The following is a 57671-nucleotide window of genomic DNA, read 5'->3' on the forward strand; positions in this document are numbered from 1 at the left end:
ATTGTAGTCCGCAAGGGAGTTCCTGTTACTGTTAATAATGTAGCCACAGTCGCTTTTGGCGGTGAAATTAAACGCGGTGATGCTTCTTTCAATGCAGAACATGCTGTGATTGGTACTGTTTCTAAAATTTATGGCGCTGACACATTAACCACAACACTTAAAGTGGAGCAAGCTTTAGCTGATATAAAAAAATCCTTGCCGGTAGGTATTGAATTAAATACGGAAGTATTTCGCCAAGCCAATTTCATTGAATCAGCGATTCATAATTTAACCAAAGCTCTTATTGAGGGTGCTGTTATTGTGATTGCCGTATTGTTTCTTTTTTTGATGAATTGGCGAGCCTCGTTTATTACGTTTCTCTCTATGCCCGTTTCCTTTATCGTAGGGATCTTGGTTCTTCATTATTTCGGTTTTGGTATTAACTCCATGACTTTGGGAGGAATGGCGATTGCTATTGGTGAGGTGGTGGATGATGGGATTATTACCGTAGAAAATGTTGTACATCGTTTACGACTTAATCGTTTGGCAGAGAACCCCTTGCCTGCGATTGAAATTGTTTTTGATGCGGTTTTGGAAATTCGCAGTTCAGTGGTTTATGCGACCATTATAATTAGCCTGGTATTTTTACCCATCTTCTTTTTGTCAGGAATTCCCGAGAGGATTTTTAGCCCATTAGCTATTGCTTATATTGCCTCCGTATTAGGTTCTCTTGTCGTTTCTATTACTATGGTACCAGCCCTATGCTATCTCCTTTTAGCTCGAAAGACTGAAAAGAATCTGGATGCTAAAGTGGCTGTGCATGCCTTATCTGAAGACGAGCGTTATCATTGCACACAAGAGGAAACGGTTAAGCAGGCTCAAACGGAAACGCGCTTTGTGATTTGGCTTAAAAAGCATTTTTTAACTGGTTTAAATTGGTCACTGGTCCATTGTAAAACAGTCGTAGCCATCTCAATCGCAGCCTTTGTTTTTGCTTTAAGTTTACTTCCTTTTTTTGGAACTTCTTTTTTGCCTGAATTTCATGAAGGCAACTTTATTATTGTGATGAGTACTCTTCCGGGAACTTCATTGAATGAATCCATGCGCTTGGGGAAGCAAGTCAGTAAGATTTTGTTGAAATATCCGCAAGTGATTTCTATTGCCCAAAGAGCAGGGCGCAGTGAATTGGATGAAGATGCTTTACCACCGAATATTAGTGAATTCGATGTGCATCTGAATTTTGGTAAAGATAAAACCATGTCTCCTGATGAATTGTTACAATCTATTCGAGCTGATTTAGCGAATATTCCGGGAGCGTTATTTAATGTGGGGCAGTTTATTGCCCATCGCATGGATGAAGTGTTATCAGGAGTCAGGGCGCAAGTAGCCGTGAAACTCTTTGGTGATAATCTTGCTACCCTTAATGAATTGGGTGAATCGGTAGAATCCATTTTAAAAACTGTCCCGGGAGTAGTAGATATTAATAAAGAGCAGCAAATCAATGTACCTCAGCTGGTCATTAAAATTGATAGGGAGAAAGCGGCTCGCTATGGTGTCAATATTGGTCAAATTTCTGAGGACATTCAAATCCTTCTTAATGGTGTGACGGTATCCAGTATTCTTGAAGGCCACAGGACGTTTGATTTGTATTTGCGTATGGGTGAAACAGAGCGGGATAGTGTTAAAGCTATTCAAAATATGCTGATTGATGCCCATGGTGCGGCCAATAATCAAGAAACAAAAATCCCTTTGCGCGCGGTGGCTGATATTCAGTTAGAGCCACAACCGTTTGCAATTAATCGAGAAAACGTGCAACGTGTTTTGGTTATCGGTTTTAATGTGCAAGGGAAAGATTTGGGTAGTGTGATTCAAGAAGTACAACATCAGATTAAAGAAAAAATTTCCTTACCTGGTGGTTATTTCGTTCAATATGGCGGCCAGTTTGAAAGCCAACAACAAGCATCTCGTGTGATTGTTCTTTTTGGTGCGCTGGCAGTTTTTATTATGTTGGTACTTCTTCATAAGGCTTTCGGCACATTTAGGGAAGCTCTATTGGTTATGTTCAACTTACCCTTGGCATTGATTGGTGGAGTCGTTTCTTTATTCATTGCCAGCGGTGACATGAGTGTCGCTGCCATGATTGGTTTTATTACTCTGTTTGGGATTGCAGCACGTAATGGGATTATTTTAGTGAGCCACTATAATCAATTGCGCTCTCTGGGGCGAGAACGTGAACAAGTGGTTATCCAGGGAACCCTTGATCGCCTGGTACCCGTGTTAATGACAGCAGCGACAGCGGCTTTGGCCTTAATACCCCTATTATGGGGTTCCCCTGCCGGTAAAGAACTCCAGCGCCCTTTGGCGCAGGTGCTATTAGGGGGATTATTGACTTCTACGGTTTTAAATATGCTTGTAGTACCTACAGTTTATAATGCTTTTGAAATTTGGCACGAAAAGAGAAGACAATTGAAAGAAGTCTCTTAATCAGAGCCATGATGACTCTAACAATCGGGGCTATTAAGAAGCAATTTTCACAAATTGATTAGATGCTTGCGTAGACATGTTTTTGCAATGGTGATAAGTAGCTTATTCAATTATCTGATCTTAATTTTATGGAGGTTATCTTGTAACTCTTTTTATCATGCAAAACGAGCAAGGCAATACTGGCAGATAAAAGTATATAGAATATTGGCGCAATTGTTAATTTGAATGAATATTGTAAATAATTGGCAACTAATGGCGCCGTTCCTCCAAAAATAGCCATGCTTACTCCCCATGCAACAGAAACACCGCTATATCGAATCTGAGTAGGAAAAAAATCATTCAATAGTTTAAAAATTGGTGTGCCGACCAGAGCATTGCATAATGCATAGGGAATCTGCGATAGGAGAATTAATGCAAAAGAATTGGTTTGAGGGATCAGGAAAGCAACAGGAGCCGCAATAAAATACCCCCACAAACCGGTTTTTATAATATGTCTTTCGTCAATTCGATCAGCATACATTCCTGTTAAAACAATGAATAGTACAACCAATCCTTGCCCTAAGGTAACAACGAATTTGGTTTGGGCCTCTGACAATGTAGTGTATTTTGCCAAATGAGAAGCATAATAAACATTCATAATGTAGATATAAATGCCTAATGCAGCTATTAATAACACAGCCCTAATTAATTGTTTTTTATAATTTTCAAATAAAATTTTCAGTGGATTGGATGATTTTTCTTTACTTAGTGTGAGGTAGGACGGTGATTCGCTCAGATTTTTACGAAAATACATCGCACAAAAGCAGGATAAAGTTCCTAACAGGAAAGGGATACGCCATGCCCACTCAGGCATGTGAGGTAGATAAATTAAAGTAGACATCAATCCGCCAAACATCATGCCCAATGCGGAAGCAAATCCAGTCCAGCTTCCGGCTTGGCATGGTTTTTGTGAATCATGTTCAATCAGATAGATCGCACTGCCATTAAATTCACCAGACACGGCAAAGCCTTGAACACATCGGAATATCAACAAAAGAATTGGAGCCAAGATACCAATACTATCATAAGCAGGAAGACAACCAATGCATAGTGAAGATAACCCCATCAGCATAATAGAAGATTGCAGGGCAACTCGACGTCCCATCTTGTCTCCAAGATATCCAAAAAAGAGGGCTCCTAAAGGACGGAAAAAGTAACTGAGCGCGAAAACAGAAAAGGTTGCTATCAAACCCAGATGATTTCCCAATTTTGGAAAAAACGATCCCGAGATAATATTTGCGATATAGGCATAATAAGTAAATTCAGCCCATTCCAGAAAAGTTCCGGCGGTTGCGACAACAACCCGTTTTTTCTTATTTTCCATATGCTAACTCATCAATATTTATGTCAAAAATTACTTTAATGAAGGATGGATAATCTAATCTTCTCAATCTGTAATAGTAAAGCAATTTAACGTAATGAAGAACGATTTTACCGTAGATTGATCTCATTATTCTATGCCATTAGATGGTGAGGCAAACCTTGGTAGGTAGGATATGTTTATGGTCTTAGACTATAATTAAAAAATACATCATTGTCTATATACCTTGATTAATAGATGATGTCACTTGAAAATAGATTACTAAAGGTGAATGATGAGCAATTCAGATGAACTTTGTTTTTTCGATGCAAACAAGCTTGTTCATTTAATTAGAAAAAAAGAAGTTTCTGCTCATGAAATTATGTTGGCGCATCTTGAGCAAATTAAACGAACCAATTCTTTTGTAAATGCTATTGTTATTCTGTTAAATGAAGAGGAGCTGTTAAAACAGGCAAAGTTTGCTGATAAACTTTGGAAGAAAGGAACTTGGTTAGGGCCGTTACATGGTATACCATTAACCCACAAGGATATGACACCTACCAAAAATATTCGCACTACTTATGGTTCTCCAATTTTTACAAATAATATTCCTGATTTTGATGCCTTGATTGTTGAGCGGACAGCTGCTGCTGGCTCTATACTAATAGGCAAAACAAATTCTCCTGAATTTGCTGCGGGTTCTCATACTTATAATAAAGTATTTGGAGCTACTGCCAATCCATGGGATTTAACCAAGAGTGCTGGAGGAAGCAGTGGGGGAGCCGCTGTATCCTTGGCCTGTGGTATGAATCCTTTATCATGCGGGGGAGATATGGGCGGTTCATTACGTAATCCTGCTGCCTGGAATAATGTTGTAGGATTGCGTCCTTCTCCAGGGCGAGTACCTTCTACTCCCAATAAATTACCCTGGTCAACTTTGTCAGTAGAAGGGCCGATGGCACGAAGCGTTGCCGATTTGGCTTTGCTTATGGGGGTCATTAGTGGACCCACTGATAGAACTCCAATTGCAATAGAGCAAGACCAAACTATTTTTTCCAAGTCGTTGTTACGAAATTTTAAAGGAACCCGCTTGGCAATGTTTAAAAATATCTGTGGAGAGCTGCAAGATCCAGAGATTAAAAAAATTGTCCAAAATCAAACTCAGATTTTTGAAGAACTAGGTTGTATTGTAGAGGAAATTGATCCGGATTTTCTTAATGATATTGATAATGTGTTTCGTTGTGAGCGCGCTATGATATATGGAGCCACTTATTATGATCTGATGCACAACGAGGTTCAAAAGAATCAAATCAAGCCTGAGGTTCTGGAGGAGTTTCGACTTATGCAAGGTTTTAGTGTAGATCATATTGTCCAAATGCAGCGTAAGAAAGGTCAAATTTTTGAGCAGATGCGTCAGTTTATGCAAACGTATGAATTCTATGTTCTTCCCACAACATCGATTTATCCTTTCAATATTGAATTGCCTTGGCCTGCTGAAATTAATGGAAAAAGATTAGATTCGTATCTTGATTGGATGAAAATTTGCTGGTGTATCACAATAACAGAACATCCATCATTATCGGTTCCTTGTGGTTTTGGTGAAAATAATATGCCTGTGGGAATGCAAATCGTAGGAAGATGGCATGATGATTTTGGTGTGTTACAATTAGGTTATGCTTATGAAGCGCTGACTCAATTTGCGAAGCGCAGGCCCCCTCTTTGTTATTAATTTGTCAGATTATTACCCTATGGTTTTATCTCTAGATACCCGCAATGCTATTTTCTTGGTAGTGTGTCTGGCGAGATATGCCAGATTAATGGCAAGCATAGCCTGTATTTATAGTCTCAAGATACAAATTAGCCCATCCCTTTCTTACTTTAACTTGGTTATTTCAAGGCTCTGTATAATACGAATGAATTGAAATGATGTCTATGAATCACATCATCTCAATCATAGGTATCCAGAATTTTTTTCATTTCAGAATTAGATTGTGCTAATTCCTGTCGGATTTGTCTGAAAGTCAAATCTGATTTTTTACTAAATGCATTTAGAAAATCCATGATATTTTTATTGGTATAATTTTCATTGGAATCTTCTATCTTTTCTTTAATTAGACAAATTGATCTTGCAATATCATCATCATCATCCAGATTAATATTTTCAATAATTGATTTTATTTGCCAAATGATATTTGGAATATGATCCATATCTCCCATTAGGTCCTTATTAATTAATATCGAATAAACAGCTACTATGTTAGCTTCTCTTTCATTAGCTGGAATTCTTAAAACATTTACTTTTACCTTCATGTCTTTCTGTGCTTTTACTATGTCCACCTCAATCCTCTCAGGTTATAAAAATCAAATTGATATTGAAATAATCCTTTTGAATTAATCCGGGTATAAAAAATCGTCTTACTTCTCCGACTTTAGTTACTTTCTTTTCACTATCGACATCGTATTCAGATTCAATAATTCCTTTTACAGGGTTTGTATTATTAGCTGCTTGAGCAGCAATTTGTCTTATTTTGGATTTATCGATCCCGGTTTGCTTCTGTAAAGTAAATAGTGCCTGTTGTTCATCACCGGGAAATTCGATTGATAGTCTGATACAGACAAGGGCATATGAATTCCAAACCAAGTGTATTTATATTTAAATAAAAGTATAGAACAAATACCAAGAGTTTTTATTACCAAAAAATTGATATCTGGGTTAAATCAAACAGATTCATAAAGATCAGCTTTATTAATTAGATCAAACCCTCTATTTGATCTGATAATATCGGAGGGCTAGTGTGTAATGAAGACAGCTCAATTCCCAAGATTTTAAAAGAAATCAAAGCGATTATAAAAGAAATAGACCCACAAGAATATAGCAACCAATTAGTGATGCGCTTCGCCTGATTCGCAATGTGATAAAAGATAGGACCCGAAAAGAGAGGCCTTTAGTTGCTGAAGTTCTAAAAATATTTGATGCTACTGGTAGCCTTAATTTTAGACAAATCCGCAATTCGTTAGAGCACTTACCTGGTTTAAATGCATTTTCTTTATCATTAAGACGACCACCATCAGAGCATTCTACATAAAATAAATAGGCGGTATCAAATTTCGTCTCAATTTAAATAATTAAAACCTTAGCTCCAGGATTGGCTTTTACCCAATTAGCCACATACTCAATGTAGTTGTTTTTGCCAACAGCAACACATCCACGTGTTGAGCCTGGTAAGTTGTTTAACCAACCCAACAAATTGGATGTCTGAGTTGGTCCATGGATCCCAACGTCTCTACCAGTATATCCGGCGGCTAATTGCTTTTTAGTCGGATAGAGAATTGGAATAAAGACTTTAAATTGATTGGATTTTCTTGGATGAGCTAACCCATATAAACCAATTGGAGTTTTGTTATCCCCTGCCTTTTTTTTACCAACCCCTTTGTACCCGAGCGCTACTTTAAAGGTTTTAACGACGGTACCGTTTTTACAAATATTTAAAATTCGCTTTTTAGTGAGTACATTGATTCCATTTGATAAAGGACAAGTCGCATCACTGGCAAATAAAGTAAATGGAAAAAAAATAGCGATCATGAAAAAAATTGCTCTTATTTTCATATAAATAGGTTAATATTGCTGAAGTTGGGCAATAATTATCCCACAATATTGTTTTTATTCATAGAGCTGGCAGGCTAAATCTTATGTAAATATACGTAGCTTGAAAGTTTGTTTAGGAAAAAATCAATCTCTATGGCGTGCTCTGAAGAACTCTCCCTCAGAAATCTTGGTTCGAAGCCAAGTATTTTAGTCATGACAAACTTTAAAATAAAGATTTGATGATACGTCAATATTTGATAATAGAGCCTAATACCATCTGAAACTGTCAGACTTATATAAAAATTATTGATAATTGACCTGGCAGGTAGCTCAGGTGACTGGCTCTTTTTCCATAACCAATACGACCCATACACAGAAATAAATGCGCATAAAATAACGGGTGTAGCAGCCCGTACATAATTATCATGAAATAGATCAAGTAATTCGCCAAAGAGCGGGGATAAAATCATTCCGACACAGATCTGTCCCATGTTCAAAATACCAATCCTGGTACCAATCATCAATGGCTTAACATAGTCTTTAACCAAAAAAAACCAATTGCCACTGCCCCTGTAAAAAACCAACTATGGCATAAAACATGATTGGAATGACGTTTTTTACTTTATGGGACAATACTCCAAAAAAAGGAGCGCCGACCATAGACCCCAAAGTGGAAAAGTCATTAGCAAGGGTTGCGTCTATCTGGCTAAGATGATAATGCTGTTCAAGAAAGTCAATTACTAAAATTAAGAGTTCATTTTGCTGTACTCCCAATTTTCATTAGCATGTTTTCACAAATATCCTCATGGAAACTTGAATAAAACGCTTGCTAAATCCAGTTTTCATTTGCAGTAAAGGCAATGGTTAGCCAACGTTGTGGCGTATCTTCTCCAATAGCCAACGCGATTTCATTACGAATTTTATCTAGGGTTTCAATGCTCGAAATTGGGTAATCCATAGGTACTACTATATGTATTTCAATAAATTGTGCGCGTCCTATTTTTGCAACGTAGCTTGTATAAGTCTTGAAATCATGCTGTTTAATAAGCTCATCTAAAAATTCTCTTATTCTTTCATCAAGACCCACAGGAGCCATGCGAAATATGTCTCGCATGGCATCACGGACTGCGGCCATAGGCACAAAAATCAGAAATGCAGTAAGAATTGCTAAAATAAGGGGGTCGATGTAAGGAGTAAAATATCCATAGGCCCCACCATGCAACAAGGCTGCGATGCCAAATGCCAATAGGAGAGAAGTGGAAATCAAGGCAGACATTAACCAACTTTGAATATCTAGTCGCAAGAATTCGGACTTAATTTTGCGGTTTGTTTTAACTAAATAAAAATACATGCCTGTTGATAAAAAAAACACCAAAAGTGCAAACACAAATGCCCAATCAAAATTGAGTTCATGTCCACCAGACATCAAACTGCCAATCGCGTTTACTAGTGCATAAGTACAAAGAAGTATTAAGATACTGCCATTCAAAACAAGAACCATAGGTTCAATATGCCAGTAACCATATTGAAATCTCCGATTCCCCTTACTTGTTAAAAGACGGGCAACAAAAAAAGCAAGGATTGATATAACGGTATCCACCATATTAAACATACCGTCAAAGACTATAGCCAATGAACCGGACAATAGCCCAAATAAAATACCTACCACGGCTAAGAGAAAGGTAACAGCGATTGATATTTTAAGAGCTCTTCGTTCATGAGGTCCCTTTTGTATTGTCATTTGAGTGATATCCTGATTTTAACAATGCTTTATCTACTTATACTATTGCTTCAATAGCCACTAATAAATCCATAGGCTTGTATTATTAGGGCTTTTACATAATAACTGCTTCTTTTTTCAATTGTTGCAGTAAATTTTTCACATGGTCTAGAAAAATCAATTTATTTTACCTACATTAACTTTGCGTCCTTTTAATTTTCCACTTTGTAAATATTGGTAGGCTTTATCTGCTTGGCTGTGGTGAATTGCAATATAGGAGTACATAGCGGTGATGTTAATTTTGCCAATTGTGTTGCCTGCCAATCCTGCATCTTTGGTTAATGCCCCAAGGATGTCACCAGGGCGAATTTTATCTTTTTTACCGGAAGCAATACAGAGTGTAACCATTTCTGGTACTATGTGAGCAGTGTTGTGATTTTCTAATTCATTAATGTTTCCCCAATGAATGGGGTGCGGGTAGTTATCTTCAATGGCGCAAATTCGTTGTGCATCTGCAGGCGTTACAAGGCTTAAGGCAATGCCTTTACTCCCAGCTCGTCCTGTTCGACCAATACGATGAATATGGACGTCGTGATCAAAAGCGAGATCAAAATTAATCACTGTGGAAAGTTCTTTTATATCTAGTCCTCGTGCTGCCACATCAGTGGCGACAAGAATAGAACAACTTTGGTTGGCAAAACGCAAGACAGCAAGATCACGTTCGATTTGTTCCATATCACCATTTAAAGCGATGGCACTGAAGCCTTCATTGATGAGCTGGTTTGTGACTTCTACTGTTTGTTGCTTGGTATTACAGAAGATTAACACTGAAACGGGTCGATAGTGCAACAGTAATGATTTTAATAAGGGAAATTTCTGAGTATGTCTCGAGACTTCATAAAAATGTTGTTCAATATCAATTTCTTCAGGAGGGGTTACCACATGAACTTCTTTCGGGTTCTTCATAAATTGTTTTGAAAGCCGTTTGATTTCTTCAGGATAAGTCGCAGAAAAAAGCAGGGTTTGTCGTTTTTTCGGACAAACCGAAATAATGTTTTTAATGTCATCAAAAAAACCCATATCAAGCATTCTGTCTGCCTCATCCAAAACTAAAGCTTTTACTTGAGATAAGTCTAAAGAGGCGTTTTTTAAATGCTTAAGTATTCTCCCCGGTGTTCCTACAATAATATGAGCTCCATGCCGTAATGAATCAAGCTGAGGTTTCATTGGTATACCACCAGATAAATTAATAATTTTGACATTAGGCATCAAACAGGCTAATCGACGGATAACTTGGCTTACTTGTTCCGCGAGTTCACGGGTAGGGCAAAGAACCAAGGCTTGTACTGAAAAAAAAGAAATTTTTAAATTATTTAATAAACACAAAGCAAAAGCAGCGGTCTTTCCACTCCCTGTTTTTGCTTGAGCTATCATATCTTCATTTCTAAGAATTATGGGCAGGCTTTGCATTTGGATAGTGGTCATATTTTCATAATTTGAAGAAGCAAGACTTTTTATTAATTCTTGACGAAGGGGGAATTGAGAGAATGATAGGTGTTGGTCGTTGTGTTCTGATTGAATCATGGAAAGTGCTTATTGTTATAATAGGTGAATAGCTTAGCACTTCTTAGTGCAATTTTAAATCAATTTATTTTGGGCAAGCTTAATCTGATACTTACAATTGTCTTTTCTATTTGAATCCGCGTAGATCAAAATAACATTAAAATCATCTCAAAGACATCAACAGAGAGTGATTTTAATGTTTCTATCAGATGTATTATTCTACAAAGAGATATAAGCAAAAATAATATTAGCTACTTAAATTAAAGGGGTGTTATATTTTGTGCTTGAAGACCTTTTGCTCCTTGCGTCACAATAAGTTTTTTGTGGAAGGTGATTTGCTCTGTGAGTTGAAGCGAAATGGAGAGGCATAGCTTTTAATGCATCATATAATAATTTAAATTCCACATAATCCATAAGGACCCCAAAATAATTGATGTCAAAATAACGCCAGTGAAGAGAAAGGTCATTACATTCATTTTTCCTTGTTCTGTTTGTGTGCTCAAGCGAAGGAAGCAAATGACCTGTACCAAAAATTGAATGCACGCTGAAGAAAAAATAAGTGTCAATATTTCTGTTTTAGAAAAGATTTGCGACATGACTACCCAAAATGAGAGCAGCGTCAGGAAAGAGCAACTTATAAAACCAATTAAATAAAGCCACAGTTTTTTTTGGCCTGTGCCATAATCCGGCGCCTTTATTCCATGATATTCCATGTTAAATCGTCCCCATCAGGTATACAATAGTAAATACAAAAATCCAAACAATGTCTAAAAAATTCCAAAATAACCCCAAATAGGTCATTCGGCGTCGCTTCACATGATTTAATTTAATCAAGGGAAGCTGGACAATCATGATTAAAATCCACAACAAACCAAAGCCTACATGCAGTCCATGAGTACCTACTAAAGTGAAAAACGAAGAAATTGCGCCACTCACATCCCATCGAAAACCTTCATTTGCCATATGTATAAATTCAGAGACTTCCATTGAAATAAAACCAGCGCCAAGCAAGAAGGTAATACCAAGCCAAAGTTGAACTTTGTATGATTTATCCCTATATAAATTTAAAATAGCCAAGCAAAAAGTAAAGTTAGATATTAATAAAAGAAATGTTTCAATGAGTACATCATGCAAATTAACATAATTTTTAAGCGCAGGCCCTGGGTAACCTGGATTGTTTAATACTAAAAAGGTTGCAAATAAACAACCAAATAAAATGCAATCCGTCAGTATATACATCCAAAACCCAAATACATCCGTTGAGTCGCTGTCGTGAAGATGTATGTCAGTGAGGATGGCTTTATTATGCATTACACAAGCTCCTAAAGTGGGCTAATTCAGTTCTTTTGACTGTTTCAGCATCAATATAATAATCAACGTCGTTTGAAAACGTCCGAGCAATAGCTGTAGAGACAACTCCCAGTAAACCAATAATTCCCGGAATAAGCATGTGCCAAATTAAAGCAAACCCTGTAATTCCGGAAAAAATGGCGATAATAAATCCTACCGATGTATTTTTCGGCATATGAATGGGCTCGTAATGAATTTCTTTAGGATGAATTTGGCCTTCTGCCCGATGATGCTCCTTATCTACCCAAAACTGGTCGAGTGCTTGTACTGTGGGTAATTTGGCAAAATTATATACAGGCGCAGGTGATGCAACCGACCACTCCAATGTCCTTCCATTCCATGGATCACCTGTGCGGTCATGAAGCGCATGACGATTTTTTATGCTTACAATGAGCTGAATAACCTGAAACACAATACCAGTTAAAATCAACAAGGCTCCCATCGCTGCAAAAATTAAATAGGGTTGATATATCGTATTTGCATAATGATTGGTGCGGCGCACAAATCCATCAAGGCCTAAGACATACAAGGGCATGAAGGCACAATAAAAACCGCTAACCCAAAAATAAAAAGCGCGTTTACCCCAAGTCTCATCCAAACGAAAACCAAAAGCTTTTGGAAACCAATAGGTGATTCCAGCAAATGCACCAAAAAGTACACCGCCGATTATCACATTATGAAAGTGAGCGACTAGAAAGAGGCTGTTATGGGTCTGAAAATCAACAGGGGGGACGGCCATCATCACACCAGTCATACCGCCTATTGCAAAAGTAGTAAAAAAAGCCGTGACCCAAAGCATGGGCGTTGCCATGATAATTCGGCCCTTATACATAGTAAACAACCAGTTAAATACTTTTACTCCCGTAGGAATTGCAATAATCATAGTCGCGATTCCAAAAAAGGAGTTAACATCTGCTCCTGCGCCCATAGTAAAAAAATGGTGGAGCCACACCAGGAAGGATAATAAAGTTATCATGGCTATGGCCCATACCATAGTGGTGTAACCAAATAATTTTTTTTGACTGAACGTTGCTACCACTTCAGAAAAAATACCAAATACTGGCAAAATTAAGATATACACCTCTGGGTGACCCCATACCCAGATTAAATTAATATACATCATGCTGTTTCCACCGGCGAAATCAGAAAAGAAATGCATATCAAGCATGCGATCGAGTGATAAAAGAGCAAGCGTCACAGTTAAAACGGGAAAAGCAAGAGCAACTAAAATCATGGCGCATAAAGCAGACCAAACAAAAACAGGCATTTTCATTAATGTCATGCCTTTGCATCGCATTTTCAAAATAGTTGCAATAAAATTAATTCCGGCAAGTAAGCTTCCAACCCCTGAAATTTGTAAGGACCAGATATAGTAATCCACACCTACGTCGGGACTATAATACAGCTCAGACAAAGGGGGATAAGCAAGCCAACCGGTTGAGGCAAACTGCCCCACCACCAGTGAGATATTGCACAACATTGCCCCGACAAAGGTCAACCAAAAACTAAGTGAATTTAAATAAGGATAAGCCACATCACGTGCACCAATTTGCAGAGGGACTATCATATTGAGTAAAGCAAAAACAAGCGGCATAGCAACAAAGAAAATCATAATAACGCCGTGTGCGGTAAAAATCTGATCGTAATGATCTGGTGGCAAAAACCCCACGGCATCCCCTGCGGCAACTGCTTGTTGAGCGCGCATTAACAGTGCATCTGAAAAGCCGCGTAGCAGCATTACAAAGGATAAGATTAAATACATAATCCCAATTTTTTTATGATCAACGGAAGTCACCCATTCGTTCCAGATATAGGACCATTTTTTAAATACCGTCAGTAAGGTCAGAACCCCTACAAATCCTAATACCATAAACGCCCCTGCCCCCATAGCAAAAGAATTGTGAAAAGGTATAGCGTCTAGTGTCAATTTGCCGAGTAATAAATTTTGAAGCATAACTATTCCTTATGGAATTTAACAGTATTTTCACGTGGGTGCGTCCGACCTATACTTTCCATATAAGTCATTATTACTTTGTTAAAGAGGTCATTTTGCACGCCCGAGAATAGTTTTGGTTTATCAGCTATCGATGGGTATAACAATTGATTGTAAGATGCATCTGTCAATCCATTCGGCGATTTTTTTACTTCTGTAAACCATTGTTGTAGTGTTTGAGGTTCAACGACATGGACTTCAAAATGCATGTCTGAAAACCCATTTCCATTGTATTGAGTATTTAAACCATCATAAATACCCGATTCATTAGCTAAAAGATGGAGACGGGTACGCATTCCGGCCATGGCATAAATCTGACTACCTAGCTGTGGGATAAAAAAAGCGCTCATCGGGACATTATCTGTTGTTATCCAATACTCTACCTGCTGCCCTAATGGAATTTCAAGATAATTCACTGTTGCAATGTTTTGTTCTGGATAGATAAATAGCCATTTCCACGGCAAAGCGATCACTTGGACTAATAAGGGTTTTTGAGCCTGACCTGCAATAGGTCGATAGGGATCCAATTCATGCGTCTTTTTCCATGTCATAATGGCCAAAACCAATATAATCACACAAGGAATACCCCACCATAATAATTCCAAATAAAAATTATGGCCCCAATTCGGCTTATAATCCTTGGTACGATGGGATACTTGATAATGATAGACAAAGGTAATACTCATGATGATTACGGGTAACACCACAATCAACATTAAAGCCAAAGTATCGAAAAACAATTTACGCTGCTCGAAAGCAATCATTCCCTTGGGGTTAAGCATCCCAATAAAATGCTCTTTACAACCACTTAGAGAAAGCAGTGTCAGAGAACCTAAGATGATGACTACACTTTTTAAGAGCCAACGAAAGGCATTTTTATTAATTATAGTAGTTCGCGTCCTTGCGACCATAAACACTCCTGGTTGCGGTACTTTCTATGATCCTAATATAATGATACGATTTGATATAAAATACAAAGAATTTATTGGAATAAACATTTAATTATTATGGATTGATATTATGACCTATATAATTTTTGCTCGCTGGTTTGGCCTGGTATCAGTAATACTTTCTTTAGGTATTTTATTTAATCTAGAGGATGCTCGCGATATGGCGAAACACATGGTGAAATCAGATTCAGGTTACATCATGGGTGGAGTACTTCCCACAATCTTTGGCAGTTTATCTTTAATGTTTGCTAATAGTTTTGAGTTAGGATGGACCTTAATCATTACTTTAATTGGAGCAAGTATGCTTTTGATTGGGATCTTTCGAGTCATTTTTGTTAAGCAATGGAAAGCACTATTATCACATTACATCCAAGAAATACCATTTTTGTTTAGCTTATTTGGCTTGATGTTCGGTGTGATCCTGCTCTATGTTGGTTTTATTGCAAGCGCATTTGCATTTTAGAGCGTGGGGCGTTGGTAAGAGCTCCTAAAGACTGGTTATTGTTAAGTAAGGTTGTTGCGGTAATCAAAGTGATCACTGTCATAAAAATTAGATAATAAGCGGGCGTGATAAGGCCCATATTTTCTGTCAGCAAGGTAAGAATTAATGGCGTACTGCCACCGAATAAGGCATTCCCTAAGTTATAAGAAAATGCTATGCCACTGTAGCGAACGTTCTCAGGGCAATTTTCAACAATCGCTGTTAGCGTATTTCCTTGTTCTAATGAGCTTAGAATCGTTGCTGTACCAAAAGCTAATAGCACTAATAATATAGATTTGGATTGCAGTAAATAAAAGCAAGGCAAAGCCAAAAATATAATAGCTATTGCAGTGATTGTTAGCATCTTTTTTCGGGTAAAAAAATCACCGCACATGCCTGCCAAAGGAACAGTAAACAGCATTGTAGTTAACATAATGCTCTCAATGGTTAATGCGTCACTCAATGAAAAGCCAATATAGTGTTCTAAATAAGTGGGCATATACCCAAAGAACACATAATAAAATGTTGAGCCCATGCAAGTAAGTCCTAAAATTTTCAGTAATTGGCGGGGAGCAAATTTGATAGCTGTAATAAAGGGGATGGACACAAGGCGATGTTTTTTTTGCAACTGTAAATAAACCGGTGTTTCAGATAATTTAAAACGATAGTAAATGATTAATGAGCCTGGTAGCCCTACAAGGAGAAAGGGCAGGCGCCATGCCCAATTTGTAATCGTCTCTTCGCTAAAAAACAAATGTAGAAACATTAAGGTAACTGTAGCTAATAAAAAGCCTAAATTTGCCCCTATTGCTGCAAAACTCGTGGTAAAACCCCGTTTGTTAAGTGGCGCTGATTCGGCAAGGTAGATTATTATTCCACTGTATTCCCCACCAATAGATACACCTTGTATTAAACGAAGTAAGATGAATACGATTGGGGCAGTGAATCCTATCTCTTCATAGGATGGAATAACACCAATCAAAAAAGTTGATATGGTGATGATTAAGATAGAAATTCTTAATGTTTTTGCACGGCCGCGAGTATCTCCAAAATAACCAAAAAAAATACCACCTAGTGGTCGAAAAAGAAAACCAGCGGCAAATACAATTAATGCCTCAATGGTTGCATTGCTAGCCGATGCTTGTGGAAAAAATTTAGCACCGATTATAGGTGCCATGAAAATAAAAAGTCCAAAATCAAACCATTCTATGGTATTGCCCAGACTTGAAATGAGTATTTGCTTTTTTATCAATTGATAATCGCTTCAGACTATTAGTAAATTCAATATAAATGCATCTTTGAAAAGATAAATGCTATTTTATCCAAATAAGGTGTTACCTATTAAATTTTAATTTTTAGAATGCGCCCCTTTTAATAATAAATAACCTGCAAAATTAACAGTGTCATCTATTGGACTAGACTTTTTTAATACTTCATGGGCCGCTTCAAAATCAGTCGCATCGAATAGTGCATTAGGTTGAATCTTGCTGTTTTCTCTAGCAGTAGTAAATAGAGTTTGTCCCTGAGATATTAGAGAATTAACTACTGGTTGCCCATTACCACTGCTCGCTGCAATTACTAAATAGCTCGCCATGATCTATTTTTGCCTTTTAATTTGTTATTCAACCAAATTAAGCAGTTTATCATTTAAGTTATAATTATATAACGACTTTAAAAAAGTTCCTCATTGCGCTAAATTTCTGGTAATTTAATGGCTATTATCAATAAATTGAACTCTTAATTCACTACGCAAATATTATTGCCAATGTATTAAGGACGTAATACTTAACTGAAATGTGAGTAATTAGCCTTTCTTGGGATTTTTGCATGAGGTAATATTCTTCTAAACGGTGGCTTAAATCATGAATGAAAAAAATATCCTGACCGCGCGGGTCCTCACTTATGCAGGTATTATACCTTTTTTGCTTTTGGGGATTGCAGTTGTTCTAGACTCTAGCCGCTTAGATTATAGTGTGGCTTTATTTGCATACGGAGCCGTGATTATCTCATTTATTTGCGGAATCCATTGGGGGGTATTCTTATTTTTTTCGCAAAACTGTTCTCGCAATCTCTTGTTTCAAAGTAATGCTATAAGCTTACTCGGATGGTTGTCAGTACTACTTGCTATGTCTTATTTAACTTTCACGCTTCAGATTTTATGTTTTCTATATCTGCTTATTCTTGATCTAGAACTTTATCGTAACAAAATTATTCCGTTATGGTTTTTTCACTTACGTCTTAAGGCGACAATAGTTGTTGGTTTGCTGCTTTTTATTACGGCGTGCTGCTCATGATATTTCACCCAGCCAACGTCAGTTCACAGAATAGATAGTTATCTTGTGTAGCCATAAAACTAGAGTCTATATAATTTTTGTGACAAGGGCTTTAATGTTCTCAAAGTTATTTAGTTAAGTTGCCAACTATTTTAAGGGCCAGCTTATTTGAATTAAGCCACGTATCTTCTATCCGTGACCTGCTGCACCAATCCCCGACAGATGCCAATTGTAAGACCTCATCATAATAAGGCTCATTTTTTATTTTGTCACCATTTAGCTTATCCAGCAAAGCATAGCGCCATCGATGCAAGGAAAAATATTCTGGATCGCTCATATCAAATTTTAAAACTTGTTGCAGTTCCTCACGTAAAAAACACTCTATTTTTTTCAAATCCTCATCTAAATGCGCTTGTGCCCACCTATTACTGGAATGCACAACCAATGTGGTCAGATCATGGTTACGGCCTGGCTTGGTAGAATTAACCGCAATCCATTCCAAAGGGCTATTCAAAATATTTGCAGCAATCCATGAATGACCCCATTTTTTATGAAATCCAAACATGAGAGAATAACATGCCAAAAATTTACTCTGTTTTAAGATCGAGTTCTGAGGCAAAAATTTATCAAAAAGATGAGCTGTTTGCACCGGTGGTGCTGTTGAAATAACCCAATCATAATAACCCAATCCACTTCCTTTGTTGTCAAATAATTCCCAGCCTTGCTTACTTTTTTCACTAAGAGGTGCAATATCACAATTGAGATTAATCTTTATATTTTCAGCTAGTTTTTTACAAAGATTGTTCATTCCAGGTGTGGCGACATAGTGCGGCTCGAACCATATCCGGTCAGTCATCTTCTTGCCCTTTTCAAGGGTTACAACTTTCCCTTGCCATTTTTGTACCAAACCAGAAGAGAAATGCGGGACAAGAAATTGTATAAAATGTTTGTTGCGTGCAGTAAAAAACTGTGCACCATTATCAAAATAAAACTCGTCCGCGTATCGTGTAGACATTCTTCCACCAACGCCCCTCGCTTTTTCAAAAACAGTAACTTCAGCATGGCCGCCAATAACATTTGCAATTGTTAAACCTGAAAGACCTGCACCCACTATGGCAATAGATAATTTCATAAATTAGATCCTTTGATAACAAACAATAAAAAAATATGCTTTCAAATCATTTCGTCTAAAACTAAAATATTTCCAGCGTATTATTCTCCTCGCTGTGCCCAGGATTGAATGGAGAGTAACTTGTTTAATGTATTAAGAAGAAAAATTATCGATGCGTGACTTGTGAATTTCAATAGTAGATTATCCCAAAGAAGCATCCAAATAACAAAGGCAATGTGGAAAGAGAAATCTATCTGAGCTTGCAATGATTTGTTATCAACAAATTATGTAAATCAATGCATACCAGAGATTTTGAAAGACAAAAATAAGAGGCCATGATTGATTGCAGTGTACTTAATAAAATGAACTCTTTGAGGATTTCTTCAAGCTGCCTAGCTAAGTTAAAGCCCGAATTCTAACAAATTCGGGCAGTATTTTTCAGGCGTAGTGTTCACTAAAATATTTGGTTTTTGGACCATGCCAAAATAGCTACCGAACTCATTTATACAACAACGCCATCAGAAGAGCCTATTTCTCGTTGTATGGCAATTCAAGCTTTCGTTTGGTTATCTATCTTCAAAGGCAGTACACGCCACTTCATGATGAAAGGGGTGCCATCTTATCTGTAATTAATTGCCTGTCCTTCGAATGAAGAATTATTTTTTAAGGAATCAGTTAAATCAGCAATAACTTTCCTATCGGCGGCTGAACCTTGCAATATTTTTGGCGTTTTTCCTATTATTTCTGAAGATTCATATCCAGTTAGCCTGCTGAATGCTTTATTCACATAAATGATCAATGTATCTTCACTACAATCAGTTATTATGATTGAGTCGTAACTATTTTCTAATAAGATTTTAAGGAAGCTCAGGCTGAACTGCTCATCATTTAAAATTTTTTCCAAGGAAAGTTCCATTGGATTCGTGCCTCCATTTTTTATCAAAGGTAAATGTGACAGCTTATTTTCTGATTGTTAAACAGCTTTGTAGCGTAGTCCGCCGCGCTTAATTGCTCACTGAAGTTTAAGCGGATCATTAGATTGCTGGTATTCCCAACCAGGCCATTTTATTGATAACCCCACAAGAAAGCATTACAAAAAACTCTGATTAAAAGAGTATGTTAGGCGTCATAGGTAGTTGTTTCGCGAAAAATGAAGTAAATATAAGTTAAGTCTTGTATCAAAATGGCGCTCCTAAATGAGCGCCGTCTTTAATGGGTTACTCTTTGGGAAGCAATACTTGATTCACAACATGAATAACACCATTTGAAGCCTTAACATCTGCTTTTACAACTTCAGCATTATTGACATATACTTTTCCATCTTTAACAGTAATATCGACATCCTGCCCACTAAGTGTTTTAACCATACCGGGTTTAATTTTATCAGAGGTAATGTCTCCACTAACCACATGATAGAGCAATACAGCCTTTAATTTTTCGGGATTAGCTAAAAGTGCGTCTAGATCGGCCTGAGGAACAGCTGCAAATGCCTCATTAGTGGGAGCAAAAACTGTAAAAGGACCAGCCTCTTCTAAAGCTTTAACTAAATCAGCTTTTTTCAATAAAGAAACAAGGGTTGAAAAGTCCTTATTGCCGACGGCTATGTCAACTACAGTAGTACCTGCATTTGCCACCAAGCTAAATAAGGAAACCATTGCTACTAAAAATAACTTTCTAAAAGTGTTCATTTTACTATCCTTATAATTAAAAACAATTTTAACAATATACCGTTGTAATGACTTGGTCAAGCAAATTTGCACACCCCAGTTAAGCCACTTTTTTCATTAACCTCCATTACCGATTTTCAAATTGATTCGGACTTAGATAATCCAAAAACGAATGCAATCTTTGATTGTTATAAAACATAGTAATGTAATCTGAATATCTTGTTTTGCCTCCCGTCTGGTTTGATAATTACCCCAATGCACTCGCTCGTCTTTCAAGCGGTTGAAAAAATTTTCAGCAACGCTATTGTCCCAGCAGTCCCTTTTTTGCTCATGCTGCCCATAAGGCCTCGTTGATTGAGAAGTGGTAGGGAAGGAACGAGTCATAGTAGTCTGTATGGATTTAATCATTACCTACCGAGCCATTGTTAAAAAACATTTTCTCAATGCAAAAATAATGGCCGACCGCTTTCATGTTATTCGCTTGCTTCAACATCAATGTATGATGACCTGACGTGAGCTATCTGGAAAAATAAAAAGTTCCATCGTAAGATGAAGCTCATTCAACGACGTGCTTATGGATTTAGAAATTTTGAAAATTATAGGTTAAGGGTTAAAGTTTTGTGTTCTTGATTAGTGCCCCCGGATTTGGGCTGTCTCTTGATCACATCTCCATCAACTCGTTAGCTATCCTAAGCCCTTCTACTCGTTCCTGTAATCGGAACCATCCTTTCCAGATAGTAGACCAAGCTGCTTTCCCAGTTCTTTTGGAATCAGTCCAACCGCCCAACTTGGCTATTGCTTTATAAGCCCAAGCAGCAGTAGGTATTTTTTCAGGTAATGATTTTCTTTCAACACTATTCCATAAGACTTTCCATTCAGCATCAGTGAGCAATTCATCGCAAGAAGTACTGCTATCATTGATAACTAGAGTAGTCGGGTATTCAAAATACTCTTTTAATTGGAGTAATCGAATTGCTACAAATGAGAGAATGACAATCATTTTCTCTAAATTTTCAATTGATTGCATACGCTGCTCTTCAGCACCAACCCCCGATTTCCATGCTTTATGAAAATCCTCAATGCGCCATCTCATTTCATAATATCGCGTTATTTTTCGGGTACACTCTAATGTTGTTGTGGCTTCTGTTGTTAATAGAATCCATTCAAGGCAATCGCTTTCAGATGGATTTTTCTCTTTAGCGATTACTACGTTTAAAGTGATTGGTTTTAATTCACGTGCTTTAGCTCTTCGTTCAGAAGGTGAGAAAGTAACAGATGTTGTTTTTAACTCAAGAGTCACTTGGCGTTTCTTTCTATTTGCTTTTTGAGCCACTTTAATTGTATAAGTACCCAAGTTTACTGCTGAAGGTAACATTTGAAATAAATAACAGTTACTTCCTTCTAGTTTTCGATTATGGCTCGCTCGAACAATAAAACGTTGAGCATGGTCTAACTTGTACTGAATGTATTCAAAAATATCAGCTTCTCTATCGCAAACAGAAATCACATCAGACATTTTAGAACCCAATCGGTTCTCTAATGCCCGAGTATTCTTTTCCCATTTATAGCTTTCTTTCTCTGTATATAACCTTACTCGTCGATGATTTTTTTTGCCCCTTTCTTTGATATCTCGACACCAACGTTCTTGCGCAATTAATCCTATTGTTTTCTCTTGCTCTGCATCCATGAGCATAGTTGTATGAACATGAAAACCTCGATTGCTTTTTTCTTTAGGACCGCCTAAATCACCTAATGATTCTTTTACTTGATGGGTATAGGAGAGCGTGGTTGTATCTTCAATGGCTAAAAGCGTGGGGATTGACTGAGATAACCAGCTTGTTACTTGATAACCACCCTCTGCAATTTGATTCGCTGTGACTCGTTTGTTTCGTAAAAAACGATAACTACCTTCTATAAGCGCATCCTGCCCTCCACAACTTCCTGAAAGAGAACCACCAGGCGTCGATGATAATTGTTTGCCTATTTGAATTAACCGACGAGTAAGTCGTTTATCCCCTAAAGCAACTGAACCAAAAATAGCTTCCGACCATGCTGTAGTATCTTCAACTGCTAAGTCCATACATACCTCAAAAAGAGGTGATTTGATCATGTTTGTTTGGAATAAACAAGATGTGTAGAAGATTCAGCGGATTTGGGGAGGAGCCTGTTCTTGATTAGTGCCCCCGGATTTGGGGAAGAGCCTCTCTTTTGAGTTATACATCGCAACCCATTGATTTTAAAACGATTAAATGGCGCGCTCGGAGGGACTCGAACCCCCGACACCTTGGTTCGAAGCCTGATACTCAATAATAGAAAACATTATAAATCAACAACTTACGATGCATCAAATCATCGAATTACTGCCTAGAACTGCCACAAATACACTACAAACGGTCACTGTTACGGCACGATTTCGTCACTGTTGTGTCAGGCAGCGCTAGGCAGTCCCAATCAATATTTCCCTGTGCGACATACAGCCACATTAGAGTCCTATTGTTGATTATTAGTATTTTGATTAGACTGACTCTGAATGGTATAATCTCTTATTACCTGAGTTAATAAAAATACAAAACGCGTATTTGAATTTGAGAGTGGTTGCGCTATAATATAATTAACCATGCCCGTCACGCCTCTCAATGATGCGCACCACGACGGGTTATTTTTTTATGGCTGAAAAGAGTTATACGAAACCTGCACTTACTGTTAGTCAACAGCTGGAGTTTTTATTTTCTCAGGGTTTGCAGATTGAGGATCAAAAACTAGCTATTCGTGCATTGGAAACAGTAAGTTATTATCGCTTATCATCCTATCTTTTGCCTTTTAAGCAATCCCACAATGCAAAGAACCCTCGCCAGTTTAAAGAAAACGCTACATTTGAACAAGTTTGGCAGCTTTATCAATTTGACAGAGAGCTAAGGTTACTTGTTGCTGATGCAATTGAAAAAATAGAGGTGGCATTTCGAGCGGCATTAACCAATGTGACAAGTATCCGATTTAATCCTTTTTGGTATGTAGAACGAAATTATTTTAAGGCTAAAGCTGGTGCAAATAGAGAAAGAGATTTTTTTGATGATTATCTAAAAACAATTAAAACGATTAGTACCAATAAGCAGGAACTATTTATTCAACATTATCATAAGAATTATGATAAACCATATTTTCCACCAATTTGGATGATGGTTGAGGCACTCTCCTTTGGTGTCTGTTCTAAGATGTTTAATAATATCCAGTCGAAAGATGTGCGTAATGAGATTGCTTCTTTTTTAGGTCAGCATACAACTGTAATTGAATCTTGGATAAAAAGTTTAACCTATACAAGGAACCTCTGTGCTCATCATTCAAGATTATGGAATAGATGGCTTGTTATTCCTCCGCTAATACCTAAGAATGCGCCTATTAAAACCCATATTGATGGTAACTATCGTTTTCAATTAATCGCTTTTATCATAGATCAATTATTAGAAACAATTGCACCTGAATCTAATTGGAAAATAAAGCTCTTTGAGCTATTTGAAAGAAATGAGCAGTTTTCAGGAATTGAAATGGGATTTATAAATAATTGGCGGGATGATCCAATATGGCATTGTTGAATAAATCAAAATTAGGCAACATTTCACCTAACCGAATTGGTTTTACTTCACTTTCACAGAGACTGGCATACCCAGTGAAGTGATTCGTTTAAAGCACGCGTAGCAATCCCACATTCTGTTTTTTGCTGAGGTAATTCCCTTGCTTTCATGGCTGTCCCCATGACTTTTTTGTAACGCAAAATAGCTAACTCTATATGGCTGCGCAAACCATAATTGTTTTTCTTTTGCCATACCATATCCCCCTCGTCCTGCAAAAGGCGAATATGATCGTCGCGCTGAGTGTTCGCTTTCCAGCTAATCACTGCAACTGATGGAGGAGGAATGACGATCTTTGCATCAGGCTGTTTCGTCAGTATAGCCTTATTAAAAGCAAAGCTTATTAAAAGCAAAGCTTGCTTCTTTAATTGCTTTTCCAGGAGAATTATGAAATTCAGCATTATCTACAATAAAGCTCTCGTCTGTTCCTTGAAATCGACCCGCTTGAATCCATGCATCTGGAAATATTTTGGCTCTGTCCTTACCAAATAATATTAACCCTGAACTGTAGGTACTTTTTTGCCTTGATAATCCATTAAGATAACGACCGTTTCTAGATCTTTCTTATCGATCTTCCTAATTTTTTCGAATTGCTCTAAAGCAGCTCTGAAGTCTATCGCTTCGGAGTTCAATGCAGTTAAGGGTTGCTCATCAAAAGTTTGATTGCTGACTATGCGATTTAACTCTTTAATCATTTCTGTGTCAGCTTTTCTATTTGTGGTTCCAGCACGAATATATACTCCTTCTTCTGGTCCTGATTTTTTTATAATAATGATGTCTAGTCTAGCTTGGAAAGACACGAACAATTAAAAGATAAATATCCCGCCATAGAATAGTATCTATTTCGGGAAAAATGTGTGGGGCAATTGATCGCTAATAAGAATGGCAACTTTTTCTCTGATGTTTTTTGTTCTAAAATAAAAACGTAGATACCAAAAAGCTTGTCCATTGAGTCAATTGGTATTTCGAGATCTCTGGATCTTCCAGTTCAACCGCTGTAAATCGACGTTCTATAAAGTCAAGAATAAAAACTTGAGGATTGAATCTTAGGGTGGTTTGTATTTGGGGCAAAATATAATTTGGATTTTCTATTAAGGAGGTGGTTTTTAAGCCACCCCTTAGAATAATTTATGATGCAGTACGTCCTTTATGGGTATCAACGACAGGGAAGTCGATGTCCGTCTTGAATGCTTCGTTGAAGTAGTTAGTGAAAGTGTTCATCGCTACATGCGCTAAAATTTCAACCATTTCTTCATCACTAAATCCAGCTTCACGGACAGTCTTGATGTCGAACTCACTCACCCCACCACGACGTTCAATCAGTTGAGTAGCAAAATTGAGAGCCACTTGTGTTTTCTTATCAGACGATTTTCCTGAGAGGTTTTCTTTAAGTTCATCTTTATTAATCCCTGCTTTTTCTCCAAGATAGGTATGAGCGGATGCGCAGTAGTTACAGCCATTATAACCTGCTGAGACCAATGCGATTTGTTCGCGTAGTTTAGGGTTAAGAGCACCTTTGCTAAGAGAGGTCATAATCCCAATGTAGGCTTCCAGTGCCGCTGGTGAGTTGGCAAGTGTGCTGAATAGATTTAATTCAGTGCCCATAGCTTTTTTTGTGCCTTCGAGTAGCTCTTTAGCTTTGCCTTGTGCGTTAGCGATAGAGATTTTTTTAATACGTTGCATGATACCTCTCCTTATTTTTGGATAGATTGGAATACGACAGTATCCTCTTGCCCTTTATATTTGTAGCAGACCATATAACTTACGTCAAGGAAATTGACAGTTGTTCGGAATTCTGTTGTTCGGAATTCTGACTATACTTAAGAATAGAGCATTAATCAGTGAGAAACCACCATGAAGAGTATTATCAAAGGTTTGTTATTTTTTTTCATGAGTGTTGCCTCTTTGACAGCCTATGCAGAACAAGCCTATAAACGACCTTCAGATGCTGTCATCAAACAAAAATTATCAACAATTCAATATAATGTTACTCAACAACAGGGTACAGAATCCCCGTTTAATAATGCTTATTGGAATAATGAAGAGCAAGGTATTTATGTTGATGTTGTTACCGGTGAACCATTATTTATTTCGCTCGATAAATATGACTCTAAGACTGGCTGGCCGAGTTTTACCAAACCGCTAGAACCTGGAAACATAATATATAAAGATGATAGCAGCATGTTTACTAGTCGGACTGAAGTGATTTCCAAACATGGAAAATCACATTTGGGGCATGTTTTTGGTGACGGCCCTCCGCCCACCAATAAACGTTTTTGCATGAATTCTGCGGCGCTGGAATTTATTCCAGTCAAGGATCTGCAGAAAAGAGGTTATGGTAAGTATTTGCCACTATTCAAAAATGCAGGAAAATAACGTGAAGTAATATGCCATGTTTATGGCTCACAACAAGATTTGCCTTTGATAAACAGAGCTTAGGCAGTTGAGTGGTTTTGCCTGGTTTTTGCAATTTATCAATTAATCAGCTACCTTTAAGCTGGATAATATTATCAACAGGGAGCTTAAACCTGACATGAAGTTTTATCTTCATCCATCTTGTCATTTATTATCAATGCATTGGAACAGTTTTGACCTCATTAAAGCATCAAGAGATGGTTACAAGCATCCTCCTCGTCCTAAAAAAATGGCTCATTCACAATCTTTAGTCATTTGGCGCCGCCAACTTCAAATAAGATATTATCTAATGGATAAGTTAGAGCAAAATATGTTAAGCCAATCCAAAACAAGGCTTCTTTCATAGAAATTTGTGAACAATTAAGCTATGAAATGAAGGATGAGAAAGCGGCAAGCTATTTGGTAAAAAAATTGTATGTTTGGCTTGAGGAACAATTGTTTGTCCATCAATTGAATCCTTTTGTCTAAAACACTATTATGCCTCGTTTCTAGTCATTCATTAAAATCATTGGTTTTTTCTATCTGTATTTCTTTTTCTTAATGGAGGTAATAAGTAAATTATTTGCTCTAAAAGTAAAAAAGGACCATACTCAATCGGACAGCACAGAGAATTTATTTCGTGCTCCTACAAGGAAGGATACATGGACAACTCCTCAAAACCACCAGGCAAGCGCTCCATAAAAGCTGAAATGATTTAATTCAACTATTGATGCTTTTCTAATAATGGTCGCCAGGCTGCCTAAATGTGTGTAATTAAAAGTAGCATTGGATGGTTTATTATAAACAAGAGCCGCAATTTTTTTGGCAACAAAAGCGCCGCTTTGTTATGCGGCAGGTGCAAGTCCAGGGAAAGATTTTCCGTACCACTTCAATGTAAAAAGATTTAAATATGGTTAACAATTTTATAAGGATAGCAGCGATGAAAAAAATTAAATCATTGTATATACCGCAATTAATATTTATTTTTATGATGCCAGTTCTTGCCTGGGCTTCAGATATTTCCTACAGTTTGGTGGGTATTCAGGGGTATGATCCTGTGTCTTATTTTCAACAAGGTGGGCCTGTACGTGGTAGCGGAAACTACACGGGATATTATGAAGGTGTGAGTTATATTTTTTCTAATCAAGAGAACAAAAAAACATTTCTTGCAAATCCTGAAAAATATCTTCCCGCTTATGGAGGATATTGCGCGTATGGCGTATCCGTTGGGAGCAAAATAGTGAGTGATCCTTTAGCTTGGAGAATTGTGGATGGAACACTCTATCTAAATTTAAACAGCAAAACACAAGATGTTTGGGCAAAAAATATACCTGGCAACATAAAGAAGGCAAATATTAATTGGCCAAAAATTAAAGGCATCGACCCTAAAGACTTATAATAAGTTGCACTGTTTTAATATAATTCTCCTTCCCACTTAGTTTGCATCCGGATTTGTTTTGCGGTTCGAATTAAGAAGTTTGGAAGGGGAAATGATGTAATGAGTATGTATTCATTAAGTAAAGATTCGGGAAATTGTGGTGATTAATACAGACTCTATAGCCTTTAAACAGACTACCGTCAGCGGTAAGCCAGTAATCGTGGCTGGGAAAGCCTTGACATCTTTTAATATTCACCTAAACTTTTCATTAAAACGTTGAGCTTAATATATCGATAATATCATGTTCATTAGCTGAAGAAGGAATATGAAAGAAAAAAAAAGGAGTAAAACAAGTAAATACCTAAGTAATTTAGTTTTAATTCTTGCTCTCTCCATGATGGTTAGCTCAGCTGTGATTTCATATTTCTTTATCAGACAAAATGAGCTGCTTATATCTTCTTTGAAAATGCAAGCGCAGAACAAACAAATTCTCATTAAAGATGTATGGAACAATATAGTAAAAAAAGAAACCAGAGCTGATATCGCGATACTTCTGTCTGTTTTACCTGTAAAAGATGAGGTCGAAGTTCAGGCCATTAAAAAAGACTATTTGAGAGACTTTTCTGAGTTAACAGGAACATCAAGTACAGCGGATATTGTCAAAGAGGTTAAAAAGGAAATTGAGCGTTATGGTGAATATATTGATAATTTATATCTTGATCAAGTGACTATTCAAAATAAAGCAACTGCAATCGAAGGTAGTAATAAATTGTATTCTGAAATAGCGTTTTTTCTACAAATATTTAGCGTTGTATTGATTATTTTAAGGAAGGATTTTACAGAATAATAATAGTCTCAACGATGGATCTTAATCCCAAGTTACTCCTTAACACGAAAGTTTATAAACTTGTTTAACCTTGACAGCGAATTGATCGGTGCTATATTTAAAAGATAACATATCGGATAGTCCTGAAATAATATGATTGTTTTCCAATACCATGTTATGTAACTGTTATATTAATCAAGGGGCATTAAAATGATAAAAAACGGAATTTTTACAGCAGTTGCAGCAGCGATAACTTTAACAACTAGTGTTGCATTTGCTGAAGGTGAAATGGAGAAATGTAGCGTTGTTAAAGATGGCAAGGGATTAATTAAGGAAAACAAAGCAGATTGCAAAGGTTCTTCCCACTCCTGTGCTGGACAAAATAAAGCAGGTGATTCTGAATCGTGGATCTTAGTACCAAAAGGTCAATGTGATAAAATAAATGCGGGTGATTTTAGCGCTGTTGGGCAAGACATTAAAGATAAAATCGAAGTTTCAAATTAATCGATTCGTATATTATGACTTTGAACCCGCTAATAGGTATTGGACTTCGGTACCCTCATTACACACAAGTTCTAGAGGAGCGACCTTCGATTGGCTGGTTTGAAGTTCATAGCGAAAATTTCTTCTCCAACGGCGGAAATGAGATAAAAGCTCTTTTAAATATTTCCGAATATTATCCGATAAGCCTTCATGGTGTTGGGCTATCTTTGGGTTCATCCGATGGTATCTCCAAAGTCCATTTGGATCGCCTATCGAATCTTGTTCATCAGGTGCAGCCTAAATTTGTTTCTGAGCATCTTTCATGGGGACATGTTGGTGGCATACACATGCCTGATTTACTTCCAGTGCCTTATACAGAAGAAAGTTTTAACACCTTTAAGCGCAGTATATCGATAGCACAGGATTTTTTAAAACGAGAAATTCTTATTGAGAACCCATCTTCCTATATAGAATATAAGTCATCCAGGCTCCATGAATCCTATTTTTTGGTGGAGCTTTGCAATCAAACAGGTGCCAAGATTCTGCTCGATGTGAATAACCTATTCATCTCATCCTGGAATCACGGATGGAATACCAAAGAGTACATTGATTCTATTCCATTTAATTTAGTAAAAGAAATTCATATTGCTGGTCATTCCATAAAAGAATTGTCAAACGATAGTACTCTGCGTATAGATACTCACAATAATTATGTGTGTGATGAGGTGTGGGCTCTATACGATTATACTGTTCAAAGATTTGGCCCTATACCAACTTTACTTGAATGGGATGCAGACATCCCTTCTCTCAATGTTTTAATTGAGGAAGCTTCAAAATGCGAGTCATACCTCTCGTCTTACAAAGTCAATAGGGGGGTAGCAAATGCATGAATTACTTAAATTACAAGAGTCCTTTTATCGAAATATCTTTAAAAAAGACGTTGATTTAAGTTTTATAAGCTCGGATTTCTCCCAAGAACGGCTAGATGTTTATCGTCAGACTATTTTTGAAAATATGATCAATGCTTTGAGGATTACTTATCCAGGCGTTTGGAAATTAATCGGCAATGAGTGTGCCAATAGTGTTGCCTATACTTATTGCAAAAAGGATAAGTACTTACCAAAGACAGGCTGGCTTGATGATTTTGGTGGAGATTTCCCTGACTTTCTTTCCACATTACAGCAACTGTCTGAGTTGCCCTATTTAAGTGATTATGCCCACTATGAATGGCTCAAACATTTGGCGTATGGGGCTGTAGACTCTAAGTCCATTTCCCCTCAAGATTTAATGACCATCCCCGAAGAGGAAATAGATCATATCAAACTGAATTTTTGTCCTTCAGTTTGTATTTTTCAGTCCAAATACCCGTTGTTTGATATTCATGATACCATTGAGAATTGTAGTTCAAAAGCAATTACCCTTAAGACAGAAGCAGCTTATGGTGTTATTGGCTGTAAGGAAAACGAAATACATACCTATTGGATTGCCGAAGATCAGTGGCATTTCATAAAGAAATTATTTGAAGGTGCAAAGCTTTTAGAGAGCGTCCAGTATGCACAAACAATCAATCAAAATTTTGACTTAACTTCAGCAGTTGCTTTTGTGTTACAGGAGCAGCTGGTCGACAATATCATTAAAACCGGAGGCAATAATGCTCAATAATTCGGTAGAAACTTCTATAAATAAGCCGTTCATTTCTAAAATTATTCAAATTTATCTATCAGTTACAAAGGTTTTGGAGAAAATTGCCCTTCCTGTGCTTGTTTTATTCATGCGCTTATGGATGGCTAAAATCTTCTGGTATTCTGGCATGACTAAAATATCAAACTGGCAGTCGACCGTCTTCTTGTTTAGGGAAGAATATAAAGTTCCTTTTGTGCCTCCAGAAATTACTGCTTGTCTTGCAACCTCTTTTGAGCTCGCTTGCCCTGTACTTCTTATCTTTGGGTTTGCAACAAGACTTGCAACATTGCCTTTACTGGCTATGACCGCTGTCATTCAGTTTACCTATCTCGATTTAATAGACCATCGTTACTGGGCTATGCTGCTTGCTTTGATTTTATTTTATGGCCCGGGTTCACTATCTCTTGACCACTTAATTTCTAAGAAATTTGGATTATTGGCATCTTCGCGTGGCGATGTTGCCTAAATCAAATTTGGTGTGCATAATGCTTCTGAGTATAATAAGTCCAGCGATCTCAATAATTCTTTTTCTAATAGATTGCCCGCTCAGAAAAAGTAAATACTTTGAACAGATTTATGCAGGGTAAAAAAATAATTGTTTTATCACCCGAGTTTAAAAAGTATTAAACTAATGTTCAACACCGCAAGGAAAAAAGTGCAGAAAACGTCAGAACCATTCCCCGCACACGAAATTTGAAATGCTTTTTATTATAAATAAAAGCATAAGCATGAAGAATTCTTCCCAGAATAAAATATAAGGCCAAGATGAATAGAATTACCCAATGGGCTTGATTTGCTTCAGTGCAAAGCATCAATATCAATGCAACCCGTATTTAGGCGAACGCTTACGTATATCTGCCTGTATTTAAAACTTATATGGGACACGACTCTTTTCACGAAAGGGCCTATTACCTTCGTATGACGATCGATGTGTTTCCCGATATAAAGTTGAAAATGGAGACTAGGTACCCAGGAATAATCCCTGATTTGCAAGGCGATAACGATGAAACCAACTGATTTTGCAGAATATTTTACTGAATTTCTTACTGTTTATTTACCCAAACAAAAAAATGTAAGCAAGAACACCATTTACTCTTACAGAGACACATTGAAAATAGAAAAATATTTTCAGTCCAACAACTACCACTAATTTAAGAGAAAAATGATTACTATGAATAAAGATAATTATAATTGGATTGACTTGAGCCATTTTTATAGGCAAGTTTATAGAAACAATTCACGAGCCTTTTAAACTAATGTCTGAGATCAATTACAGTACAGTACAATATTACTTAGTACTCATTCTTATTTTTATTTATTTGTCATTGTTTGTTTTAGAGAAAAAGTGGCCTTTAAGAAAAGCAACTCGCCCATTATTGCCGCGATTAGCAATTAATTTCACCTTTACCCTCTTGGTTTATGTCATCGCAAGTCTGTTTATTAGCCCCTTAGCAAAAGCCACCGTCCTTTTCACCTTTAGCCATGATTTCGGCCTTCTATCTATGCTTCCCTTTAATCAATGGGTAGTGTTTATACTTGGGTTTTTGTTAATGGATTTAAGCTTTTACTACTGGCATGCTCTAAATCATAAACTTCCGTTGTTGTGGCGATTCCATGTCGTGCATCACGCTGATCCTGACTTAGATGTTTCAACCGCCATGCGTTTTCATTGTGTGGAAATTATGTATTCGAGTCTCTTTAGGTTGGTGCAATTAGGGTTGATTGGAGTGAGTCCCTTACTCTTTTTTTGCTATGAATTTTTTTTTCAAGCACATACTTTTTTTCAACACAGCAATATCAAATTGCCTTTTCGCTTTGAACGGCTAATTAATAAAATTATCGTTACTCCAAGAATGCATGGCATTCATCATTCCAATTATCTCAATGAAACCAATAGTAATTATGGGGTTGTATTTTCATTTTGGGATAGGTTGCATCAAACAATCAAATTAGATATTCCCCAACAAGCTATAATAATTGGTGTACCTGGGTATTCCAAGCCATCAGATAATAGTCTTATACGGTTACTTTTGATGCCAATTAAAGCTCAACGCCACTATTGGCAAATAAAAAAGGATTTTCATTTTAGTCGAAAGTCAAAAACTTCTGATAAGAAAGTAAGAACGTTATGTGAATAATGAAAAGGGCATCATCTTATGAAAATTAGTGCAATAAAAACTTGGCTGCCCTTATTAATTATAATAGTTTTATTAGGTCTTTTTTTGGGTTTAGGCTTAAATAAATACGTAAGTTTTGCCAGTTTACGAGACAATCATGAATGGCTTATAGCCATAACAAAATCACATTTTTATCTGGTCTCTTTCGTTTTTATAATAATTTATACAGTGGCTGTAGCACTCTCTATCCCAGGTGCTATCTTTTTGACTTTAATAGGCGGCTTCTTATTTGGAATACTTTGGGGAACTTTTTTGGTGGTTCTAAGTGCCACTTTAGGTGCAACGATTCTTTTTTTTGCAGTCCAATCGTCCTTAGGCGAAGTGTTTTCCAAGCGTGCTTCAGGTTGGGTTAAGCGGATGCGTTCTGGGTTTAAAGACAATGCATTTTCTTATTTGCTCACCTTGCGACTTATCCCATTATTTCCTTTCTGGGTGATTAATATCGTTTCTGCCGTATTGGGTGTGAGCGCTTCTACTTTTATCATAGCCACTTTTATAGGAATTATTCCTGGCTCTATTGTCTATGTGTCTGTTGGTAATGGATTGGGCGAACTATTTGCAGCAAGCCTTCAGCCTAATCTGGGGATTATTTTTGAACCCAAATTTATTCTACCTTTATTAGGATTAGCCGCTCTTTCTTTGATTCCTGTTTTTTACAAAAAAAAGGGTAAACAGGGTACTGAAAAAATGAAAGATAAAGATTTATTTTGTGATTTGGCCATTATTGGCGGGGGTTCTGCAGGCTTAAGTATCGCTGCAGGTTGCTCTCAATTGGGATTACAAGTGGTATTGGTTGAACCAAACAAAATGGGAGGTGATTGTTTAAATTACGGTTGTATCCCTTCTAAAACGCTATTGAACACTGCCAAAATCTTTTATCAAACCAAACATTCGACTGTTTTAGGTATTCAGGCAAAATCGGTGAAAATTGATTTTTTGCAAGTGATGCAGCAGGTGCATAATGTGATAGCGTGTATTGCAAAAAATGATTCGGTGGAACGTTTTACCTCTCTAGGTGTTCAGGTTATTCAAGAAGCAGGGCATTTTATAGGGCCAAAACAGTTTAAATTAAAAAGGAAAATTATTCGGGCCAAACATTTTGTGATTGCTACAGGCTCATCTCCAGCCATCCCTCCTATCCAGAACTTAAACAAGGTCTCTTATTTAACTAATGAAACCATCTTTAACCTAAAAGTACAACCTGAGCATTTGATTGTTATCGGCGGAGGTCCTATAGGCTGTGAATTAGCTCAGGCTTTCGCAATGCTTGGGTCTAAAGTCACTATTTTAGAAGCCTTTACTATTCTTCCTAAGGATGATGCCGATTGCGTGGCTATTATTCGAAGTCAACTTGAGTCGATGCAGATAGCACTTTATGAGCAAATTAAAATTAACAAAATAGAAGAGAGTGCTGATAAGACCATTAGTGTTCATTTGGAAAACCAGGACAACCCAATTACTATCACAGGCTCGCATTTGTTGGTATCAACAGGTCGTGTGGCTAATGTGGACGGGCTCGGTTTGGAAAAAGCAGGCGTTCAATACACCACCAGAGGGATAAACACGAATGCCAGACTTCAAACCACTAATAAAAAAATCTATGCCATAGGCGATGTGACAGGGCCTTATCAATTTACGCACATGGCTAGTTATCAAGCGGGTATTGCATTGAGAAATATTGCTTTTAAATGGCCTGCAAAAGTAGATTACAAAGCGGTGCCTTGGGTGACTTATACTGAGCCCGAATTAGCCCACGTGGGCCTATTGGCGAGTGAGGCCTTAAAAGATCCTACATTAAAAATCACAGAATTTGCCTTCGCCGAGGTGGACAGAGCCCAAGCGGAAAATAAGGTAAATGGCAAAATAAAAATCATAACCGGTAAAAAAGCTAAAATTTTGGGTGTGAGCATAGTGGGCGCTCATGCGGGTGAATTAATTTTACCTTGGGTTATAGCCGTTAAAGAACGGAAAAGTTTGCGAACTTTTACCGATGCGATTGCAGCGTACCCCACTTTTAGTGAAATTAGTAAGCGAGTTGCGGGAGAGTATTATAAGCCGTTTATATTTTCTTCTAAAATTCGAACTTTCGTTCGTTGGCTAAATAAATTAGGATAAATCTATGATAGAACAACACCTTAGGCCACTGTATCAACGCCTTTGTGTCAATCCAATTACTCCTGTGTTGATAGAGCGAGTGACCCCAAATCAAGTCACCTTCTTTTCTGGCGTATTGGGTCTTTTAGTGATACCCGCACTGTGGCTAAATCTACCCTATCTGGCCATTAGTTTACTATTACTGTCTGGATATTGTGATACCCTCGATGGTACTATTGCTCGTCTAACTAACCATAGCTCTGACTGGGGTAGTGTATTGGATATTATGACTGATCGCGTGGTTGAGGTGGGTGTTGTGTTTGCCTTATGGGCTATTAATCCAAATGAGCGGGGTCTTGGGTCTTTGTTAATGATGGCGAGTATACTACTTTGTATCACGAGTTTTCTTGTTGTGGGTATTTTTAAGACTAATGATTCAGAAAAAAGTTTTCATTACAGCCCAGGATTAATAGAAAGAGCTGAAGCCTTTGTTTTTTTTATAGCCATGATGCTTTGGCCAAACCACTTCCTAAGTTTAGCAATGATCTTTTCTTTGTTAGTGATAGGGACAGCGATGCACAGGCTTTATGAATTTCATAAGCAATCTATTTAAAAAGAGTTAAATACTCTTCATAGCCTTCTTTGCTCATTTGATCTTTTGGGATAAATCGCAATGCCGCCGAATTCATGCAATATCGTTCACCGGTGGGTTTTGGGCCGTCATTAAATACATGCCCTAAATGAGATTGCGCATTTTTAGAAAGCACTTCAGTTTGCACAAAAAACAAATAGTGTCTCGCGGGTTTTAAAATAACATTTGCGGTATTTATGGGTTTTGTAAAACTAGGCCAACCGGTTCCTGAGTCGTATTTATCCAGAGAACTAAACAGAGGCTCTCCTGAAACTATGTCCACATAAATTCCGGCTTGTTCATTATTCCAATAGGGATTATCAAAAGGTTTTTCTGTAGCAGCCTTTTGAGTCACTTGGTATTGTAGAGGCGTAAGCTGTTTTAGTTTTTCGGATTTGTTAAATTCAGGCGTGTAAGCCAGGGCAGTATTTAGCATAAATACGCTTACAATAAAACTAACTAGACTTTTCATCCCATAACTCCTTGATACGAGCATCACGACCACAATTGTAACGGTAATATTTGTAACGAATTGGATTTTTTTGATAATAATCTTGATGATATTCTTCTGCAGGATAAAACGTTGTAGAGGGAATTACCTCTGTATATACCTTAGGAAATCGTTTTTTTATTTCATCAATACTAGCTAAAGCTGCCTTTTTTTGATCGTCATTTAAATAGAAAATGACGCTGCGATATTGCTTACCAACATCGCAAAATTGCTGGTTTTGTACTGTTGGGTCGATATGACGCCAATAAAAATCTAGTAATTCTTGATAGGTCACTTTATCGCTATCAAAGACAACACGCACAACCTCTACATAAGCAGTTTTACCCGATGAGACCAATGCATAACCAGGCCTAGGCTCAGTACCACCATCATAGCCTGAAATAGTCTCTAAAACCCCAGGAACTTTATCAAAATCGGCTTCAACACACCAAAAACAACCACCAGCAAAGATGGCTTCGGATGGTTTAGCAAAAAGTGGTTGGGATAGAAGAGCTATCAAAATAAAGAGGTAGCGCATACCTAACCTTGGAAGACAGTTTGTATTTTAAGTGTAGCAGAAAATTACTTTAAGGTTTTAGCTCAAATACTCATGTTACCCACGATCAATTTTAAGCAGCCATATTTTTAAGCCCCTGCCAGGCAATTTGGTTCGCTCTAACAATTAGTTTGTACTTAATGGCAAAGTGATTTAATTGGGTTTTTATCTTCAGCATTTCGAGCTTGCAGTAAGCAATAATAGACGCATAAATATGATTGCACTGTGTTATGACGATTCGAGCTGGGGACTTGGTTAAGCTTGCATTTTGCTTAATTGACTTGTGATACTCTTCAATCCGCCAGGGTACACTTCATAAAGACGTTCGGCACTACTTTGCATGTCATTTGAAACAAGATAGAGAATTCCTGTTGAGCCATTTTCGTTTTTGAAAACCTTTTTCAGGAGCCTCACGGGGAGGTCTAGGCCTTTAAGCCAGTATATCCTCTTCAAGTTCTAATGCTCTTACTTGTTGGTACCGCCCGTTTTTGGCATCGTTTTCAGATAAGGCTAATGTTAGGTTAGACTTGATTCCAATGATAAACGACTTTTGAAGGTCTTTATGGATGTGAACCATATTGGCCTTCGAGCCAAACCAGTTGTCAGCTAGCACATAATCAAACATCACCTTATTGGTAATAGCCTGTGCAATCAAGCTTTGAAATAATTGATTCTTGTTCACTGATGATTTTCTTCTGGTTTGTCTGGTTTTAATATCACAATAAGCGATATCTTTTTTAATCACCTTATATCCTATGGATACACTGAAGTCAGCGTAACGAACCATGCAATACAAGATGTTTATCCCTTTGAGTACAGCCCCTTTAGCATGAGAGTAATACCAGCAATTCACTTCATTCTCATCAGAGTAGGGCTTCTCTTCGATGGAATCATCAAGTATCAATACTCCTCCTACTGTTTCTTGTGACCTAACTGGCTTTTTGACATAGTGCCAAAGTGATTTTGAACCAAAATGTTCAAAACGAAGAAATCGTGTTACTTTGTTATGAGCAAATGCTCCATCAACCAAATCAGATAACCCGGTAGCAGTCGCATATTTGTTTTGGAAAATTAAATAATCACAATAAAGATCAAGCATATCCATTGAATTCACTCCCTAAAATTAAGGGCAAAATTCTAATGCTTTTTATTCAAACTGCAAGTTCACGTGCGTAACATGAGTGGTTTATAAAAAATCTCAGAACTATCCGTTAACATTTCACTGGTAAATCGAATTAATTAGGTTAAATGTATTAGTATCTCCCTGTATACCTCACAACACACACAATAACGCCGATAATTATAGCGTCAGTTACTTTATCAATTTTTATATTCCCCCAATTATCATTTTCGGCCCGCAATTCAAATGGATTAAATTCTTTTGATAAGGTTAGTTGTTTATATCTACGCACGATAACCTCATTTTCTTCGTTAAGCTGTGCTGCAACTAAACTTCCTGGATGCAGTTCAGAATTGGGATCAATAATCAAAATATCATTAACTCTTAATTCAGGGTGCATACTCTCATCTTTCATTTTTAGAGCAAATGCATTTTCTCCAAGACGAGTACTAAGCTCAGAAGAAATCGGTATAAAGCTTATTTCATCTGAATTATGTTCGTTCCTAACCCTTTGAATGAATCCTTTAGGATCGCAGGCTTGTTGATGATCGAGCAGTGGAACCAATGACCCTAATCCTGGAATTTTTTTTGGACGTTTCTCATCGGTTAGGCACATCAAATAAGCAGGTGAAATATCTAGTGCTCTAGCAAGTTGTTTTATTTCTTCAGGCCCTGGAGTTCTATCACCTCGCTCCCAATTGCTAATTCTTGATTGTTTAAGATCATCAGTTAACTCCTCAAGGGCCTTTCTAGTTAATCCTTTTGCTATCCGTTCTTCTTGAATTCTTTGACCAATTTTTTCTTTTATATTCATATTAACCAACCCAATTAATCCCATATTGTGAAAATATATATTGACAATGCACCAAATAGTGGTAAATTAAAATAATTATTTACACGAATCGTACGACTCAAGTAGTAGTTAATAGTAAATATACCATATAAAAAAAATAATAACGAATTTGTACACGGATTGAGAGTGAATAGTGGATTTTTTAATTAATGACAAAGAACTTGCTGCTTTATGTGGGATGCCACACCTTCAGCAACTGGCTTACCTAAGAGGGATAAGGCCATATATGGATGTCAAAACAGGATTAGTCGGCATAAAGCGCGGAATCAGCTATCAATCGATAGCAGAGCAACTTTATATTGAGCCGCATCAAGGCATTAAAAGCGGGAGCTATTCACGCATGCAAATACGCCGTGCCTTATCTGCTTTGGGGCGAGCAGGGCTTATTACACCACAATCCGAAGGTTTAAAATTAATTTTAAGATGCGAATTAGCTACAATGGGTTATTCCGTCCAAAATAAACTAGACCTAAACCAGACACAGCAACTAGACCCAGCTAAAAATCAGCAACGCCTTATAAATACTGGCTTATCAAAGACAGACCCACTAAAAGCCGGCATAGATAAATCTCCAAAAGCCGACACACCTCTAAAAGAAGATAATTATTATATTTTTTTATTATCACAATTCGAAAAATTTTGGGATTTGTACCCGCTAAAAAAATCAAAGCAAAAAGCATGGGAAGCATTTCAAGCGCTTAATCTCACACCTGAGTTGCCAATACAAATTTATTCGGCTTTACAACAACAAATCCAGTTTTATCAACAACAGCATAGCCAAGGCCAATGGGTTGCTGCTTGGAAATATCCTGCCAATTGGTTAGCACAACATTGTTGGGAAGATGAAATTCAAAGTGATACGTGTCAGGAGACAAATAATGCAGTCCATGAAACAAATTATAAGAAACAACCCATTAGAGACAGCTTCTGGGAGTCATGTAAATCAGGCATTGAAGAAGAAACCGATGACAACATCATCGACCTTAGCGCCTACCGAGGAAGGTCGCAAGCGCATTGATCGATTATTTTTGAGGTTTGCAGCTATGTACGGACAGGTTTGGCGTAGTCAATTTAAAAGCGATGAGTTTTTAGTTTTTGTTAAAGGTGAATGGCAACAAGGACTATTTACCTATGCGGATAACATTCTTGATATGGCAATTGATTTATGTCGAAAAAATAAGGAACTACCGCCAACCTTACCCCAATTTATTGATTTTTGTAAAAATTGTTCCAAGAGAAGTTCATTTTTTGTACCTGATGCAGCTCCCAAAAACAATAACCCTGAAGTGGCTAAAACCCAATTACTGAAAATGAAACACATTTTAAATATGAAAGTTAACTAAAAAGGAGAAGAAGATGTTGAGTTTAACTAGAAGAGTCGGTGAAAGCATTGTTATTGGAGAAGATATATTTATCACAGTTCTATGTTGTAAAGGGAATCAGGTACGCATTGGGTTTAATGCACCCAATTCAGTAGCCATCCACCGTTATGAAATTTATCAAAAAATTCAATCTGAAAAGCACGATGGTTTGGCTGATCCAACAAAGAAATTTTGCCCATCAATGCAGCAATCAATCCTCAATCACCATTAAAAAGGAGGGATAACATGTCTTTATTAAATCAGTTCAGAAGTAACGTGTTAAGCAGTATTAATGCTCACATTGGAAAGATTTTCATACTTATTTGCTTGCTAATAATGGCTCAAGGAACCTTTGCAGCGGATGCTTTATCCGCTGCAGAAGAAGTAGTTAAGGATACCTACAATGGTTCGATAAAAACCTATCTTTATGTCGGAGAAGCTGTAGCGGCTGTTGTTACCTTGATGTTTACTCGAAATATTAAAACGCTTGGCGGCGTTGGGGCGATGGCTATTTTTCTAAATGTCGTTGCAATGCTAGCAGGGGTTTAAGATGGAAGATCCGAGAAAATACAAAACACCCCAATATCTTAATGAGCCTTATCGATTGATTATTTTTACACTCGATGAGGTCATGGTAGGAGCACTAACTCTCTACGTATTTGGGGCTGTTTGTGGTTTTTTTGTTACCTCATTGATTCTAACCTGTGCGTTTCTATTTCTTATGAAACGCATGAAGGGTAATGAAGGTCCCTATTTTTATATCCACCTTTTTTATTGGTTCTTTTCTCTATCACCTAAGTTACGGGCAACACCACCGTCATGGATTAGAGCGTTTTTGGGGTAACAGATGAAAATAGAACAAAAAAAATCAGAATTAATGAAGGAAAAAAAGATTAGGGTTTTATTCATAGGTATTAGTAGTGTGCTGCTAGCTATGACATTCATGCAATCAATTACCATTGTGGTCTTATTGCATTATGCTCATAGCAAACATGAAACCCATTTCATCCCACCTAAAATATCTCAAGAATTTACACTTTCTGGAACAGGTGTTTCGGAAGGTTATTTAAGAGACATGACCAATTTCTTAACGCAACTTCGTTTTAATATCACTTCAAGTTCAGCCACTTACCAATTTAATGCGCTCTTAGGCTATGTAGCTCCCTCACTGTATGGGGACATCAGGGCGCAATTGGTTAAGGAAGTCGAACAAATTAATCACGAACATTTATCCAGCGTGTTTTATCCATCGACCTTTGAAATTGATATCAAACACTTGAGCGTAAAAGTAATGGGACAGATGAAGCGTTTTGTTGGCGCGGATTTGATGTCTGATGTACGGGAGACTTTTTTGATTAGGTATTCCTATGAGTATGGCCTGTTGAAACTAACGAATCTTGAGAAGGTGTAATCATGAAACAAATGGCAATGATATTCAGCTTAGGCTTATTAATAGCAACAGCAGAAGGTGCTCAAATAAAAACAGTCAGAAATTATGAAGATATTTTCATTAATGCCTCAATTAAAGAACCCAATAATCTTATGTTAGAGGATGATCGCATTCAGCAAATAAAAGCACCTGGCAACACCCTGGTTGATGCATGCAATGGGAAGGCGAATTGCAAATTAATTGATGATACGACGGGTATTCTTACTTTTTTGCCATCGCCTCTATACCACACACGAGCTTTTACTATCAATTTGCTGACTGAAAAAGGTCTTTTTTACAACGTGCGTGTAGAACCAAAGCCCATTGCGTCACAAACAATCGTTTTTAAATCCTACAGAAATCCTGTAATTCGTGCCCGCGCTCCACATACATCAAGTTATGAAAAGGTGATGGTTGGTTTTTTACGAGCGCTTGTTAATGGGTATTTGCCAGAAGGTTTTACCCAAACAATACCCAAAAATCCTTCAGTCTATAAAGCACAAAAAACACAACTAAAACGCTTATTGACAGTTAATGGCAATCGTATGCGGGGTGAAATTTTTGAGTTAAAAAACGTAACCAACCAGCCTATTGATGCCAAGGAATCCTGGTTTAATTGGCCTGGAACCAAAGGGGTGGCGCTTGCTAAAACCCATTTAGCGCCGTTTGAAACTACTCGATTGTACAGGATTAGCTAACATGTCTATTCAACTTAAAAAACAACAACAGATCTTTTTAGGGATTGTTATCGGCGTTATAGTGTTGGTGATTGCGTGCTTTGCCTTATTGGGAAACAAGACAGTTAAATCCAGAGAGGTTGATAAACCCGCTTATAAAAAACACAGCTTAGCCAGCCCGATATCTACTGCCACTAATGAATCCCATTGGATTGAGAAAACACAAAATGCCTGGCGAGCTGAGCTTGCAAAATCAGAGCTCTTTGATAAAAACCTCAAGGCATTAGGTGATGAAAAAGACAAGCAAAGCAAGCTCATTACCTCGCAAAAAGATGAACTATCTGAAATGAAATCCACACTTTCTGAATTAAAGCATCAAATAGTTAAGCTACAAATGGAGCGTACTACCCCAATAGATGGGACATTAAAAAACAATGAGCCTCAAAATGGGTTGTTACCCCGAGCAGATGAAGCGGCAGCGAGCAACTCCATGGAGATGGATTCGGGATTTATTCAATACACAGCCAAGTTAAATAAAAAATCCAAGCCACGAATCAAAACACCCAATAATTATGTCTTCTCCAACACCTTTGCTAAAGCAGTTGTTTTACAAGGTGCAGATGCATCTGCGGGAGTTTTAAGCCAAGCAAATCCCGACATTATGATATTTCAAATTGTCGATGATGGAGTGATGCCGAATAAATACAGGGCACCACTTAAAGGCTGTATGGTAAGTGCTTCTGTAATTGGCGATATTTCCAGTGAGCGAGGAAAGTTTCGTACCGAACGATTAAGTTGCATTCATTCCAATGGCACCAATATCGACATCCAGGTTACAGGCATCATTTCAGATTCTAAAAACGGAATTCGTGGGCGTGCGGTATGGCGTGATGAACCGATGGTGAAAAAAGCTTTTTGGGGGAACTTCTGGGAAAGCATGGGCAATATTGGCCAGCAATATTCCACTGATTACAGCACCTCGCCTCTAGGAAGTGTATCAACCATTCAAGCAGGAAAAATTCCTCTCGCGGCTGTTTCTAGTGGCGGATCGGGCGCTGCAAAAATGTATGCGCAATACAACATCAAGCGTGCTGAAATGTACCACCCGATTATTCAATTGCCTCCAATCGTTACAGTAGATGTAACTTTTCTTAAGGGTTTTTGGCTTGATGGGGGAACGGACACTAATGCCCCTGAACAACCAGAAGAAAGCCAAAATTCCAAAGTAGCTTTTGAAGCCCCTGCCGAGTCTGAGACTGCTGAAGAAAAAGCTGCCAACCAATTTTTCTATAAAAACCACTCTTTCTAAGGATATATAGATCATGAAAATTTTAACTACTTTATTACTGTTGCCCTGTGTTGTTTTGACCGGTTGCGCCAAATTGAATGAGGACTTTGATTGCCCAGCTCCCAATGGAGGAACGTGCAAACGTATGGATCAGGTTTATGACATGGTGAATGGTAAGGGCAAATCCCTGGCTGTAACCCCCAGCCGAAATCCTTTGGTGATGGATGGGCGACCTGGTCAGCCTGTGCGTTATGGAGAAGGGGTGATGCCTCTTTGGATAGCACCTTATGAAGACACTGATGGCAATTATCATCAAGCCAATCGAGTGTACAGCGTTGTTAAGGAAGGACAGTGGATGCAGCAGTCACAATTGGCTTTAAAATAAGGGGAGCCATTATGTTGTCAACTATAAAAAAAGCGCGTCTTGCAGTTAAAAAAACAAGCACTATTTTAAGTCATGCAACAGGCTCGCTATTGGAAACATTGCGAGAAGAGCTTGGCATGACTGATGCGCATCATAAAAAGCAAATCGAAGCGCTGTTGGATACTTATTGCTTAGCACCTTATTTACCTGACGAGGTTTACGATTCAGAAGCTGATATTTATCCTTACAAACAGGCATCTCATATGATGTTTGAATGCTCGACACTGATTGGTGCCAGTGAAGAAACAGTGACTATTCTCACCAGTATATTAACGGATATTTTGCCACCGGAAAGTTGTTTTCATGCTTTGTTTTGGGCATCGCCTAAAATTGGCCACATGATTGATGAAATGGAACATCAACGCAATCAAGGCAGTGAGGTTTTAAAAGCCCTGGCACACCGACGAGCTGAATTTTACCGCAAAGGGGTGTACAGCTCATTAACTAAAGAAAGCAATTTTGTCTTGCGTGATTTTCGTTTATTTTTATGTATTTCAATTCCGCGCAAATCCATAGAAGACGATCGCTTGTTGCTTGGTAGTTTGCGCGAAGACATCAGCAACAATCTAAAGTCAGTCAATATTATTTGTAAAGAACTGTCTATTGAAGAAGTGATTAGCTTAAAGCGGGAGTGGCTCTTTCCAACCGACAGCTTGTATGAAGAAAAAACCAATTACGATACCAATACTGAAATTCGTTTTCAACTGACTGACATTGAAGCGAGTATGCGGGTTAAATCCAATCAAATAGAGATTGAGCGAGAAGAAGATACGAGGGTGATTAAATGCTTGTCCGTTAGGCAATATCCTAAATCCCCTGTGCAATGGCAACTGGGTGATTTATTTGGAAAAATGTTTAATACCTCTTTGCAAATAAGTTGTCCCTTTCTTTTTAGTTTTGCAATACGAATTAAAGATAAAGACAAGGTGATGGCGGCATTAGATGCCAAGTATGCTGATGAAGGGCAAAATGCCAAACAACCTTTTATTGCCAAATGGGTCAAAAATTTTAACAAAAAATACGCAGAAATTGAGGAGTTAAGAGAGCGGCTCAGTGGCGATGATTCTTTGGTTGATTCCTATTATAACGTTTTATTGTTTACAACACCTGCCAATGTCCGTCGCGATGTACGACGTGCCAAGGATGTATTTCGTGGTAACCAATTTGATTTACGCACGCCAACAGGTTTGCAGTTACAAACACTTCTAGCCTCCATGCCCTTTGCACCTGCTGAAGGTATGTTTGATGATTACAAATCATTTGGACGGGTAAGACCTTTAACCAGTTTTAATACGGTTAACTTATTACCTATCCAGGGGGAATGGAAAGGGGCAGGACGATTTGCTCAGGTCTATCCACAAAGACGAGGGCAATTTACCGCTATTTATTTTTTTGACAACGTAGTCAGAAACTATAATGTCGCTATTGTAGCTCCTCCTGGAAAAGGAAAATCCTTTTTAATGAATGACTACATTCAAAGTCTGTTATCCCAGGGGGGCTTTGTTTATATCATTGATGTGGGCGGTTCATACGCTAAATCTTGTGAGATGTTGAACGGACAGCTTATTGATTTTAATCATGACACTGAAATTAGCCTAAACCTCTTTTCTACAATTGATGCACAAGCCAAAAATGATACTGCATTTAAAGACGTTCACAATCAGCTAATACAACTTGTAGGTATGATGGCAAGACCATCAGGTAACGTCAGTGATGAAGAACGAAGTCATATTGAGAAAGCCATTGAGGCGATGTGGCGACAACATCACAATGCTACAACTATTACTCTTATTGCTCATCACTTAGAAAGTAGTAACGATCCTATTTCTCAAAATATTGGGCGCCTGTTGTATAGCTATACTAAAAACGGTCGTTATGGCAGTTATTTTGAACCGCCTTGTTCGCTCGATTTTAAAAGAAATTTAGTCATTTTAGAGTTGGGTGGTCTTGATGGAAATAAGGATTTGCAGCGCATTGTATTGAAAATCTTAATGTATCAAATCACCAATGCGATGTATTACACGCCAAAGCACATTCCCAAAAGCTGCTTGATTGATGAATCCTACGAATTACTTTCAGACAATGGTACGGGTGGCAGTGCTAACTTTGTTAACGAGGGCTATAGGCGTGCGCCTAAATACGGTGGTAATTTTATTACAGTGACTCATGGCTTAGATGATTATGAAAACAATCCAACTGCCAAAATGTGTTACGACAACGCCTATTATAAAATCTTTTTAGGTGCCTCCAAAAGTACGATTGACACTTTAAAAACGAGTAATCAGTTGGATGCTTATGGCGAGCGTTTAATCCGAAGCCTTAAAATAACTAATGAATACTCTGAGTTTTTAATGATGTGTGAAGAGAATTCAACAGTGCATCGTTTGATTGTCGATCCATTTTCACGCGTCTTAAACACTACACGTGGTCCTGAAGTCGAGGCCTTGAAACGATTAATGGCAACAGGTTTGCCATTGGCTGATGCCATTTCCAAAGTTGCCCTGGAGGTGTATGGCTATGTTTAAGACAACTCAAGTATCTCTTTTGACCGCACTCATCACCAGTATCTTAGTTAATGGGATTTTTTTTAGTGCTTTGAGGCGGCCAGATATTGCAACCATTGATATCTTGTCAATCACCTCCCAATTTATCAAAGAGGAAGCGCAAAAAAATCATTCCAACCTTGAGAAAGAAGCAGAAATTAAAGCATTTTCGCATCGTTTGGAATCAGCGTTACAAGACTTGTCCCATTCCAAATCGTTGGTGTTATTACCAAGAGAAGCGGTCATTAAAGGCAGCACTGATTATACAGCCACCCTCATGACGATGATCAAATTGGAGCATAAATCGTGAAAAAGCTTCTGTTGATTATTTGCATGCTCTATCTCCCTTTTGCAGAGGCTAAAGACTATGGTGTCTTTGGCAAAACCTTTGAAATTGCTGAAATAGATTTTTTAGAGTACATCCAGCAAAAAATGAAGGGGATGCAGGTTAATGGGGAATGGAAGACCGTACAATCTGAGTTTAAAAAACGGGTAAAAGAACATGTGGCACGCCCAACACCTATTCGTTTGCCGAGAGCAGAAGACAATAGAACGTGGTTTTTTAATCCATCACTTGCTGTGCCTTACGATGTGAAGGACAGTCACGGCCAAGTGATTGTTAAACAAGGCACTGTAATTAACCCCCTGGATAGAGTGGGCTTGAGTAGCACTCTCCTGTTTTTTGACGGGGATGATGAGGCACAGGTTGCATGGGTTACCCAGGAATTAACGCAGCACCAAAAAGTAAAATTAATCCTCACCTCAGGCTCTGTAAAGGAAGTTGCGAATCAATTAAAGCAAGCTATTTATTTTGATTTAAATGGATTTTTGGTTGCCAAATTTCAAATAAAGTATTTGCCGGCGCGGGTTTTTCAAGCAGGGAAGCGGTTGCAAATTAATGAGGTGACTGTATGAAAGCCTTTTTTATTCTTATTGCTTTTTTAGCTTCTGGGTTGACCCAAGCAGGATCTTGTCATGGTCGTTTTGTAAATCCCATTACTGATGTCTGTTGGTCGTGTTTGTTCCCGTTCAGTTTAGGGCAAGCTAATCTCGTTTCCTCCAATCATTTGCCAGACACTAAAAATCCCAAACTGCCTGTTTGTGAATGCCCAGGAAATCCTATACCGAGATTGGGATTAACAATGGGTTATTGGGAGCCTGTTAACTTAGTGGATGTAACCAGAACCCCATTTTGCTTAGTTAATTTAGGGGGAATTTCTTTAAATTTTGGCAAGTATTACCGCAAAGGTGCGGTGGAAACAGATAGTAATTTATCCAATCAATCATTTTACCACGTGCACTGGTACAAGTTCCCATTGATGTATTGGTTGAATGTGTTAACTGATGGGATTTGTGTTGAAAAAGGAGACTTTGACATTGCTTATCCGAGTGAATTGGATGTGATGTGGAATGACGATGAGCTGGGTTTCGTCATTAATCCTGAGGCGGTATTGTTTGGTAGTTTACCCGCACAAGCGGCTTGCGCTGCTGATTCAAGTACCGCTTTATTGGGCAGTGCCATTGACAAACTCTTTTGGTGCGCAGGAGCTCAGGGAAGCATGTACCCTTTAACGGGGCATGTGCAAGAACATGTTGGCGGGGTTCAGGCATCAGTCTTACTGTCTGAGCGTATGAATTTTAAACTGCACCGCCAGGGACTATTGGAAGACACAGTAGGACTTGACGATTCGACAAGCAGCGCAAAATCCATTTGTCATACTCATTATTCCCCTATTTTGCCCAAATCACGTTACCGCTATCAAATGGTCAATCCTTTACCGACTACTAATGCCTGTTATCCCCTTGGGCGTGCTACGACCCTATGGGAGGCAGGGCACGAATATCCGTTTAAGGGCGAGGATTTTGGGTATCTGATCTGGCGCAAACGCAATTGTTGCGCCTTTTAACGATTAGGAGATGTGATGAAAACAATACGAATGAACACTTCTTTCTTGGTTGCATTATTTTTGTTGTCATTTCCTGCACTTGCAGAAGATGAAGCCTATATTGCGTCTATTGAGGCGAATACAAAAAATCGCGCCAATGCTTTTACAAATGAAATAAAGCAAATCAGTAAGTCTCTTGAGACTTCAGAAAAATCGGGTCAAATTGCAGAATTTACCGGCGAGATGCATCAAGTCATAAAAACACAGGAGCCCATTGTAACCCACTTAAAAAAAGTCAGTCAGGTACTCGTGTTCTTATCGTTTTCAATGCCAGAAAAAAGTCTAAAAGCCTGGCTTTTACAATGTAAAAAAAGTGGAGCAACACCTGTGATTCGGGGACTAATTCATAATTCGTTTAAAGAAACGATGACGGCTATTCAAACGCTCAGTAAAAAAACAGGAATTGGGATGCAGCTTGATCCTATTCTTTTTAAAACCTTTGATATCGCTATGGTTCCTGCAGTGGTTTATGTGAAAGACACCCCTGCTTGTCCTGCCAATATGGATTGCAAACCGGTGAGTTACGACAGTCTTTATGGTGATGTATCGCTGGACTATGCTTTGGAAAAAATGAGGGGAGATGAGCAGTCAGAAGACCCCGTGTTGGATCAAATGATTCTTCGGTTAAGAGGGGAATTAATCTAATGAAAGGCTTCGTTTTAGTTTTTTTAATCCTTTGTTCACAGGTTTTTGCACTTGATTTGAATCAGGCGTATCAAGAAGGCGTTCAGACCGGAACAAGCCATACCAATCAATCCATTGATTTATTAAAAGCACTGGATCTGAGCCAGTTTCCTGGCTATCAAGCCAATCTGCCGCAAGAACATTATTATAGTGGCGTCACGCAGGCAAGCACAGGTCTTGAAGCCGATTCGCAAACTGCCGTGGCTCAGAATGATGCAGGAAAGGCAGTAGGCGAAAGTTTTAATCATCGCCCCTTGTATCAAGTAAATCCTGCCTCGGAATCAATGCAAAAGTTAAATCAAATCGCGGAAAATGGAGATGCGATTATGCATGGTCAAAATACCGATAAAACCACCTGCTCTTTAAAACCCAAAGAATGCCATTACTCATGGCAGGAAAAAACATGCCTGTCTAGCAAGGTATTAGGTGTATTGCATTGTGCAAGACACTTAAGGTTAGATGTTTCCCCCTACAAAACAGAAAGTTACAGTCTATACCTGCGAAAAGGAGGTATGAGGAATACCCCTTTTAAAGTCTCAGTTAATCTGGCACAAGCGGATACCTGCCAACAAGGCAAAACTCCTTGCTATACGATTTATAAGGATTTAGCACCAGCACCAGCGATTCTATTGCCTGCCAATTGCGCCATGGTGAAGGTCAGTTTCCTTGATGAAAAGAAATTAGTGGTTGTTGAGCAAACAGCTACATGCGCCAATCCCACCCTATCATTGTCTGTTGGCAATTGTCGATTCGGTCGCTGCACAGTGCCCTATGTTCACTCCGTTTCGATGACGGTAGAAATTTATGAAAGCAAAGAGTATTGGGACGACCAATGCCAACATTTGCAAAACAAAGAAAAAGAGGGGTTGTGTCATATTACTGAGCCTCTAACATGCACTGAGCCCAATCAAACACGGATTATTGGCGATGTTCCATTGACCCGCCCTTGCTGGAAAGAGAGAGCATCCTACACCTGTGGTGGTAGTCAGGAGCAAAATACGTGCGATAACCTAGTTAATCAAGGATGTGAGCAGACTGCTTCAACTTGTGTGAAAGAAGAAGCAGGACTTTGCACAACCCATCAGCAAACGTATCAATGCCCGATAAACCAATGTACTGACAACCAACTGTTGTGTGGCGAGGATGCTTTTTGTTTGGATGGTAATTGCGCGAAACATGAACTAACCCCAGCCAATGAAGACGATTTTAAAAAAGCAATGTCCACCTTATCCGCCGCCTCGGATGCCTCAAAAGACTTTGATGGCAATGCCAATTTTATTTTCAAAGGTCAATTGCTTGAATGTTCAACAACAATGCTCCATTTTAAAAATTGTTGCAGTGATAAGGGGTGGGGTCTGGATCTTGAGCTGGCACAGTGTAGTGATGCTGAGAAAAAACTGGGAAAAGCTCGAGAAAACAAACTGGTAGTACCTACGGGTGAATATTGTTTTAAACGCAAAAAACTCCCTATTGGCTCGGTCTGTGTCGATCATCACCAGACTTACTGTGTCTTCCAATCTAAATTAGCCCGTATGGTTCAAGTACAAGGAAGACGTGATCAGTTACATATTGGTTTTGGCCAAAATAAATATTCAAATTGCTCGGGTATTACGCCTGAGCAATTGCAATTAATTCACTTCGAAGCCATTGATTTTTCAGAATTTTATGAGGAGGTAAAAAATAAACAAAAACAACCGGATTACCAACAGACTGCCAATGGAATAAGCCAGCGCCTTAATCAATTTTACAATCAAGGAGACATCAATGGCTAGATGGTTTTTTGTTTTGTTGGTTAGCGTGAGTCCTTTTTTGTACGCCGAGCAGCCTTATCTTAATGAGCATGAGGAAGGTTGGTATTGGCATAAGGATCCCAAAGAGGAAGTCAAGAATAAACCACAAACCGAGTCAGTGGCACCTTCACATGTAAGTAAACCTGCCGATCCTGATAAAACATGGAAATTGATTGGTAATAGAGTGCAACAGGCTCGCGCACAAGCTATTTTAAATCCAACTCCTGAAAATATTGCTCGTGCAAGACGATTACAACGATTGATTGTGGCACAGGCTAATCTGTTTTCTGAGAAATGGATGCTCGATCTGCTAATAAACCCCGATCAGGATGAAAGTCTTATTAATCCGAGCAGTAGTGCAGCACGTGATATCTACAACCAGCAAAACAGCATGCAAAAGGAAAAGGCGATTACTCAAATTAGTCAAACATCTGGTTTGTTGTATTTCTATGAAGGTGGTGAACCATTTAGCGAGCGCATGGCCCAAGTAGTGAGTGATTTTGCGAACAGTTATCACATGACTGTTATTCCAATTGCCATGACCAATCGCATCTCCCCGATGTTACCTAACTCACGAGTTGATTCCGGTCAGGCAACTCAGATGGGTGTTAAACACATTCCTGCGGTTTTTGCTCTTAATCCAGTATCTAAAAAAACCATGCCAGTTGCTTATGGCTTAGTCAGCCAGTCGGAATTGAAGGAAAACATTTTAATGGCAAGCAACGCTTTTCAATCGGGAGATTACAATGCGCAATAAATTAGCTATTTTTCTAATATTAGGAACGTTATTTTCATCAAGCCTATACGCCGATATTGATAATGCACCGCTTCATGCCCTTGCCAAACATCAAGGATTTTTCTTTTTTTTCAGTTCGAGTTGTCCTCATTGTCAACGCTTTGCACCCACGCTCAAACGCTTGAGTCAACACTATGGCTTTAGCGTAGTTGCTATTTCTGTTGATGGAGGCTTTTTACCATCCTTTCCTGATGCGGTGATGAATGAAGGACAAACGAAGGTATTTCAAGTCAGTGTTTATCCTTCTCTTTTTTTGATTAACCCAAAGAGCCAAGTGGCGAGTCTTGTTACTGAAGGCACTATTGATGAAGGCGAACTAACCAATCGGTTACTAAAAATTAGCCAGATACATGACAAAGAGGTGCCTTTATGAAAAAAATTCTTCTGTCTTGTGGGTTAATCGGTGCACTTGGCATCGGACAAGTGTACAGCAAATCAATAGGTGAGGATTTAACTGGTTATTTTAAAGCTCTTAATATGGGCGCGAATGTAACAGAGCCGCATGCTTACCAAGCGCAGCGTGCTGGTTTTTATACTGGCGGTAATTTATACGCTAGAAGCAGCGTACGTAATCTGCAAATCATGCGTTTGAGCTGGCCTAAAGTGTCCGCAGGCTGTGGCGGCATAGATGCCACGTTAGGTGGGTTTTCTCACATCAAAGGTAAAGAATTTGTCGATTTTACCAAGAATATATTGAACAACTCACAAGGTCTTGCCTTCCAATTGGCCCTAGAGCAAGCAACTCCTCTTTTAGGTAATGTGGCAACCAAATTACAAAACGTGGCTACCTGGGTGAACCAAACCAATATCAGCTCGTGCGCAACCGCGGAAAGTGCCGTACTGGGTTTAGCCCCACGCACCCGTATTGCACAACAACATGCCTGCCAATCCATCGGTCAATCCAAAAATCTCTTTTCAGACTGGGCCGAGGCACGACAAGGCTGTGGTAAAGGCTCCAGTAATTATGATTACGACAGAGTGATTAATGAAAACAGCAGCAATGAGCAGGTAGTTGATAATACCAATGTGGCGTGGAATGCGTTAAAGAAAAACGGCTTATTTGCAGATGATATCGAATTAGCTCAACTCATGATGACCTTATCAGGCACCTTAATTCTGACTCGCGATGCAGAAGGGGTGCATGTCCAACGCCTGTCTTCCTTAGTAAGTAATAACAATTTAATCAGCGCTCTTTTACGCGGTGGCGAGGTAAAAATCTATCAATGTGATGAAAAGGTCAAATGCTTACAACCCACCTTAACCAGTAAAAACATTGATATCAGTCATGGTCTTGAATCAAAAGTTCGTGATCTGATTTTGGATATGGCAAGCAAGATTAAAGACAATGTGGAGCAAAGTGAGGCCGCTAAAGGATTAATTGAGTCCACACAATATCCGGTGATGAAAATGGTCAGCGTTCAAATGGCCTTTATGAAGGACAGTGCAGTGATTGACACTACACGTTACTCAGAAGCCATTGCCATCGATATTTTATTTCAATATTTGAATGAAAACCTGCAACTCGTTAAACAAGCAGCAGGAGCTCTGCAATATCCAGAAGCAATAATGAAAGAGTTTCAAACTGATCTCACCCAGGCTCGTCGCGACTTGGTTCAAATGGAAGGTAGCGCGCATCAGCGAATGAGCATGGCGATGCAGATGATTCAAGAAACTCAAACCATCGAGCAAATGCTTGTAGGCGAATTTTCATCAGAGCTCACTCAGTCTTTGAGTTGGGCTAATCAAATGAGGTGAGTGAAATGGCTGTTACGATGCAAATTTATACGATTACCGGTGGTGAGTTACTTAAGGCGTTTTATAACGCCACCGCAGCTATGTTTCACTATGATGGAATACTTGGGATTTTTAGAACAGCACTGATTATTGGTGGGGTTTGGACTGTTGGCCAATTTATTGTAAAACGTGATGTGCGCAGTATGTTCTTCTTTATTTTAAAATATGCTTTTGTTATTTCATTTATTCTAACACCTACCTGCAATTTGCAAATCCACGATAGAACTGATCCTCTGCGACCAGATTTAACGGTTGATAACGTGCCCTTAGTTTTGGGTGTTGTAGGAGGATTAAGCAGTCAGCTAAGTGATAAAATAACCCGGCTTTTTGAATTCTTCTTTCATTCACCTAACGATATGGATTACAGCCAAACAGGCATGATCATGGGTGCGAAGCTCTTTTTATCAGCAAGTAATATAAAAATAACCGATCCGTTGTTTAATGCAAACATGCAAAAGTTCATGCAGCAATGCGTGTTCTATGATGTGATGTATGGACGATATGGCTTAAAAGACATTAATCAAGCAAGAGATATTTGGGAATTGGTTAAATCCAATGCCTCTGTTGCTCGTGGGTTTATTTACGATGGTTCATTTAAATCGTGTATGGAAGCCGCTAGTTTATTAGACAGTGCCTGGAGTGGCGTGATTGAAGATGCCAAATCTAAGTATGCAGGTTTTGCTTTTGGCAATCATTCAGATGCCCTAGCTAATTTCGAAAAATACTTACCTCAAGCTTATAATCATTTAACCGCCATGTCAGGTGATGCCGCAGCACTTATTCGGCAAAATATGATGGCCAACGCCATTCGCGATGGCGTGTTTTCTATGGGCGCACGTGTGAATTCAAAAGCGGCCATAGACAGTTTTTCAGCCAGTCGAGCACAGGATAAAATACCCGCGGCACTCAGCAACATTGGACTAATGTCCGCCTATTGGTTGCCCATGTTGCAAAGTCTTTTATTTTGCATTGTTATAGGGTGTTTTATTTTTGTCTTGTTTTTTTTCCCCTTTCCCTCCGGCATTTCTTTTTTTCAATTTTACGCAACACTGTATGTCTGGCTTGCCCTATGGGCACCGATGTTTACTGTTATTAACTACATCATGACTATTTTGGCGCAGTTTTCATTGTCCTTTGTGTCAACAGGGGCGACTACTTTGGCCTACCAAACAGGCATGAATCAAGTCTATGAAAATATGGCTGCCTTGGGAGGCTACTTAGTCTTGGCGACAACCACATTGAGTTATATGTTAATCAGTCGACACGTGGGTAGTTTTGTATCACTCACGCAACAACCAACAGGTATTGTTCAAAATGCCGCCTCCTCTGCGGCAGAAGAAGCACAAATGGGAAATTACAGCTACGGAAATACCAGTTTTGCTAATCATAATGGGTTTAATAGCAGTTCTTTTCATAACGATCAAAACGCCAGAATATCATTGGGTGGTATTGAAACAAGCCTTGATAGTGGTTCAATTGCGCGAATATCGCGTGATGGCAGTGAAACACTGACGATGGCAACTGCGACCTCGCATACCCCGCTTAATATTCAATTAGGAGAAAGCACGCGATCTGCATTTTCTGAATTATCCGACAGTGCTAAAAGTGCTGGGTTCAATAAATCAATTGCTTCATCAGAGCACTATGCGGCATCACTCAGAAGCCTGGCAGAGCTTGGTGAAACGCAATCACATGGGGAACAAAGTGGGCAGGGACACCAAATATCCACTTCAGCAGGCTTTAATGCGGCGGCATCAAAAATATCCAATCTCATTGATACCTTTGCTCACGATCATAATATTTCTCGGGATGACGCGACTAAAGTTTTAAGTGCTGCCAGTATTAATTTAGGAGGATCGTTTGGTTTTGGAACCGGTTCTGCAGTACCTGGGGCAAAGGGTAATATTGAGATTGGGGGAAATGTGCGTCATGAACGGGACAAATCAGAATCCCATCAAGACGCACGCTTGATGAATGAAGCGCGGCGCTTTAGTGAGGAACACCATTTTACAGATGTGGTGAATGAGGCAAGACAAGCCACCAAGGACGATCATTTCCGCACTTCTGATGATTTTAGTGGACGCTTGGCTAATAACTTTTCAGCAGGCTTTGATAAATCTATGCAGTATCGAGATGAAGCTGTGGCGAGTTTTTCCGAATCAGAGAGTTATCACCGACAAGCAACTACTTCCAGCGAACAAACAGCATCTATTAATCTTGATGCTCAAACAGGATTTATTGATTGGTTATCACATCATCGTGCACCTAATAGTCAGGGCACTATTGGGTTGCAACAGGCAGAATGGCTAATTCGTCACGATCCTGAATTAGCTCAGTCTTATGCAAGACAATTTGTTGGTGAAAAAACCGCGCAATCAATCAGCCAATTTCAAAAAAATCATCCTATTAACGAAAGTCAAGTGCACCAAAAAAATGAAGGATTTAAAAGTCGTATTGCAGGTAGTGCGGGGGTTGATCATGCCCTTGGGGATTATACCAATACGTTCAATGACCGAGCAAAGAACATCAATGCAGGAAGCGTCAATAAAGATTCGGTTAGTGCAGTTGATAAGGATTTTGCACGCGCCAAGTCAGAGATGTCCAAGAATGTTGAGGGCATAGTGCAAGACGGGTCGCAAGTCATGCAGGATGTCATCGTTGCCCAGGCAAACAAGGACGTAAAATGATGCTTACCAGGATCGGGTTCCATAAGGGTTTCCAGAGGTATCCATACCACTGCTTCCTGACATCGGCCGACCTGAGCTTGGGTTTATGCTCACAGAAGAGCCGTAGTGGTTTGAACGATGGTAATTGGGCGACTCATGTGAGGAAAACGGCTGGTTTAGTGATGAACCACCGTAGGATCCAAAAGAAAATGCAAAGCCTAGATCTGAGAGCATCAAATCAAAGCCAAAAGAGGCACCAAGCCCAAAAGCCGCTAAAGGTGACACAAGGAATAAGAGCCAATCGGTGCAGTAAAAAAATAAGGAGTCTTTGTTACTTGGGAAATCACCAAAACAAAGAAATAGTAACACCACAATTAAAAGAACAAGAGAACCGATTCCCATTGATGCCAAACGCAGTTTTTTTCTTTGTTCAGGGGACAATTCATCAAGTGAGCTTATCATCACTTGCCCTTTATAGTTCTTCTCCATTGGATTTTCTCCTTTTTATTCATTGTAGCCTGATTTTCACTTTTTTTATATCGATTCGGAGTCAATGATGGCGGTAAATCCTACAAAATTATTTATTCGCGGCGGTCAAATCTTTTTGCACAATGTCCGCATGTTCACACAGGTAGGTAAGAAAGTAAGCCTTGCTATGCTGATAGTTTTTTTTATTTTCTCAGTCATCGCTTTTTATTTTAATACCAGTGCGTATCAACGTTATATTGGCCAGCAATGGGTTAAAGCCCAGGCAATGACTTTAATACAGAGCAAAGCCAAGCAAGTGGTTCGCATGCCAACGGGTGAATCTTATCCAGTGTATTCAGCGCAAATTGTAAAAGCTCCCATGGTCATCGGCATTGTTAATCAATTAAAACAAGCTCTACTTAAGAGCATGATAGAGGCACTATTTGCCTCTGTCATGATGTTAATTGTCATGGTTAAGTGGTTGCAAAAAAGAGGGGAAAATCAAAGTAAAGCTAAGATCATTCGCGGCAGTGAGTTAGTTGATGAAAACACGTTACAAAAGTGCATCAAAAAGACAAGCAGGATTTCTCCTTATCGGATTGGTGGTGTATCTCTGCCCTTTGGTTCTGAAACCCAGCATATACAAATAGTCGGAACCACCGGATCTGGTAAAACTGTTGCTATTCGTGATCTATTGACGACAATACAAGCTAGGGGTGAGCGCGCGATTATTTATGATAAAGGAGGAACTTATTTATCCCGTTTTTATCGTGAACATCAAGATGTAATTTTAAATCCCTTAGATACGAGAGGCCATTCCTGGAATGTCTGGGCAGAATGCGAAGACAAAGCAGATCTTGAAGCACTTGCTGAGGCCATCATGCCGATGCCCATCAATAACACCATGGATCCCTTTTGGATTAAAGCCGCGCGTATGATTTTCGTCTCGACTGCCAATGAGCTAAAAAATGATCCTAAACGCTCCAATCTGATGTTAT

The 57671-nt window shown here is 38.5% G+C and carries 63 protein-coding genes and 2 pseudogenes (2 of these 65 cut by a window edge); 38 read left to right on the plus strand and 27 right to left on the minus strand.

The window, feature by feature from the left end; genetic code table 11:
* Window positions 1-2463, plus strand: the 3' portion of a protein-coding gene (locus OQI99_RS01790) for an efflux RND transporter permease subunit (RefSeq protein WP_265731219.1). The gene continues 738 nt to the left of window position 1, outside the view; 2463 of the gene's 3201 nt are visible here — the last part of the coding sequence; the start codon falls outside the window, past its left edge; it ends in the stop codon at window positions 2461-2463.
* A gap of 106 nt (window positions 2464-2569) precedes the next feature.
* Here the strand turns inward: OQI99_RS01790 and OQI99_RS01795 are convergent, their stop codons facing one another.
* Window positions 2570-3826: an MFS transporter gene (locus OQI99_RS01795; RefSeq protein WP_265731220.1), complete on the minus strand. Its 1257-nt coding sequence runs from the start codon at window positions 3824-3826 to the stop codon at window positions 2570-2572.
* Window positions 3827-4097: 271 nt separating this feature from the next.
* On the opposite strand from OQI99_RS01795, the gene OQI99_RS01800 reads away from it, so the two are divergent.
* On the plus strand, window positions 4098-5531 hold the full coding sequence (locus tag OQI99_RS01800; RefSeq protein WP_265731221.1) for an amidase: 1434 nt from the start codon (window positions 4098-4100) through the stop codon (window positions 5529-5531).
* A 218-nt stretch (window positions 5532-5749) separates the two neighbouring features.
* Here the strand turns inward: OQI99_RS01800 and OQI99_RS01805 are convergent, their stop codons facing one another.
* The 10 genes from OQI99_RS01805 to cyoA form a co-directional block, all read right to left on the minus strand.
* Window positions 5750-6139, minus strand: a complete 390-nt coding sequence (locus tag OQI99_RS01805) for a hypothetical protein (RefSeq protein WP_265731222.1) — start codon at window positions 6137-6139, stop codon at window positions 5750-5752.
* Window positions 6140-6149: 10 nt separating this feature from the next.
* Window positions 6150-6443, minus strand: a complete 294-nt coding sequence (locus OQI99_RS01810) for a hypothetical protein (RefSeq protein ID WP_265731223.1) — start codon at window positions 6441-6443, stop codon at window positions 6150-6152.
* Between the two features lie 477 nt (window positions 6444-6920).
* On the minus strand, window positions 6921-7409 hold the full coding sequence (locus tag OQI99_RS01815) for a L,D-transpeptidase family protein (RefSeq protein ID WP_322783689.1): 489 nt from the start codon (window positions 7407-7409) through the stop codon (window positions 6921-6923).
* Window positions 7410-7928: 519 nt separating this feature from the next.
* Window positions 7929-8162: a hypothetical protein gene (locus OQI99_RS01820; RefSeq protein ID WP_265731225.1), complete on the minus strand. Its 234-nt coding sequence runs from the start codon at window positions 8160-8162 to the stop codon at window positions 7929-7931.
* A 55-nt stretch (window positions 8163-8217) separates the two neighbouring features.
* Window positions 8218-9129 (minus strand): cation diffusion facilitator family transporter, encoded by a 912-nt coding sequence (locus OQI99_RS01825; protein WP_265731226.1) that lies wholly within the window; start codon window positions 9127-9129, stop codon window positions 8218-8220.
* 156 nt (window positions 9130-9285) lie between these two features.
* On the minus strand, window positions 9286-10692 hold the full coding sequence (dbpA, locus tag OQI99_RS01830; protein WP_265731227.1) for an ATP-dependent RNA helicase DbpA: 1407 nt from the start codon (window positions 10690-10692) through the stop codon (window positions 9286-9288).
* Between the two features lie 353 nt (window positions 10693-11045).
* Window positions 11046-11384: a cytochrome o ubiquinol oxidase subunit IV gene (cyoD, locus tag OQI99_RS01835; RefSeq protein ID WP_265731228.1), complete on the minus strand. Its 339-nt coding sequence runs from the start codon at window positions 11382-11384 to the stop codon at window positions 11046-11048.
* A gap of 1 nt (window position 11385) precedes the next feature.
* Window positions 11386-11982, minus strand: a complete 597-nt coding sequence (cyoC, locus tag OQI99_RS01840) for a cytochrome o ubiquinol oxidase subunit III (protein WP_265731229.1) — start codon at window positions 11980-11982, stop codon at window positions 11386-11388.
* Complete coding sequence (gene cyoB, locus OQI99_RS01845) at window positions 11975-13975, minus strand: cytochrome o ubiquinol oxidase subunit I (RefSeq protein WP_265731230.1); 2001 nt, start codon at window positions 13973-13975, stop codon at window positions 11975-11977. The genes cyoC and cyoB overlap by 8 nt, the downstream gene beginning before the upstream one ends.
* Window positions 13976-13977: 2 nt before the next feature.
* Entirely contained in the window at window positions 13978-14925 is a 948-nt protein-coding gene (gene cyoA, locus OQI99_RS01850; protein WP_265731231.1) for a ubiquinol oxidase subunit II, read from the minus strand.
* 109 nt (window positions 14926-15034) lie between these two features.
* Between cyoA and OQI99_RS01855 the strand changes: the two genes are divergently transcribed.
* The gene (locus OQI99_RS01855) at window positions 15035-15427 is read left to right on the plus strand and encodes a hypothetical protein (protein WP_265731232.1); all 393 of its coding nucleotides are present in this window, start codon (window positions 15035-15037) and stop codon (window positions 15425-15427) included.
* Here the strand turns inward: OQI99_RS01855 and OQI99_RS01860 are convergent.
* Together OQI99_RS01860 and OQI99_RS01865 are read right to left on the minus strand one after the other, a co-directional pair.
* On the minus strand, window positions 15402-16697 hold the full coding sequence (locus OQI99_RS01860; protein WP_265731233.1) for an MFS transporter: 1296 nt from the start codon (window positions 16695-16697) through the stop codon (window positions 15402-15404). The two genes, OQI99_RS01855 and OQI99_RS01860, sit on opposite strands and share 26 nt — an antisense overlap.
* 96 nt (window positions 16698-16793) lie before the next feature.
* The gene (locus tag OQI99_RS01865) at window positions 16794-17039 is read right to left on the minus strand and encodes a hypothetical protein (RefSeq protein WP_265731234.1); all 246 of its coding nucleotides are present in this window, start codon (window positions 17037-17039) and stop codon (window positions 16794-16796) included.
* A 268-nt stretch (window positions 17040-17307) separates the two neighbouring features.
* Between OQI99_RS01865 and OQI99_RS01870 the strand changes: the two genes are divergently transcribed.
* Window positions 17308-17739 carry a DUF3429 domain-containing protein gene (locus tag OQI99_RS01870; protein WP_265731235.1) on the plus strand — a complete coding sequence of 144 codons (432 nt, stop codon included), beginning with the start codon at window positions 17308-17310 and terminating at the stop codon, window positions 17737-17739.
* 106 nt (window positions 17740-17845) lie between these two features.
* Here OQI99_RS01870 and OQI99_RS01875 read toward each other — a convergent pair whose 3' ends face one another.
* The 4 genes and pseudogenes from OQI99_RS01875 to OQI99_RS01890 all read right to left on the minus strand — a co-directional run.
* Window positions 17846-18850, minus strand: a complete 1005-nt coding sequence (locus OQI99_RS01875) for an NAD(P)/FAD-dependent oxidoreductase (protein WP_265731236.1) — start codon at window positions 18848-18850, stop codon at window positions 17846-17848.
* A 598-nt stretch (window positions 18851-19448) separates the two neighbouring features.
* Window positions 19449-19745 (minus strand): PAS domain S-box protein, encoded by a 297-nt coding sequence (locus OQI99_RS01880; protein ID WP_265731237.1) that lies wholly within the window; start codon window positions 19743-19745, stop codon window positions 19449-19451.
* A 301-nt stretch (window positions 19746-20046) separates the two neighbouring features.
* On the minus strand, window positions 20047-20517 hold the full coding sequence (locus tag OQI99_RS01885) for a fasciclin domain-containing protein (RefSeq protein WP_265731238.1): 471 nt from the start codon (window positions 20515-20517) through the stop codon (window positions 20047-20049).
* Between the two features lie 106 nt (window positions 20518-20623).
* Window positions 20624-20858 (minus strand): annotated as a pseudogene (locus OQI99_RS01890) (IS3 family transposase); the annotation flags it as partial.
* A gap of 5 nt (window positions 20859-20863) precedes the next feature.
* On the opposite strand from OQI99_RS01890, the pseudogene OQI99_RS01895 reads away from it, so the two are divergent.
* Window positions 20864-21126, plus strand: a pseudogene (locus OQI99_RS01895) (transposase); the annotation flags it as partial.
* Between the two features lie 31 nt (window positions 21127-21157).
* On the opposite strand, the gene OQI99_RS01900 reads toward OQI99_RS01895, so the two are convergent.
* The gene (locus tag OQI99_RS01900; protein WP_061514713.1) at window positions 21158-22576 is read right to left on the minus strand and encodes an IS4-like element ISLpn3 family transposase; all 1419 of its coding nucleotides are present in this window, start codon (window positions 22574-22576) and stop codon (window positions 21158-21160) included.
* Window positions 22577-23162: 586 nt separating this feature from the next.
* Between OQI99_RS01900 and OQI99_RS01905 the strand changes: the two genes are divergently transcribed.
* A complete protein-coding gene (locus OQI99_RS01905; RefSeq protein ID WP_015444231.1) occupies window positions 23163-24086 on the plus strand; it encodes an Abi family protein in 924 nt (307 codons plus the stop codon).
* A 53-nt stretch (window positions 24087-24139) separates the two neighbouring features.
* Here the strand turns inward: OQI99_RS01905 and OQI99_RS01910 are convergent, their stop codons facing one another.
* From OQI99_RS01910 to OQI99_RS01920, 3 genes are all read right to left on the minus strand, one after another.
* A complete protein-coding gene (locus OQI99_RS01910) occupies window positions 24140-24523 on the minus strand; it encodes a transposase (RefSeq protein WP_010947827.1) in 384 nt (127 codons plus the stop codon).
* Between the two features lie 93 nt (window positions 24524-24616).
* Window positions 24617-24922 carry a hypothetical protein gene (locus OQI99_RS01915; RefSeq protein WP_016356980.1) on the minus strand — a complete coding sequence of 102 codons (306 nt, stop codon included), beginning with the start codon at window positions 24920-24922 and terminating at the stop codon, window positions 24617-24619.
* Window positions 24923-25250: 328 nt separating this feature from the next.
* Window positions 25251-25805 (minus strand): carboxymuconolactone decarboxylase family protein, encoded by a 555-nt coding sequence (locus tag OQI99_RS01920; RefSeq protein ID WP_010947825.1) that lies wholly within the window; start codon window positions 25803-25805, stop codon window positions 25251-25253.
* Between the two features lie 171 nt (window positions 25806-25976).
* Here OQI99_RS01920 and msrB (OQI99_RS01925) point away from each other — a divergent pair, with 171 nt between their 5' ends.
* The 8 genes from msrB (OQI99_RS01925) (at window position 25977) to OQI99_RS01960 (ending at window position 31352) form a co-directional block, all read left to right on the plus strand.
* A complete protein-coding gene (msrB, locus tag OQI99_RS01925; RefSeq protein WP_010947824.1) occupies window positions 25977-26498 on the plus strand; it encodes a peptide-methionine (R)-S-oxide reductase MsrB in 522 nt (173 codons plus the stop codon).
* Between the two features lie 157 nt (window positions 26499-26655).
* Entirely contained in the window at window positions 26656-26883 is a 228-nt protein-coding gene (locus OQI99_RS01930) for a hypothetical protein (protein ID WP_015444232.1), read from the plus strand.
* Between the two features lie 573 nt (window positions 26884-27456).
* Complete coding sequence (locus OQI99_RS01935) at window positions 27457-27915, plus strand: YHS domain-containing (seleno)protein (RefSeq protein ID WP_015444234.1); 459 nt, start codon at window positions 27457-27459, stop codon at window positions 27913-27915.
* A gap of 304 nt (window positions 27916-28219) precedes the next feature.
* The gene (locus OQI99_RS01940) at window positions 28220-28741 is read left to right on the plus strand and encodes a hypothetical protein (RefSeq protein ID WP_010947822.1); all 522 of its coding nucleotides are present in this window, start codon (window positions 28220-28222) and stop codon (window positions 28739-28741) included.
* A gap of 189 nt (window positions 28742-28930) precedes the next feature.
* Window positions 28931-29224, plus strand: coding sequence for a DUF2282 domain-containing protein (locus OQI99_RS01945; RefSeq protein ID WP_010947821.1), 294 nt, complete (start codon window positions 28931-28933; stop codon window positions 29222-29224).
* Between the two features lie 14 nt (window positions 29225-29238).
* Window positions 29239-30093, plus strand: a complete 855-nt coding sequence (locus OQI99_RS01950; RefSeq protein WP_010947820.1) for a DUF692 domain-containing protein — start codon at window positions 29239-29241, stop codon at window positions 30091-30093.
* Window positions 30086-30865 (plus strand): DNA-binding domain-containing protein, encoded by a 780-nt coding sequence (locus OQI99_RS01955; protein WP_010947819.1) that lies wholly within the window; start codon window positions 30086-30088, stop codon window positions 30863-30865. The genes OQI99_RS01950 and OQI99_RS01955 overlap by 8 nt, the downstream gene beginning before the upstream one ends.
* Window positions 30855-31352 carry a DoxX family protein gene (locus tag OQI99_RS01960; protein ID WP_010947818.1) on the plus strand — a complete coding sequence of 166 codons (498 nt, stop codon included), beginning with the start codon at window positions 30855-30857 and terminating at the stop codon, window positions 31350-31352. The genes OQI99_RS01955 and OQI99_RS01960 overlap by 11 nt, the downstream gene beginning before the upstream one ends.
* Window positions 31353-31521: 169 nt before the next feature.
* Here the strand turns inward: OQI99_RS01960 and OQI99_RS16225 are convergent, their stop codons facing one another.
* Entirely contained in the window at window positions 31522-31707 is a 186-nt protein-coding gene (locus OQI99_RS16225) for an MAPEG family protein (protein WP_324293549.1), read from the minus strand.
* A 182-nt stretch (window positions 31708-31889) separates the two neighbouring features.
* On the opposite strand from OQI99_RS16225, the gene OQI99_RS01970 reads away from it, so the two are divergent.
* The 4 genes from OQI99_RS01970 (at window position 31890) to OQI99_RS01985 (ending at window position 35770) form a co-directional block, all read left to right on the plus strand.
* Complete coding sequence (locus tag OQI99_RS01970) at window positions 31890-32036, plus strand: hypothetical protein (protein ID WP_010947816.1); 147 nt, start codon at window positions 31890-31892, stop codon at window positions 32034-32036.
* A 106-nt stretch (window positions 32037-32142) separates the two neighbouring features.
* Window positions 32143-33024, plus strand: a complete 882-nt coding sequence (locus tag OQI99_RS01975) for a sterol desaturase family protein (protein WP_010947815.1) — start codon at window positions 32143-32145, stop codon at window positions 33022-33024.
* An 18-nt stretch (window positions 33025-33042) separates the two neighbouring features.
* Window positions 33043-35178 (plus strand): FAD-dependent oxidoreductase, encoded by a 2136-nt coding sequence (locus OQI99_RS01980; protein WP_010947814.1) that lies wholly within the window; start codon window positions 33043-33045, stop codon window positions 35176-35178.
* 4 nt (window positions 35179-35182) lie between these two features.
* Entirely contained in the window at window positions 35183-35770 is a 588-nt protein-coding gene (locus OQI99_RS01985; protein ID WP_010947813.1) for a CDP-alcohol phosphatidyltransferase family protein, read from the plus strand.
* On the opposite strand, the gene msrB (OQI99_RS01990) is transcribed toward OQI99_RS01985, so the two are convergent.
* The 4 genes from msrB (OQI99_RS01990) to OQI99_RS02005 all read right to left on the minus strand — a co-directional run bounded on the left by msrB (OQI99_RS01990) (window position 35763) and on the right by OQI99_RS02005 (window position 38768).
* Entirely contained in the window at window positions 35763-36224 is a 462-nt protein-coding gene (msrB, locus tag OQI99_RS01990) for a peptide-methionine (R)-S-oxide reductase MsrB (protein WP_370447313.1), read from the minus strand. The two genes, OQI99_RS01985 and msrB (OQI99_RS01990), sit on opposite strands and share 8 nt — an antisense overlap.
* 19 nt (window positions 36225-36243) lie before the next feature.
* On the minus strand, window positions 36244-36816 hold the full coding sequence (msrA, locus tag OQI99_RS01995; RefSeq protein ID WP_010947811.1) for a peptide-methionine (S)-S-oxide reductase MsrA: 573 nt from the start codon (window positions 36814-36816) through the stop codon (window positions 36244-36246).
* A 448-nt stretch (window positions 36817-37264) separates the two neighbouring features.
* Window positions 37265-37939 carry a transposase gene (locus OQI99_RS02000; protein WP_016356978.1) on the minus strand — a complete coding sequence of 225 codons (675 nt, stop codon included), beginning with the start codon at window positions 37937-37939 and terminating at the stop codon, window positions 37265-37267.
* A gap of 148 nt (window positions 37940-38087) precedes the next feature.
* Window positions 38088-38768, minus strand: coding sequence for a helix-turn-helix domain-containing protein (locus tag OQI99_RS02005; protein ID WP_015444237.1), 681 nt, complete (start codon window positions 38766-38768; stop codon window positions 38088-38090).
* Between the two features lie 172 nt (window positions 38769-38940).
* Between OQI99_RS02005 and OQI99_RS02010 the strand changes: the two genes are divergently transcribed.
* The 19 genes from OQI99_RS02010 to OQI99_RS02100 are packed head-to-tail and all read left to right on the plus strand — an operon-like array spanning window position 38941 to window position 56226.
* Window positions 38941-39825, plus strand: a complete 885-nt coding sequence (locus OQI99_RS02010; RefSeq protein WP_010947808.1) for a hypothetical protein — start codon at window positions 38941-38943, stop codon at window positions 39823-39825.
* A 25-nt stretch (window positions 39826-39850) separates the two neighbouring features.
* Window positions 39851-40150 (plus strand): hypothetical protein, encoded by a 300-nt coding sequence (locus OQI99_RS02015; protein WP_015444239.1) that lies wholly within the window; start codon window positions 39851-39853, stop codon window positions 40148-40150.
* A gap of 13 nt (window positions 40151-40163) precedes the next feature.
* Complete coding sequence (csrA, locus tag OQI99_RS02020; RefSeq protein ID WP_010947807.1) at window positions 40164-40400, plus strand: carbon storage regulator CsrA; 237 nt, start codon at window positions 40164-40166, stop codon at window positions 40398-40400.
* Window positions 40401-40414: 14 nt separating this feature from the next.
* A complete protein-coding gene (locus tag OQI99_RS02025; RefSeq protein WP_010947806.1) occupies window positions 40415-40717 on the plus strand; it encodes a fimbrial protein in 303 nt (100 codons plus the stop codon).
* Window position 40718: 1 nt separating this feature from the next.
* Window positions 40719-41012, plus strand: a complete 294-nt coding sequence (gene traL / locus OQI99_RS02030; protein WP_010947805.1) for a type IV conjugative transfer system protein TraL — start codon at window positions 40719-40721, stop codon at window positions 41010-41012.
* A gap of 3 nt (window positions 41013-41015) precedes the next feature.
* Window positions 41016-41579, plus strand: coding sequence for a type IV conjugative transfer system protein TraE (gene traE, locus OQI99_RS02035; RefSeq protein WP_010947804.1), 564 nt, complete (start codon window positions 41016-41018; stop codon window positions 41577-41579).
* A gap of 2 nt (window positions 41580-41581) precedes the next feature.
* Entirely contained in the window at window positions 41582-42295 is a 714-nt protein-coding gene (gene traK, locus OQI99_RS02040; protein WP_010947803.1) for a type-F conjugative transfer system secretin TraK, read from the plus strand.
* A 1-nt stretch (window position 42296) separates the two neighbouring features.
* The gene (locus OQI99_RS02045; RefSeq protein ID WP_015444240.1) at window positions 42297-43583 is read left to right on the plus strand and encodes a TraB/VirB10 family protein; all 1287 of its coding nucleotides are present in this window, start codon (window positions 42297-42299) and stop codon (window positions 43581-43583) included.
* A gap of 13 nt (window positions 43584-43596) precedes the next feature.
* Entirely contained in the window at window positions 43597-43947 is a 351-nt protein-coding gene (traV, locus tag OQI99_RS02050) for a type IV conjugative transfer system lipoprotein TraV (RefSeq protein WP_010947801.1), read from the plus strand.
* 11 nt (window positions 43948-43958) lie between these two features.
* The gene (traC, locus tag OQI99_RS02055; RefSeq protein ID WP_015444241.1) at window positions 43959-46511 is read left to right on the plus strand and encodes a type IV secretion system protein TraC; all 2553 of its coding nucleotides are present in this window, start codon (window positions 43959-43961) and stop codon (window positions 46509-46511) included.
* Entirely contained in the window at window positions 46504-46839 is a 336-nt protein-coding gene (locus tag OQI99_RS02060; RefSeq protein ID WP_015444242.1) for a TrbI F-type domain-containing protein, read from the plus strand. The genes traC and OQI99_RS02060 overlap by 8 nt, the downstream gene beginning before the upstream one ends.
* Entirely contained in the window at window positions 46836-47444 is a 609-nt protein-coding gene (gene traW, locus OQI99_RS02065; RefSeq protein ID WP_010947799.1) for a type-F conjugative transfer system protein TraW, read from the plus strand. Before OQI99_RS02060 ends, traW begins: the two co-directional genes overlap by 4 nt.
* A complete protein-coding gene (gene traU, locus OQI99_RS02070; RefSeq protein WP_010947798.1) occupies window positions 47441-48436 on the plus strand; it encodes a conjugal transfer pilus assembly protein TraU in 996 nt (331 codons plus the stop codon). Before traW ends, traU begins: the two co-directional genes overlap by 4 nt.
* Window positions 48437-48451: 15 nt before the next feature.
* Complete coding sequence (trbC, locus tag OQI99_RS02075; protein WP_015444243.1) at window positions 48452-49120, plus strand: type-F conjugative transfer system pilin assembly protein TrbC; 669 nt, start codon at window positions 48452-48454, stop codon at window positions 49118-49120.
* Window positions 49120-50931 carry a type-F conjugative transfer system mating-pair stabilization protein TraN gene (gene traN, locus OQI99_RS02080; RefSeq protein ID WP_010947796.1) on the plus strand — a complete coding sequence of 604 codons (1812 nt, stop codon included), beginning with the start codon at window positions 49120-49122 and terminating at the stop codon, window positions 50929-50931. The genes trbC and traN overlap by 1 nt, the downstream gene beginning before the upstream one ends.
* The gene (gene traF, locus OQI99_RS02085) at window positions 50924-51706 is read left to right on the plus strand and encodes a type-F conjugative transfer system pilin assembly protein TraF (RefSeq protein WP_010947795.1); all 783 of its coding nucleotides are present in this window, start codon (window positions 50924-50926) and stop codon (window positions 51704-51706) included. Before traN ends, traF begins: the two co-directional genes overlap by 8 nt.
* On the plus strand, window positions 51696-52118 hold the full coding sequence (gene trbB / locus OQI99_RS02090; protein WP_010947794.1) for a type-F conjugative transfer system pilin assembly thiol-disulfide isomerase TrbB: 423 nt from the start codon (window positions 51696-51698) through the stop codon (window positions 52116-52118). The genes traF and trbB overlap by 11 nt, the downstream gene beginning before the upstream one ends.
* Entirely contained in the window at window positions 52115-53500 is a 1386-nt protein-coding gene (locus tag OQI99_RS02095; protein WP_010947793.1) for a conjugal transfer protein TraH, read from the plus strand. The genes trbB and OQI99_RS02095 overlap by 4 nt, the downstream gene beginning before the upstream one ends.
* Window positions 53501-53505: 5 nt before the next feature.
* Window positions 53506-56226: a conjugal transfer protein TraG N-terminal domain-containing protein gene (locus OQI99_RS02100; RefSeq protein WP_015444244.1), complete on the plus strand. Its 2721-nt coding sequence runs from the start codon at window positions 53506-53508 to the stop codon at window positions 56224-56226.
* Window positions 56227-56229: 3 nt separating this feature from the next.
* Here the strand turns inward: OQI99_RS02100 and OQI99_RS02105 are convergent, their stop codons facing one another.
* Window positions 56230-56694, minus strand: coding sequence for a hypothetical protein (locus OQI99_RS02105; RefSeq protein WP_021437030.1), 465 nt, complete (start codon window positions 56692-56694; stop codon window positions 56230-56232).
* Between the two features lie 67 nt (window positions 56695-56761).
* Between OQI99_RS02105 and traD the strand changes: the two genes are divergently transcribed.
* Window positions 56762-57671 carry the start of a type IV conjugative transfer system coupling protein TraD gene (traD, locus tag OQI99_RS02110; protein ID WP_015444246.1) on the plus strand. The gene runs 980 nt beyond the window's last position, so 910 of the gene's 1890 nt are visible here — the first part of the coding sequence; its start codon is at window positions 56762-56764; its stop codon lies off the right edge, out of view.

The organism is Legionella sp. PATHC039, from assembly GCF_026191275.1.
Lineage (GTDB): Bacteria > Pseudomonadota > Gammaproteobacteria > Legionellales > Legionellaceae > Legionella > Legionella pneumophila.

Bases quoted from the DNA above. Each gene is read 5' to 3' on its own strand.
- OQI99_RS01795 (WP_265731220.1), bottom strand. From the start codon at position 3,826: ATGGAAAATAAGAAAAAACGGGTTGTTGTCGCAACCGCCGGAACTTTT.
- OQI99_RS01800 (WP_265731221.1), top strand. From the start codon at position 4,098: ATGAGCAATTCAGATGAACTTTGTTTTTTCGATGCAAACAAGCTTGTT.
- OQI99_RS01815 (WP_322783689.1), bottom strand. From the start codon at position 7,409: ATGAAAATAAGAGCAATTTTTTTCATGATCGCTATTTTTTTTCCATTT.
- OQI99_RS01825 (WP_265731226.1), bottom strand. From the start codon at position 9,129: ATGACAATACAAAAGGGACCTCATGAACGAAGAGCTCTTAAAATATCA.
- dbpA (WP_265731227.1), bottom strand. From the start codon at position 10,692: ATGATTCAATCAGAACACAACGACCAACACCTATCATTCTCTCAATTC.
- cyoD (WP_265731228.1), bottom strand. From the start codon at position 11,384: ATGGAATATCATGGAATAAAGGCGCCGGATTATGGCACAGGCCAAAAA.
- cyoC (WP_265731229.1), bottom strand. From the start codon at position 11,982: ATGCATAATAAAGCCATCCTCACTGACATACATCTTCACGACAGCGAC.
- cyoB (WP_265731230.1), bottom strand. From the start codon at position 13,975: ATGCTTCAAAATTTATTACTCGGCAAATTGACACTAGACGCTATACCT.
- cyoA (WP_265731231.1), bottom strand. From the start codon at position 14,925: ATGGTCGCAAGGACGCGAACTACTATAATTAATAAAAATGCCTTTCGT.
- OQI99_RS01855 (WP_265731232.1), top strand. From the start codon at position 15,035: ATGACCTATATAATTTTTGCTCGCTGGTTTGGCCTGGTATCAGTAATA.
- OQI99_RS01865 (WP_265731234.1), bottom strand. From the start codon at position 17,039: ATGGCGAGCTATTTAGTAATTGCAGCGAGCAGTGGTAATGGGCAACCA.
- OQI99_RS01870 (WP_265731235.1), top strand. From the start codon at position 17,308: ATGAATGAAAAAAATATCCTGACCGCGCGGGTCCTCACTTATGCAGGT.
- OQI99_RS01875 (WP_265731236.1), bottom strand. From the start codon at position 18,850: ATGAAATTATCTATTGCCATAGTGGGTGCAGGTCTTTCAGGTTTAACA.
- OQI99_RS01880 (WP_265731237.1), bottom strand. From the start codon at position 19,745: ATGGAACTTTCCTTGGAAAAAATTTTAAATGATGAGCAGTTCAGCCTG.
- OQI99_RS01885 (WP_265731238.1), bottom strand. From the start codon at position 20,517: ATGAACACTTTTAGAAAGTTATTTTTAGTAGCAATGGTTTCCTTATTT.
- OQI99_RS01900 (WP_061514713.1), bottom strand. From the start codon at position 22,576: ATGGACTTAGCAGTTGAAGATACTACAGCATGGTCGGAAGCTATTTTT.
- OQI99_RS01905 (WP_015444231.1), top strand. From the start codon at position 23,163: ATGGCTGAAAAGAGTTATACGAAACCTGCACTTACTGTTAGTCAACAG.
- OQI99_RS01910 (WP_010947827.1), bottom strand. From the start codon at position 24,523: ATGCTGAATTTCATAATTCTCCTGGAAAAGCAATTAAAGAAGCAAGCT.
- OQI99_RS01920 (WP_010947825.1), bottom strand. From the start codon at position 25,805: ATGCAACGTATTAAAAAAATCTCTATCGCTAACGCACAAGGCAAAGCT.
- msrB (WP_010947824.1), top strand. From the start codon at position 25,977: ATGAAGAGTATTATCAAAGGTTTGTTATTTTTTTTCATGAGTGTTGCC.
- OQI99_RS01930 (WP_015444232.1), top strand. From the start codon at position 26,656: ATGAAGTTTTATCTTCATCCATCTTGTCATTTATTATCAATGCATTGG.
- OQI99_RS01935 (WP_015444234.1), top strand. From the start codon at position 27,457: ATGAAAAAAATTAAATCATTGTATATACCGCAATTAATATTTATTTTT.
- OQI99_RS01940 (WP_010947822.1), top strand. From the start codon at position 28,220: ATGAAAGAAAAAAAAAGGAGTAAAACAAGTAAATACCTAAGTAATTTA.
- OQI99_RS01945 (WP_010947821.1), top strand. From the start codon at position 28,931: ATGATAAAAAACGGAATTTTTACAGCAGTTGCAGCAGCGATAACTTTA.
- OQI99_RS01950 (WP_010947820.1), top strand. From the start codon at position 29,239: ATGACTTTGAACCCGCTAATAGGTATTGGACTTCGGTACCCTCATTAC.
- OQI99_RS01955 (WP_010947819.1), top strand. From the start codon at position 30,086: ATGCATGAATTACTTAAATTACAAGAGTCCTTTTATCGAAATATCTTT.
- OQI99_RS01960 (WP_010947818.1), top strand. From the start codon at position 30,855: ATGCTCAATAATTCGGTAGAAACTTCTATAAATAAGCCGTTCATTTCT.
- OQI99_RS01970 (WP_010947816.1), top strand. From the start codon at position 31,890: ATGAAACCAACTGATTTTGCAGAATATTTTACTGAATTTCTTACTGTT.
- OQI99_RS01975 (WP_010947815.1), top strand. From the start codon at position 32,143: ATGTCTGAGATCAATTACAGTACAGTACAATATTACTTAGTACTCATT.
- OQI99_RS01980 (WP_010947814.1), top strand. From the start codon at position 33,043: ATGAAAATTAGTGCAATAAAAACTTGGCTGCCCTTATTAATTATAATA.
- OQI99_RS01985 (WP_010947813.1), top strand. From the start codon at position 35,183: ATGATAGAACAACACCTTAGGCCACTGTATCAACGCCTTTGTGTCAAT.
- msrB (WP_370447313.1), bottom strand. From the start codon at position 36,224: ATGCTAAATACTGCCCTGGCTTACACGCCTGAATTTAACAAATCCGAA.
- msrA (WP_010947811.1), bottom strand. From the start codon at position 36,816: ATGCGCTACCTCTTTATTTTGATAGCTCTTCTATCCCAACCACTTTTT.
- OQI99_RS02000 (WP_016356978.1), bottom strand. From the start codon at position 37,939: ATGGATATGCTTGATCTTTATTGTGATTATTTAATTTTCCAAAACAAA.
- OQI99_RS02005 (WP_015444237.1), bottom strand. From the start codon at position 38,768: ATGAATATAAAAGAAAAAATTGGTCAAAGAATTCAAGAAGAACGGATA.
- OQI99_RS02015 (WP_015444239.1), top strand. From the start codon at position 39,851: ATGTACGGACAGGTTTGGCGTAGTCAATTTAAAAGCGATGAGTTTTTA.
- csrA (WP_010947807.1), top strand. From the start codon at position 40,164: ATGTTGAGTTTAACTAGAAGAGTCGGTGAAAGCATTGTTATTGGAGAA.
- OQI99_RS02025 (WP_010947806.1), top strand. From the start codon at position 40,415: ATGTCTTTATTAAATCAGTTCAGAAGTAACGTGTTAAGCAGTATTAAT.
- traL (WP_010947805.1), top strand. From the start codon at position 40,719: ATGGAAGATCCGAGAAAATACAAAACACCCCAATATCTTAATGAGCCT.
- traE (WP_010947804.1), top strand. From the start codon at position 41,016: ATGAAAATAGAACAAAAAAAATCAGAATTAATGAAGGAAAAAAAGATT.
- traK (WP_010947803.1), top strand. From the start codon at position 41,582: ATGAAACAAATGGCAATGATATTCAGCTTAGGCTTATTAATAGCAACA.
- OQI99_RS02045 (WP_015444240.1), top strand. From the start codon at position 42,297: ATGTCTATTCAACTTAAAAAACAACAACAGATCTTTTTAGGGATTGTT.
- traV (WP_010947801.1), top strand. From the start codon at position 43,597: ATGAAAATTTTAACTACTTTATTACTGTTGCCCTGTGTTGTTTTGACC.
- traC (WP_015444241.1), top strand. From the start codon at position 43,959: ATGTTGTCAACTATAAAAAAAGCGCGTCTTGCAGTTAAAAAAACAAGC.
- OQI99_RS02060 (WP_015444242.1), top strand. From the start codon at position 46,504: ATGTTTAAGACAACTCAAGTATCTCTTTTGACCGCACTCATCACCAGT.
- traU (WP_010947798.1), top strand. From the start codon at position 47,441: ATGAAAGCCTTTTTTATTCTTATTGCTTTTTTAGCTTCTGGGTTGACC.
- trbC (WP_015444243.1), top strand. From the start codon at position 48,452: ATGAAAACAATACGAATGAACACTTCTTTCTTGGTTGCATTATTTTTG.
- traN (WP_010947796.1), top strand. From the start codon at position 49,120: ATGAAAGGCTTCGTTTTAGTTTTTTTAATCCTTTGTTCACAGGTTTTT.
- traF (WP_010947795.1), top strand. From the start codon at position 50,924: ATGGCTAGATGGTTTTTTGTTTTGTTGGTTAGCGTGAGTCCTTTTTTG.
- trbB (WP_010947794.1), top strand. From the start codon at position 51,696: ATGCGCAATAAATTAGCTATTTTTCTAATATTAGGAACGTTATTTTCA.
- OQI99_RS02095 (WP_010947793.1), top strand. From the start codon at position 52,115: ATGAAAAAAATTCTTCTGTCTTGTGGGTTAATCGGTGCACTTGGCATC.
- OQI99_RS02100 (WP_015444244.1), top strand. From the start codon at position 53,506: ATGGCTGTTACGATGCAAATTTATACGATTACCGGTGGTGAGTTACTT.
- OQI99_RS02105 (WP_021437030.1), bottom strand. From the start codon at position 56,694: ATGGAGAAGAACTATAAAGGGCAAGTGATGATAAGCTCACTTGATGAA.